The sequence below is a fragment of the Brevibacillus humidisoli genome, assembly GCF_020923435.1.
GTDB lineage: Bacteria > Bacillota > Bacilli > Brevibacillales > Brevibacillaceae > Brevibacillus_E > Brevibacillus_E humidisoli.
The window spans coordinates 1-57,671 of record NZ_CP087263.1 but is presented as its reverse complement, the minus strand read 5'-3'; the positions used below and the strand labels follow the sequence as shown (position 1 = coordinate 57,671).

Genomic DNA, 57,671 nt, shown 5'->3' with positions numbered 1-57,671 from the left:
TTGATCATACTTGAATCCGTCATCATTCGTCAATTTGTGGCTACGGCGAGCGGTTGTCCCATCAGCAGCGGCCGTCCCTCAGCCACATCCTGCTGCCACTCGATCCGTCCTTTTTCGAACAGGAGGATCACGGTCGAACCGAACTCAAACCAGCCCAGCTCGCTCCCCTTGTCGTAGTTGGGTTGGGCAGCAATCTGTTCCGTAACCTTCCTGCCATGCGGCACATTTGTCGTGGCCTGTCCGTATGTGACCTTGACACTGCCTACAAACAAGGCACCCACTTTGATCACGGCCACACATCCTGCTGCATCTGAGCGGACATAGGTAATCAGCCGCTCGTTGCGTGCAAAGAGGCGATCGACATGCTCGACCCCAATCCGATTTACCGGATAGAGGCGGCCTGGCAGATAGGTGTACTGTACGAGCCTGCCGTCTACCGGCATGTGGATGCGGTGGTAATCACGCGGACTTAAATAAATCGTGATGAACTTCCCGCCCTGAAACCGGGCTGCCATCTGCTGATCATCCCCGAGCAGATCTGTCAGACTAAACTGCTTCCCCTTTGCCTGGATCAGCGTATCCTGGTGAATGTCGCCCAACTGTGAGACGGTTCCGTCAACAGGACTGACAATCACTCGCGAGCCAGGTGCGATCGGACGGGAATCGGGCTTGAGACGACGCGTAAAAAACTCTTTCAACGTCCGATACTCATGCAGAGGTTTCTCAATCGATGTCAGATCGATCTGGTAATGCCGCACATAACGACGAATCGCCAACCTGCTAAAACGGGAAGCCGTTATCTTTCCCATCGTTCTCGACATCGTATTCTGCGGTAGGCGATGCAAACCGCGGAGGATCAGTTTTTTCATACACAACTCCCCAATCCTTTTACTCCGGGCTGATCAGAACAATATTTACATTACCATATCGACCAAGCCTTTTAAAGAAGAACGCTCATCTACACAGAGGGGAGTTTCGCTGCTGCTGACACTCATGCAGCTGACGGAAAAAAGCTGCCTTCCCTGTATGGGAAGACAGCTTCTGTCTGGCGATGGTTGAGATAGGGTTACAGTACTTCCGAAACCAGTTTTGCCTGGGTGAACAACAGCAGGTAGTCCGGGCCGCCCGCTTTGGAGTCTGTTCCCGACATGTTGAAGCCGCCAAACGGATGTACTCCGACTAAAGCACCTGTACACTTGCGGTTAAAGTACAGGTTACCTACATGGAATTCCGTACGTGCTTTTTCCAGATGGGCGCGGTTGCGGCTGAACACCGAACCGGTCAGGCCGTACTCTGTGTTGTTGGCGATTTCCAAGGCGTGGTCGAAATCGCGTGCTTTGGTGAAAGCAACGACAGGTCCAAAGATTTCTTCCTGCATGATACGAGCTTTTGGATCAACGTCGGCAAAGACGGTTGGCTTGATGAAATAACCCGTATCTGGTCCTTTTTCGCCACCTGCCAACAATTTGCCTTCTTGTTTGCCGATCTCGATATAGTTGAGAATCTTGTTGTAGGCACTATCATCAATCACCGGGCCCGTGTAGAACTCAGGGTTGGCAACGTCCCCTACAGTCAGTTCCTTGGTCAGCTCGACGGCGCGGTTCAATACCTGATCGTACACATCCTGGTGAATAATGGCGCGCGAGCAGGCGGAACATTTTTGTCCGGAGAAACCAAATGCGGAGTTGACAATCGCTTGTGCGGCTGCTTCCAGATCGCAATCGTTGTCCACAACGATGGAGTCTTTTCCGCCCATCTCTGCAATCAGGCGCTTGATCCATTTTTGGCCAGGGCTCCGTTTGGAGGCCAGTTCATTGATGCGGAGTCCTACATCGCGGGAACCCGTAAAGCTGATAAAACGAGTCAGTGGATGCTCAACAAGGTAGTCGCCCACTTCACTGCCGCTGCCAGGCAGGTAATTGACTACACCGGCCGGCACACCGGCATCCTCCAGTATTTCCATAAACTTGGCGGCAATGACCGGAGTGGTAGAAGCCGGTTTCAAGACAACCGTATTGCCTGCTACCAGCGAGGCAGTGGTCATCCCAACCATGATCGCCAGCGGGAAGTTCCACGGCGGGATCACAATCCCCACGCCGAGTGGGATATAATACTGCTCGTTGTCCTCCGTCGGGATGCGGGTGAGCGGTTGGCGCTGCGACAATTTGTCCATTTGTCGGGCATAGTACTCCATGAAATCAATCGCTTCTGCCGTGTCGGCGTCAGCTTCCGGCCAGCTTTTCCCGGCTTCTTTTACCAGCCAAGCGGAAAACTCATGCTTGCGGCGGCGCAGGATGGCAGCAGCCTTGTAGAGATAGCGAGCACGTGCTGTCCCCGGCACCGCTTTCCACGATTCAAAGGTTTGGGCAGCAGTCTGGATCGCCTTTTCGGCAAGTTCCTGACTTGCCTTGGAAACATGGCCGACTACTTGTTCCTTGTTTGAAGGGTTCACGGAACGGATTTTCTGCTCCGTCCGAATCCGTTCTCCACCTATGATAATATCGTAGTCACGTCCTAATTCGCTTTCCACTTTTGCTAGCGCTTCCTGAAACGCCTGCTTGTTTTCAGGCACTCGAAAATTCGTAAAGGGTTCGTTCTGAAATTCTACTCTCACGATCAACGCCTCCTCCATTTTCGTCTCATTGTTATCGTATGGAGCTTATTGCAAAGATCATACCAACTACCTGAATCCAACTGTTCATCCGTATTGTTTGCGGAGATTCACCGTTCCACACGCCCTTGTAAAAAACTACATCCTTGTACACATGTGTACAAGGATGTTTAGTGATTGAACAAAACTGTTTGCAACTTCTACAGAGAAAGCTGTCATCACTTTCGATAAACGTGCATGTATCCTTCCCCGTTGGCTGGACGAACGTAAATGGCCAGTGGACGATTGATCGATTCGACATATAGATTGACGTGGACCTGTTTGTCAAATACCTGATTGATCTGGGAAGCACAGTACTGGGTAAACTGGATCACTTCGGTACGCGAATCGTATTCCGCAGTTGCCGTCAGCGTCAGCTCTACCAAGTCTCTGCCCATAAACCGGCCTACCCCGGTCAGGCCGATAAACTCGCTAAAGAATGATTTTGTCTGCTTCATCAGTTTGTCGTACTGCAAGGAAATCTGCGGATAATCCTTGTATACGGCGTCCCCTGGGAACAGGTAGTACTTCTCGTCAATTGCCTGCCATTTGGATACGGAGCCCTCCCCAGAGTTGACGGTACCAGTCATGATGAAATTCCCGGGAATCATGGTTGAGCTATGATCGGGCACTTGGTAGAGAGCGATCACCATTGGAATCTGTGCATTGTCAGCCCGTACCTGCTGGACGATCTTGGCGGCGAGCGCTTGCCCTTTTGCCCGCAACTCATCTGTGCTGTACACTTTTTCCTGACCAGAGGCGTCTTTGTACTCTGGCGACAGGGTAAGACCGAGAACCATCCCGGCCAACTGCTGGTTCTCTACATCCAGATAATCGTGCTCCAACACGTGCAGCAGCAGCGTGCTGCCATTCTCCGGATTCAAACCTTTCGGGTTCTCCTCGGACGCAGGAGCCAGCCAGTCTCTCACCTGCTGACTGCTGATCTGCTGTCCTTCCTGAAACAGGTATTCTTCAGGGTCAAACGTCTCCCGGGCAATCTCCAGCAATCCCAGCTCCAAGTGACTGAAATCAATGCGATAACCGGACAGTCGGGACAGCATGCCACGTGTCTGGTTTGGCTTATACGGCATCACGCTGCCATAGTAGTCTCCACTCACTTCGATCACGGGAGAGACCGTAGGGGTAGCTGGAGCAGGTTTCTCCTCCCCGTCAGGAAAAAGGGAACAAGCTGTTGCCGTACACAACAGGATGATAGTAAGAAAAAAGTAGAAAAGCACCTTAACTCGCTTGTTCATCAATGGTAACTCCTTTGGATTGAAAACTTACGACGATTCCCATTTTTTCCAGCTGCCGTTGTGCAACGTGTACAAGTAAGCCGATTCTCCTACAGCAACCAACCTATACTCGCCCCAACCGGCTCCAAGCATGATCAGCTTTTCCGGAGTTTGGGCCTCCAATAATCTCCAGCCTTCTGCGTCCTTGCAAAAGACACCCTGATCCGTCGCGGCGTAGAGAAGCCCCTCGGTCCGATCGGCACCGAGCGAATAGATTTGCTGGACACCAGGGATCTCTTCTCGTTCCCACTGCCCGTCGTCCGTATGAAGGAGGGAATCTTGTGTCACAACATACAATACCTGCTGTTTCGGCAGATAGAGCATTGCCGTCACCGCCTGCTCCAGGTCTGCCCACTTGCGCCAAGTCTTGCCGTCGTCATCAGATTGGTAGATCCCTTCTTCTCTCACGTGCGCGAACAATTGAAGCTGGTTGGCCGCTCGTCCTCCTGTCAGCAGGTTCATGTTCGGCTGGTCGGGCAAACCACTGCCCACTTGGCGCCAGGTCTTGCCGCCATCTGTGCTTTGTTTGCTCCCGCTGCTGGTGCCAACAACGATGAACTCGGGCCGCTTCGGATCGATCACCCATCCCGTAACAGCATCTTCCGCAAGCTGTTCGGACAGGAGCGTCCACAGTTCGGCATTAGCCGAAAGGTATAAGCCGGTATGAGTCCCCAGCCAAATACGCGGCTCACTTGGGGACATTCCCACGGCCGTCACATACTCTCCTTTTTGCAAAACATCCTGATAGGTCAAATCCCCTGGAATCTGTGCTGCTTGGATAGGAGGTGTCGTGTCTTGTCGAGCTGTGTTGTTCGGCTTCGCATTGCACCCCATAAGCAGCAAAAGACAACTCATGGCTACCCACACGATTTTCGAAATGCTCGCTCTCAACACCACTCACATCCTTTTACCTGGTTCCGGCTGTCGACTACAGATCCTACTGATCAAGCAGCTTCAGAAAGGCCGCTTCGTCGATCACCTCTATGCCCAACTTCTCCGCCTTTTCCAGCTTGGAACCTGCTTTGTCACCGGCGATCACCAGGTCTGTTTTTTTGCTGACACTGCCTGTCACCTTTCCGCCCAACAGAGCAATTTTCTCCTCTGCCTCCTGACGGGTCAGTGTGTTCAACGTACCAGTCAACACTACTGTTTTGCCAGCCAACGGCGTGTCGTTCCCCGCTTCGACGCGGACCCCTTTGTAGCTGAAGTTGACGCCGGCAGCACGCAGCCGGTCCAATAACTCCTGTACCTGCGGCATTGAAAAGTAAGTGAGGATGCTGTCAGCCATCTTCGGTCCGATCTCGTTAATCTCCAGCAGTTGCTCCCGCGTAGCCTGCCGAAGCACATCGAGGTGACCAAACTGCTCGGCCAGCACTTTGGCTGCTTTGGCTCCGACCAACCGGATGCCGAGACCGAAGATGAGCCGCTCCACAGAATTCTGTTTGCTCGCTTCGATTGCTTCCAGCAGGTTGTCGACCGATTTTTCCCCCATCCGCTCCATGTTGAGCAGTTCATCGCGCCGCTCGTGCAGGTAATAGAGATCGGCAACACTGGTAATCAGCCCTTGCTCATACAACTGGGCAACTACCTTTTCACCAAGCCCTTCGATGTTCATCGCGAGCCGTGAGACAAAGTGAATCATACCCTCCCGTATCAGCGCCGGGCAGTCAGGATTGATGCAGCGCAGCGCTACTTCATCCTCAAAGCGAACCAGGTCACTGCCGCATTCCGGACAGTGTGTCGGCATCTGGAACGGCCGTTCCTCACCGGTTCTCCGCTCTGGCAGGACAGCGACAATCTCTGGAATGATGTCGCCCGCTTTTTTCACCACGACGTGATCGCCAAGCAAAAGTCCTTTTTCCCGGATAATCTCTTCATTGTGCAGAGAGGCTCGCTTCACAGTGGTCCCCGCCAGGCTGACCGGTTTCAACAGCGCCGTCGGCGTAACCGCGCCGGTCCGTCCGACGCTCACCTCGATGCCTTCCAGCACCGTCACAGCTTCTTCTGCCGGAAACTTGTAGGCAACCGCCCATCGCGGACTTTTTGCGGTGAACCCTAGTTCCTGCCGCTGGGCAAAGCTGTCTACCTTGATCACCATGCCGTCGATCTCGTACGGTAGAGCGGGCCGCTTTTCCGCCCACGATTGAATGAAGGCAATCAACTCATCGATAGCATCAAAAACGCGCCACTCCGGATTCACCTTGAAGCCGAGCGACTGCAGCAGTTCAAGCCCTTCACTGTGAAAGTCCACCGATTCGCCTTGCAGTTCGCCAATCCCGTAGATAAACGTGTCCAACGAGCGGGAGGCGGCGATCTTCGGGTCTAGCTGGCGCAGAGAACCAGCAGCGGAATTGCGCGGATTGGCAAACAGGGGTTCACCCTTTGCTTCCCGCTCCTGATTCAGCTTTTCGAAAGCCGGCTTGGGCATAAACGCTTCGCCTCTCACTTCGATCGTCACCGGCTTGCTCAACCGAAGCGGGATGGAACGGATCGTCTTTAGATTCTGCGTAATATCCTCGCCCGTCTGCCCGTCCCCACGGGTCGCCCCTTGTACGAACAAGCCGTTCTCGTAGCGAAGGGAGACTGCCAGCCCGTCAATCTTCAACTCGCACACATAGCGAACTGGCTGTTCACCTACTCCCTGCCGAACACGGCGGTCAAAGTCGCGCAAGTCAGCCTCGTCAAAGGCGTTGCCCAGACTGAGCATGGGAACTTTGTGTTCCACTTTCTCAAAGTGAGGAAGCGGTTCGCCACCTACCCGCTGCGTCGGCGAATCACTCGTCACCAGATCAGGGTACAGGTCCTCCAGGTCTCTTAGTTCACGCATCAATTGGTCGTATTCTTGGTCAGTGATCTCCGGTCGATCTTCTACATGATACAGACGGTTGTGACGCTCGATTTGTTGCCGCAATTCCTCTATTTTCCGTTCAGCCGTCAGCCGATCCATCAGCCTGCTCCATCCTTTCTCTCAACTTACGCCCGTTCAATCGGGGCAAAGCGTGCCAACAGTTTTTTGACGCCAATCGGGCTGGGGAAGGCGATGTCCAACTCCAGATCATCCCCGCTGCCCTTTGTCTTGACAACCGTACCGATTCCCCACTTGCCGTGCTTCACTTTGTCACCAGCCCTCCAATCTACACCTGCTGCCGAACCATGCTGCGGCAGGGTGCCTTTCGACTGGGTAGCTGCGCGGAACGAGCCCGTGCCGCCCGCCTGCCTCCCGTAGGAAGCATTGCTGCCATAGCCGCCGGAGCGGGCGGACGCAGAGAAGCTCCCCCAGCTTCCTCCCGATTCGGCCGATTCCTGTCCATCCAGCAGTTCCTCCGGTATCTCAGTGAGAAAGCGGGAGGGCGGGTTGCTGTTTGTCCGACCGTACAATGTTCGTGTGTACGCGTTGGTCAGATACAGCTTTTCCTCCGCCCGGGTAATCCCTACATAGGCGAGACGTCGTTCCTCCTCCATCTCCGTATCGTCAAACAACGCGCGGCTGTGTGGAAAGATGCCCTCTTCCAGGCCGATCAGAAAGACGACAGGGAACTCCAGCCCCTTGGCGCTGTGCAGGGTCATCAGGGTAACCTGTCCCTCTGCCGGCCCCTGCTCGGCAGGCTCTTCTCCCAGCGCATCAATATCGGCAATCAGTGCCAGGTCGGTGAGGAACGCAACCAGGCTGCGGTCTTCGCTTTTCCGCTCGAATTCCTGGGTTACGGACAAGAACTCACCGATGTTCTCCAGCCGTGCCGCCGCTTCCAGCGTATTCTCCTCTTTTAGTGCTTGCTCGTATCCTGTCCGCTTTAGCGTTTCTTCAACCAGTTCGGTCACGCTAAGGTAGTCGACCATCTGCATCAACTGCTCGATCACCTCTGTAAAGGCGCGGATCGCATTGGTGGTACGGGCAGCCAGACCGATAGCCTCCACTTCCTGCAGCGCACGAAACATGCTGAGTCCGTGCTGGTTGGCGTACGCTTCGATTTTCTCTACGGTCGTATCACCGATGCTTCGCTTGGGCACGTTGATGATCCGGGTGAGGCTAATATCATCATCAGGATTGGCGATCAACCGCAGGTAAGCGAGAACGTCTTTAATCTCTTTGCGATCGTAGAACTTGGTGCCGCCGACGATCGTATAAGGAATGTTTGACTTCACCAGTACGTCCTCGACTACACGTGATTGAGCATTAGTGCGGTAGAGGATAGCAAACTTGTCGTACGTCTTGTAGGTGGCGAGGAGTTGGCGGATCGTCTCCACGATGTAATAAGCCTCATCGTGTTCCGTGCTCCCCCGATATAAGTGAATGTTTTCGCCCGTCGGATTCTCCGTCCACAGCTTTTTCTCTTTCCGCATGGTGTTGTGGGCAATCACTCCGTTGGCCGCTTGCAGGATCGTTTTGGTGGAGCGGTAGTTCTGTTCCAGCTTAATCAGCTTGGCCTCCGGATAATCCCGTTCGAAGTTCAAGATGATTGAAATGTCCGCTCCCCGCCATTTGTAGATACTCTGATCGGCGTCACCGACACAACAGATGTTGCGGTACTTGGCAGCCAGCAGCGAGATCAGGGTGTACTGAGCCCGGTTGGTATCCTGATACTCATCGACGTGAATGTAACGGAACTTCTTTTGGTAGAAATCGAGCACTTCCGGAACTTCGCGGAACAACTGCACGGTCTTCATAATCAGGTCGTCAAAATCGAGCGATTGGTTCTGCTTCAGTTTCTTTTGATAACGTTCGTACACCTCAGCCGCTGCCCGGCGAAACGGATCTCCCGCCTGTTCGGCAAACTGCCCCTGTGAGGTTAACTCATTTTTGGCCGCACTGATCGTAGCCAAGATCGCCCTGGGTTCAAACTTTTTCGGATCCAGGTTGAGTTCTTTCAGACACTGCTTGATCACGGTTAGCTGATCGCCTGCGTCCAATATGGTAAAGTTGCGATTGTATCCAATCCGGTCAATGTCGCGGCGGAGAATCCGTACACAGAGAGAGTGGAAGGTAGAGATCCAGATATCGTCTGCTCCGAGCCCGACCAGGCGAGCCACCCGCTCCTTCATCTCCCGTGCCGCTTTGTTGGTAAAGGTAATCGCCAGAATGCTCCACGGGGCCACGTTTTTTTCCCCGACCAAATACGCTACGCGCTGGGTCAGCACCCGTGTCTTGCCGCTTCCTGCTCCTGCCAGAATCAGCACAGGCCCTTCCGTCGTCCGTACGGCTTCTTGCTGCTGTGGATTTAATCCTGCCAGGATCTTTTCCTGAGTAGACATGCAAAATTGCCACCTTTCGCCTGTGAGAGAAATCGTCCCATCGGTCGCCGCTTCTCTGGCTGCGGCAAACCGAAGCATATGTTCTTATTTTGGCACAGATTAGGGCGTCGTGCCAGCTTTTCGTACTTTCTCTCCTAAGAATCGGAGTGCGCCTCCGTCCATTGTGGACAATAGAAAAGGGTACTGCTGAGTACCCTTCATCATCTGCGCCGGCATCACCGGCCCGCGTGTTATCGCTCATAAGTCTTTAACCGCCTCTACCGTTGCCAGCGCGGCCTTTGGATCGTCATAGATGATATTGCCGACGACGATGGTGTCTGCTACCGACGCCATCTCACGAGCTTGTTCAGGGGTGGAGATCCCGCCGCCATAAAATAGGTGCCCCTCTTCAAAACCAGAGCGGCAGGCCGCTACCCATCGCGGATCGCCGTATCTTCCGCTGTACTCCACGTAAAAGATTGGCAAGCGGCACAGTTTAGAGGCAACACGGGCGTATGCCTTTGCCTCCTCCGTATCTGCCACCGGGCGAGCCGCCGTACGTTTGGCTGCAGCCGATTCCGGGTTGAGAATTAGGTAGCCTTCGGTAAATATCTCCTCCCAGTGGATGTATGCGCCATACTCCCGCAGTCCGGTGACGTGGGGTTGGAGAATCCAATCGGGATCGCCTGCATTGAGCACCAGCGGAATAAAATAGGCATCAAATCCCGGAACCACTGCCTGCAGACTGGATACCTCCAGAACGGCGGGAACGGCGTACCGGCGAATCCTGGACATTAACGCGAGTGTGTTGTCATAGGTGACGCCCAACGTCCCCCCTACAATAATCGCATCCGTCCCTGATTCACAGATCCGCTCCAGCCACTCATCGTCAATCCATTTGTCTGGATCCAGTTTAAAAGCGTGCCGCCAGCCGCTGTAATCGATCAATTGCGTTTCCTCCCGAAGTCCCGAAGCTATTTGCCGAGCCGCTCCAACGCCAATTGGTAGCCTTCATTGCCGTAATTCAGACAGCGTTTGACGCGGGAGATGGTCGCCGTACTGGCGCCTGTCTCCGCTTCGATCTGATTGTATGTGTACCCCTTGCGAAGCATTCGGGCTACCTCCAATCGCTGCGCAAGCGACTGCATTTCGTTGATTGTGCAGAGATCGTCAAAAAATGCATAACATTCTTCTATCGTTTCCAGCGTGAGAATTGCCTCAAACAACTGCTCAATGCCCTTGCCCTTCAGTTTCTCCAACTGCATGTGATCACCCCGTCGGTTATCGTGGGACTTTCTGCTTTTCTCTCTCACATTTTCATACGTTAAAGTCCTACCATCATCTTAGGCAAAAAACGTCGTCAATTCAAGAGCTTTCCACGAAAGCAGAAGCCGCTGCTGGTGCGACCATCTGCAGTCCGTCACTGAAACGAGACACCAGCGGACAGTCCGGGCGAATCAGGCACAATATTGATCCAGGTATTTCCCGGGAGAAGCGGCACTTCTTGCGTCAACCCCTCATCCTGATAAGCCCGGATCACACCCCCGCTCCGTTTCCACTTGATCTTGCGCGCAGTTCCTTGCTGGAACAGATAGCCATCGCCTGGTCCCACCACATCGATTTGCCGGCGCCCTTCACTATCCAACACGCGATGTCTGGCAGCCAGCACCAGCAGGTTCGTCACTTCCAACTGCTGCTCCGTCGACAGTTCGATGTGCGGTTCGCCCTCGGTAAAGCGAAGATACTTTTCTTTCCGTTCGTCATACGTATAGCTGGCACTGTACAAAGAGTGGAAAGTTACATCAATCTGATTGGCCTTCTCACCGCCGATCACTTTCGCCTCGGCAGGCAAAAAGGGAAAGTCCGGCAGTTCCGTAGTCATTCTCATCCCTTTGTCATTCATCGCCTTCTCAATCAGCTCGGCACTGGTATAGAGATTGTGCGGTGCTTGGCGAAACTTCTCCCGCCAAAAGTAAGCACTGTTGTTAATCTCATTTATGTAGGCGTAATCGGAGCGACCCAGTGTTTGCAGCGCCTCCGGACTGCCCCCGGCATGCACCATCACCGCGTCAAAACCTGCCCCGATCTCGATGTAGTAAGGGCGGATGCTGCGCACCGGCCCGATCACCGGAGGCTTATGGCTTTGATAGATGGCGACAAAGCGGGTCACTTCCCCTTCAGCGAGGATCTCATAGACGATGTCCGCCTGTTCAAGTCCTGACTGGGGTCGTGCTTTGGGATGGTTGTTGATCATGACCATCACCGGCCGTCTCTCTATCTTCTCCTCCGCACCAAGCCCGGTGAACGGAGCCGTATAGGGAAGGGGCGGCTCTTTTTGTACGTCCGTCTGCACAGGGGGAGTCGGAGGTGTCTTCGTCGGTTGTGGATCGGTCGTCACCTCTTGGGCGCAAGCGGCAAGAATCAACGTGAGGAACAAGGTAGGCACGATTTGCTTTAGCCGTTTCAAGAAGTCCGCTCCTTTCAGGTGCATGTCATCTACTCAACAAATTCTCTGCCAGCCGGGATAACTCCTCCCACAACATTCCCACATTCCTGTTATTAGTCTGCCACAGCGATTTGCTATCCTGTACAAAAGGGGGGCCGCAAGACGCAGACGAGGCCGGTTTGGTACAATAATCAAGTAGAAAACACGCCGCATCAGCGAAACCGCTGTGCACCGGAAAGCGAGGAGATTTCCCGATGTCCGCCGACATTTCCTATCTGGTATACCTGGTAGACGATGAGACTACCCTTTTGGAACTGCTCAAGTCCTATCTGGAAAACGCCGGATACCGTGTCAAGACCTTTCAGACAGGCGAAGAAGTGCTCAAGGTTCTTGCCGCAGAGGAACCACATCTCTGGATCCTCGACATTATGCTGCCCGACATTGATGGCTACGAGCTGCTCCGGCAAATCCGCAGCAAGTCGGAAGTGCCGATCATCTTTATCTCGGCTCGTGACCAGGACATAGACAAGGTAATCGGACTGGAGCTTGGCAGTGACGATTACCTGGCCAAACCGTTTTTGCCCCGCGAGTTGGTGATCCGGGTGCAGAAACTGCTGCAGCGTACCTATGAACGAAGCTTGCTCACGTCACCTGTGGCTGGCGGACAGCAATTTCAGGACTGGACGACGATCGGTCCCTACCGCCTATCGGAAAAAGGACGGCTGGTCAAGGAGGGAGAGCAAGCGATTGAGTTGACCACCAAAGAATTTGACTTAATCTGCTACCTGATCCACAACCAGGGGCAGGCTCTGCATCGGGAGCAGATTTTGTCCGCGATCTGGGGTGAGGATTACATCGGATCAGATCGGGCAGTGGACGATCTGGTCAAGCGAATCCGCAAGAAGATGCCGAAGCTGCCGCTTGAGACAGTCTATGGCTTTGGCTACCGGCTCACCGCACCATGAAGGAGAAACTGACGATGAAGAATTGGCCGCTCGCCCGGCAAATCCTGATCCTGTTCATGCTGCTCACTACTGTGCTCGGCATCAGTGTGGGTGTTTTGTACCCGATCGCGGTCAAGCAATACCTGGTGGACAACGTCTATTCCCTGCTGGAAGAAGAATTTGAGACGCTTGCCGGACACATCGCCTTTACCGAACACCGCGAGCTGCTGCCGGTCCCGGCCTCTGCTCCCTTTTTCCTGCAGTTGCTCCTGTCCAATTACGAGTATTCCTTTGACATGCTCGTCTATTCCGCTAACGGGCAGCTGCTTGGTTCGCGCAGCACGACCAAGGTTCCAGTAGCAGATGCCAACCGCCTGTTCAGAATGGCTGCCTCTTACTCGGAAAAAGGCCTGCAGCGGGGTACCCTGCAGCGGAGCGATGAGACGTATCTGTTCGTCAGCAAACGGATGGATTACCATGGCTTTCCCTACTATCTGATTGTTTTTTCCAAGGAGCAGGAATTAAATCAGATCAACGCCATTCTCACCCGACAGTTTATCGTCGTCTTTGCCATCCTGCTGGCTGTCAGTTGGGTGCTGGCGATCTGGTTCAGCCGTTACCTGACCAACCCGCTGAGACGGCTGGGGGAGTGGTGTCAAAACATCGCCCGGCGGCAGTTTGACATCCCACTGAAGCTGGATCGACAAGATGAGATTGGAGAGTTGGCTCGTTCGTTTGAAACGATGAAAAACCAATTGAAAGAGTACGATGAATCACAGCGCCACTTCGTTCAAAACATCTCACACGAATTAAAAACGCCGATCATGGCGATTCAAGGATACGCCCATGCCCTGCAGGAAGGTGTATTTCAGGGTGAGCAGGCAGAAAAAGGACTGCAGATCATCATGGAGGAGAGCAAACGGCTGGAAAAAGTCGTCGAACAGCTTCTCTATCTGACTAAAATCGAATCCGTGTCGGAAATGCTGCAAAAGAAACCGCTCAATCTCAGCGAACTGTTTAGCTTTTTGCAGCAGCGGTTGAGTGTGCTAAACCCAAGCGTAGCCTGGGACAACCAGCTTCCGCCTGTACTGCAGACAGTGGGAGACGGTGAACAGTTGAGCATCGCTTTTCAAAACATCATCGAAAACCAGCTGCGGTACGCCAAACAGACACTGCTTTTACAAGCGCAGCGATTACCGAACCAGTTGCAGTTGATCATTGCCAATGACGGTCCGCCTATCGATGAACAGCTGCTGCCCCACCTGTTCCAACGCTTCCGTAAAGGCAAAAGCGGCAAACACGGGCTGGGACTTGCGATTGCCCGCGCCGTCATTGAGGCACACGGCGGAACCATACAGGCAAAAAACGAGCCGCCTGGTGTGCGCTTTATCATCTCGCTTCCAACCGACGCAGAACGGGCATAAAAGCGAAGGAGGCTGTCTCCCGCATGATGGCAGCCTCCTTCCCTATCATCAAAACAAGTTGCGCCAGATCACGATTCCGACTACACCAACCACCAGCGCAACAGGGATCTGCCGCGTCCGATAAGCAGCGAGAAAAGCAACAGCCCCCACTGCCAGGTACTCCGGACTCCAGTGCCCCTCAGGGGCATGAAACAAAAGCGGGGGGATGGTTAACGAACTGAAGACACCGACCGGCACCAGCTTCAAGCCGCGGGAGAGCCAGTCGGGCAAATGGACCCGGGAACTGAGCAGCAGCATCGGATAGCGGGTCAGATAAGTAATTACTGCCATCAGTATGATCAGTATCAGCAAATTATCGTTCATCCGTCATAACCCCTATCGCCATTGCTGTAACCGTACCTGTAATCACCGCTGCCGTAATCCCGTTCCACCAATATCCCAGACTGGCCACAACGCCTGCGGCTAGCGCTACCTTGACGTGCAGCTTGGACAACAGGTTGATGGCGAGAAAGCCGACAAACGTGGCGAGAAAGGCAAAGTCCAGCCCATATGCCTCCGGCTCCGGTATCAGCGTGCCAAACACCGCTCCAAGCAGTGTACTGCCGTTCCAAATCAGATAATCGGTAAAACTGGCGCCAAAAAAATAAGCGAGACTTGGCGTGTTCCCTTGCAGGAGGTACGTCGTCTTCTGCGCGTAAGTCTCATCATTGAGAAAAGCAGATGCAAGCGTCAATTTCCATGGAGCGGTATCGCGAAAGGAAGGGCCAAGACCGAGTCCGTATAAAAGCTGACGCGCGTTTAGAAATAACGTCGAGACCAGCATCGGCCAGCCGACAATCCCTTGTGACACAAGGCCGACAGCGGCAAACTGCGCGGACCCGGCATTGATCAGCAGCGAAAACAACATCGTCTCCATTAAGCCAATCCCTGCTTGCCGCGCTAATATACCAAAAACCAGCCCGTCCACGATCCCGGCAGCCGCTACCGGCAGAATGTCTCTCATCCCTCTCACAAACAGCGATATCTGCATCCGTTCCCCCACTCCTTCTGTTTTTCTACTCTACCCGTCCCCCTTTTTTCTGTCAACGATCACTGCGACACCTCATGGTATACCTTTCCTGATTTTTTCACATGCTGATAAACAAGAACATCTGGGATAAAGGAGCGGAAGGAATGTCCTTTCCGGTACGGAAACACCGCCTTATTATCGTTTGGCTCATCATCTGTCTGATCGCATCCGGCTGTTGGATCGGCAGCGACTATGGTACAACAGCAGACCCACTAGAGCGGCCTACCCATGGAATCGGCAAACCCTCCTCGGATGAGGTAACGGCGGAGACGACCATCCTTACCCCCGTGCCCTCTTCGCCGCTGCAAAACCATGGAATTTTTGCTGCAACAGAGGAGCCGTCTGCCGAACATCCTCCACGGGAAGTGCTGGGCTTCTACACCGAAGCGGAGGGAGCTTATCCGGGGTCCGAATCAGTGGTTGAAGAGCAGCATCGTCTGATCAGCTCGATTGCTCCCTTCTGGTACCGATTGGACGACCAACGTCCTGGCTACTTTGTAGCAACGCTTCCGGCTGAAGAGAGAAAACGGGTGATTCAACAAGCTCACGAAAAAAACATCCATGTCTATCTGCTTGTCCACAATCTGTTTTACGACACACTGAACAAAGGCAGAGACGTAGCCCGCCGCATCCTGCGCAACCCAAAGACACGCTCCCGTTTCATCCGCAACATCATCAGAGAAGTGGAGACATATGGGTTTGACGGAATCAATCTGGATATCGAAAATCTGCATCCAAGCGACCGGCACGCTTTCAGTCAGTTGGTCAAGCAGGTGAGCGAACATCTGCATCAGGAGGGCAAGCTGGTCACCGTCAGTGTCCCGGCCAACACCGGAGATGAACGAGCCAATATCTGGTCTCACCCGTTTGACTATCGCTCACTAGGCCGTTATGCCGACCGAATCGTCCTGATGACCTATGATGAACATAACCCGCGCACGGCCCCTGGTCCGGTAGCATCATACGACTGGACGGAAAGCACCATTCGATACGCTTTGAGCCAGAAAGTTCCACCGGAAAAAATCCTTGTGGGCATAGCCGCCTACGGTTGGAACTGGAGTGAGGCTGGCGGCAAAGCAAAGTACACTTCGTATCCAGAGGTAGCAAACTACCTGCGCAGGTATGACGTACAGCCGGTCTGGGATGATCAGGCTCGCGCTTCCCGCTTCCGCTACCGGGATGATGCCGGCTTTATGCACGACGTCTGGTATGAGAACAGTCAAAGCTTGCAGGCCAAGCTGCAGTTGCTGGAAACCTACAATCTAGGGGGAATTGGCGTCTGGCGGCTCGGTCTGGAGGACCCTGGCATATGGAAAGTGATTCCGGACAACATCCGCGTCAAAAAGTTTGCTCAAGACGAATCTCAACCGAATAAAAAGGCAGGATAATCTCCCATTCCTGGCTAGCTAAACCGCTCTCCCGCCCCGTCCACTCTCAGACTGGCAGCGCTCAGAAGTACGCTGTCTGCAGGACGGGGCGGCTGTTTTCATAAGATCACAAAATATAGACTTGTTTCAAATTTGTTTATAAATTACACGACAATAATGCATACCGTCTATAATAGAGAAAGAAAAACATTTGCAAAATCACAAACAGTTCGATATGATGTCTATACATACAACAAACAATTCAGGGATGTGTTATGAATGAGTGATTTATCTGCGATGTTTTGGAATGCATCTGTCGAAGAGATCGTCCGCGGCTACATGTATGACGAATCGGTAGAGTCGTACTGCTGCCTGATTTGCGGCGAGCGTTTTACAAAAGGGGTGATCTATCCCTTTGAGGGGGGACTTTACGAGGCGGAGAAGTATACGCAAGTGCACATCAGCAAAGAGCACGACTCCATGTTTGACTACCTGATCAGTCTGGACAAAAAATTTATCGGTTTAACCGATCATCAGAAAACGATTATTCACTACTTTTATCAGGGATTGAACGACACGGAGATCGTTAAGCAATTGGGCGGGGGCAGCAAGTCGACGATCCGCAACCATCGGTTTGCCCTGCGGGAGAAAGCCAAGCAGGCCAAACTCTTCCTGGCGATCATGGAATTGGTCGAGAAAAAGGCGGCGGGACAGGAGCCGTTTATTGAGATCCCCCGTACGACACCGATGGCCGACGAACGTTTCGCCATGACCGAAGGAGAGCGGGCGGAGATCCTGCACGCCTATTTTAAGGAGGGCTTAGACGGCCCGCTGTCCGAGTTTCCGAAAAAAGAGAAGCGCAAAGTGGCCATCCTAACGCACATCATCCATCGGTTCGAACAGAACAAGACATACAGCGAACAAGAGGTAAACACCATCCTAGGCGAGGTCTACCACGATTATGTCACGCTGCGACGCTATCTGATCGAGTACGGTTTGCTGGATAGGACCGCGGATGGCAGCAAGTATTGGATGAAGGTGTAGCCCCATACAGCAAAAAACTCGCCTCCCTGATACGGGGGCGAGTTTTCCTTCTATCCTCCTACGACAGATATGCTTCCTGCACCTGCGGGTCGCTCAGCAACTTCTGCGCGTCGTCCTGCAGGATAATCTCTCCTGTCTGAATCACATATCCGCGATGAGCCACAGCAAGCGCCTGGTTGGCATTTTGCTCTACCAGCAGGATCGTCATTCCTTCCCGGTTCATTTCGCTGACAATCTCAAAAATCTGCTCGACCAAGATCGGTGCCAGCCCCATCGACGGTTCATCCAGCATCAAAATCTTCGGCTTCATCATCAGTCCACGGGCGATGGCCAGCATCTGCTGCTCACCACCGGACATCGTGCCGCCTTTTTGGTTGACCCGCTCTTTCAGCCGTGGGAAGTAGTGAAAAGCCCGTTCCACTCCCTCTTCAATCAACTGTTTATCCTTGAGCGCGAAGGCTCCCATCTCCAGGTTTTCGCGCACGGTCAGTTTGGGGAAAATCCGTCTCCCCTCCGGCACGTGGGCAATCCCTTTGAGAGCCACTTCATGTGTTTTCAGCCGAGTGATATCTGTTCCGTTGAAGCGCACCGATCCGGAACGGGCACGGACTTGCGCACAGATGGTCTTCAGTGTCGTCGATTTGCCTGCACCGTTTGAGCCGATCAGGGTCACGATCTCCCCCTCGTTTACCGTGAGGGTGAGGCCTTTCAACGCGTGAATCCCGCCGTAATAGGTGTGTATGGTATCAAGTTCCAATAGCGCCATCGTCAGTCCCCCCTCTACGACACTTCCGTCGCCGATTTGCCCAGATATGCTTCGATCACCTGCGGATTGGTGCGTATTACCTCCGGGGTGCCTTCGGCGATTTTTTGTCCGTGATCCAGTACGTGAATATACTCGCTCAGCCCCATAACCAGTTTCATATCATGCTCGATTAGGATGATCGTTAATTTCAGCTCATCGCGCATCCGGCGAATGAACTGCGTCATTTCCACTGTCTCACGTGGGTTCATCCCCGCTGCCGGTTCGTCCAGCAAAATAATCTGCGGCTTGGTCGCCAAAGCGCGAGCGATTTCCAGACGGCGCTGCAATCCATACGGCAAACTGCCCGCCTCCTCGTTGGCCACATGGGCGATCCCTACATATTCGAGCAGTTGATAAGCCTCTACCCGGGCCCGCTCTTCCTCTTCCTTTACTCGCTTGCTAGCGAGCAAAATCCCCAACATCCCTGCTTGCAGACGACTGTGCTTGCCGACCATCACATTCTCCAGCGCAGTCATCTGCTTAAACAGACGGATATTCTGAAAGGTACGGGTGATTCCGCGCTCTGCGATCTGGTCCGGACGGAGTCCATGAATCTTTTTGCCGTTGAGCAGGACTTCCCCCTCATCCGGCTCGTAAAACCCGGTAATCATGTTGAAAAACGTGGTTTTTCCCGCGCCGTTCGGGCCAATCACTGCTGTAATCGTTCCCTTTTCTATCTCAACCGTTACATTTTCGTTGGCAACAAGCCCGCCAAAACGTTTGGTTAGCCCTTTTGCTTCCAGTAGTGCCATCTTGGCTTCTCCCCCCTTAACTGGTTTGTCGCTTGCTTTCATCAAGGTTGGCCAGAATACCCAGTTTTTGTTTGGCAAAACGGCTCTTTTTGATCTCTTCCAGATCGTTGATGTTCCGCTTAGCCGGAATCAGCCCGTTCGGGCGGTACAATGCGGCCAGAATCAACAACACCCCGAAGATGAGCCGCTGAAACTTGGAGGGATCCAACTGGTTCGGCAGACTGATCACGCCGGAGGTATTCAGGGCATGCAGGAAGTTGGAAAACTCTTTGAGCAGTTGAACCTGCAGAACCGTCACAAAGGCGGCACCCAGCACGACACCGGGAATACTGCCGCTGCCGCCGAGGATCACCATGACCAGAATGCCGATCGATTCCATCAGCGTAAACGAAGTCGGATCGATAAAGGTCTGCTTGGCGGCAAAGATGACACCCACCACCCCGGCGAATGAAGCACCTGCCGCGAAGGCGGCCAACTTGGTATTGAGCAGAGGAATCCCCATCGACTGCGCTGCCAGTTCGTCTTCGCGAATGGCAATCCACGCCCGCCCCAGCCGGGAATGTTCAAAACGAATATTGGCCAGGACGATAAAACCGATCACGAACAGGACGATAAAGTAGAAGTAAAACGGTGTATTAAGCGGGTAACCAAACAACTCGGGCGTCGCAATGGGCGTCAGCCCCTGCGGGCCATTGGTGATGTTAACCGGATGGTCCAGATTGTTAAAAATGATCCGAATGATTTCACCAAAGCCAAGTGTCACAATCGCCAGATAATCCCCTTTTACCCGCAGTACAGGCAGCCCCAACAGAATCCCAAACACGGCCGCCACCAGCAAGCCAACGATCAAAAACGGCCAGAACCATTCACCGCCCAGCGGAAACAAATCGCCAGGGATAAACTCGTTGGCCTGTGCGGTAGCGAAGATGGCATAAGCATAGGCACCCGCTGCAAAGAAGGCGACATATCCAAGGTCAAGCAGTCCGGCAAAGCCGACCACGATGTTTAGTCCCAGTGCCATGGCCACGTATATCCCCACCTGGGAGGCCACTTCCATATAGTAGCGGTTGTCTCCGGCCACCAGTGGAATCAATACAAGTAAAATCAAAACTCCCAGCGTAAGGCGCACGGCATTGCTTGTCTTTGTATAGTAAACCAGCAAGAGAGAGAGCAACACTCCCATAAAGGCAAGCACCGATTGCTCCAGAAAGAAAAGCGCCAACGTGAAGACAACCGTCCACAAAATGGTTACGAGCAGCGGGATTTGTTTGTCCGTCAGTACATTTTTGATCACTTGTTTCACCACGCTCTCACCTACACTTTCTCTTTCACGGCTTCTCCAAACAGACCTTCTGGTTTCAGCAGAAGCACCAGAATCAAGATGGAGAAGGCGAATACGTCTTTGTACTCCGAACCAAACACGCCAAAGGTCAGCGTATCCAGATAGGCACCGGCGAGCGACTCCAACAGGCCGAGCAGCACACCGCCCACCATCGCGCCACGGATGTTGCCAATCCCCCCGAGGACAGCAGCTGTGAATGCTTTCAATCCCAGGATAAAGCCGATGTACGGATCGATCGTGCCGTAGTTTTGGGCGAACAGGACCCCTGTCGCACCGCCCAGGCTGGAACCGATCAAAAAGGTAAGCAAAATCACCTTGTCCACGTTAATCGTCATCAGCGAAGCAGTAGACTGATCCTGCGCGACGGCACGCATCGCGATACCCCATTTGGTCTTGTTGATAAACAGGGTGAGCGTGACCATCATCACAATCGCAAAGGCAATGACCACAATTGCTTTTACCGGGATCTGCGCAAAGTCACCGATCCCGATCGCTCCCGAAAACAGCGTCGGACTGTTCAGATAGAATTCGTTGCGAGCGACCGCCTCGGTGAAGCGAACCAGGTCCTGCAGCAAGAACGAAACCCCGATCGCAGAGATAAGCGCGACCAGGCGGGGTGCTCCCCTGAGTGGCCGGTACGCTACCCGCTCCACTCCAACACCCAATGCGCCAGAGACAACCATCGCCAGCAGCAGTGACAGCAGGAAGGCCACAAACGGATTCATCTCCTGCAAAATGCCCAGCGATTCGCTGATCAAGAGTACTTCCGTCCCAACAAACGCTCCCACCATGAAGATTTCGCCATGAGCAAAATTGATGAATTCAAGAATCCCGTATACCATGGTGTAGCCCAATGCCACGACGGCGTACATAAACCCGAGCGTAAGCCCGTCAATCAATACTTGCGGTAAAATGCTCAACATTGTCTTCCCTCATTTCCCCCTGACTAGATGTTTCGGCTGAGAGCCGCCGCCGCACCCTTTGTACAAAGTGAAGGGGCGTACACCTTCGTGCCGCCCCGTGGCTGGATGAGGCTAAATCGCGGAACTTTTATCAATTATATAATGGTTCACTGTCTTTCGAAAAGATGTACGTAATAGGAAAAAAGAGCTACTAGCTACATTCTTGGTGGTGTGAACCTACAAGCGGGCTTTTGCGAGGCGCATTCCCCTGTCGCAGTCTCTGCATCTGGTTGGTCAGCCGCTGCCAGGATGCAAAAAGCTGAGACGGATCCGTGCGATTCCATTGATCCCCTTTTTCTATCCTTCCTTCTTTGAAGAATCAATCACATTTCCGCCTCAACATTCTAGTTTGGTTGGTCTCTCTAAAGGATGGGATGCACAATTGCAGTTACTGTTGCTATTGTCGTTGCGATCGACTATGGTCGGATTTATCTAGTCCCTTTATTATTTTATGACAAATTAGAAAATTTACAAGACAGAAATAGTTTTTTTGCAAAACCTGTTTTTTACAATCGAAAGATTATACGAAGAATTTGATTGACTGGCAAACCTTTTTCTGCGTTAGCCAATCAAGTCGGCAACCTCAACTGAAGACGTGAGGATACACCCCCGCTTTACATCGTATACCCCATCGGAGGTGACTCTGATAAACGGCAGATGAGTCGCGGTAAAAAACAGCAAAGAGTATATCGGATCGATGTGCGAATGCTCTTTTTCTTTCATGAGCTGCACGAACGATTCTGCTTTGCGAATCACTTCCTCCATCGGGGCATCGGTCATCAATCCGCCGATCGGCAGCGCCATTTCGTAGACGGTTTCCCCCTGCTCAACCATCGCTACTCCTCCGCCCATCTCCAGCACCCTGCGCAATGCAGCAGCCATCGATTGTGGATGACGACCGATGACGATCCAATCAGAGGAGATCGTATACGTACTCGCGATCGCTTCAATCTCTCGCCCGTAACCACGGACCACAGCCTGGGTTACTTTTTTGCCAATCGGATCAATCAAGACTAGCAGCGCCAATTCCGGATCTTCCAAGAGCAACATCCCATCTGCGTCATACGTGAGTGCTGTCTGTTCACTTTCTGTTATGACGGCATTTCGCATGTTGATGACAGGTACCGCCCGCTCACTGCGTCGAATGCTAAAAAGCTCCGGCACGATGGGCATCTCGGCTGCGGCAGGTGTGGGGAAGCTGTACTCCTGCCAGTTGAGGCTAGGCAGCGGCCGCAGCAGCTGCTTGCGCTCCGACCAGCGACGTCCGTCAGCCACTACCACTTCCGGTGTCGGATCTTCTGGCGTAGCGAGCAATAAGATATCGGCCAGTCGGCCAGGTGCTATCCCACCAATCTCGGCATCCAAGCCGTAATAGGCAGCCGGATTCAGGGTAGCCATCGCATACGCATCCTCCGGAGCCAGGCCAGCCTCTATCGCCAGACGAATCAGCGAATCCGTAAAACCGGCCCTCATCATCGGCGGGGTGGAACCATCCGAGGTAAGCATCAACCGGGGTGAGTAGGTGATACCCTGTTCGATCAACCCCTTGATCAGCTCAGGCAGATCCGGGCGAATCGAGGAATGACGCAGTGCCACGTAATACCCTAGCTGCAGCCTGTTGATCACTTCTGCTGCCGTAATGCTCTCATGGCAGGCGGTAACACCGGCTGCTGCCGCAATATTGAGCGTATGGTCGGAAGCACCGGGATGATGCCCCTCCATCCGTTTGCCGACATCACGTACATGCCGCAGCCCATACAGCAGCTGTTCATCCTCATACAGCACACCGTGCCAGTCAGTCAGCTCCCCTCCTTGAATCACCTGGGGATGGTCAATCATCTGTTGGAGCCGCTCCATCCTAAACAAATCTCTCAACTGCGGACTTTTGTTTTGCGGATCAAGTCGTGCCCAAAAGAAGTATTTGACTGGATGAGCAGCCAAGCGCTGCATGATCTCTGACACCTGCTCAAATGGCAGCAATCTGTATAAGGTTAAGGTGTCGGCTATAACTGTCGTCGTCCCGGTACGCAGGGCGTAGTCGCTCAAGGTGTGCGGATTGTACCACTGGAAAGGATGGGCATGCGGTTCGATGTAGCCCGGAACGACATGGTAGCCGGCTGCTTCGATCACTTCTGTCTGATCATCGACCAAGGGTTCCTTTTCGCCGACATAGGCAATCCGCTCGCCGGCGATTACGATATTTGCCTCTCGCCACCTCCTCAGATACACATCGAGAATGCGACCGCCTTTGATCCACATAGTGGCCGGCTGCTGCTGTTTCGCAGTACGGACGAGCTGTAGATGCGCCTCTTTCGTTACCTCTCGTACTCGCATGATCCAATCACCCTTCTTTCTGAAGTACTTCGGTACTGCATACTTTCGCCGGCCTAACAGAAATTCCCTTGTCTGTTTTTTTTCTCACTCGTACAAACTATCCATACAACAAGGGAGGGAAGCCGAATCATGCGTAAAAACGTGGGTACGCTTGATGCAACGATTCGCATCACTGCCGGTATCATGGGACTGGCCTACAGTGTCGGACGAATGTCCCGCAGACCGTATCGGACACCCTGGATGCTGATGTTTCTATCGGCAATGAAAGTAGCAGAAGGAGTCACCCGCTTCTGTCCGATGTTATACAGCATGGGTACAAGCACTCGTGACGGAGAAGGCATGAAGATGATGAGAAACATGATGGGCAACGGCAACCAGGATCATACCCACCACAACAAACAGTCAGCAAACTCGCAAAAGCGAGACCAGGTACGATCTGATCAGATGATGCCAGCCAATCAGACCATACAGTCGATTGCCAATGAGATGGAAGAAGTGCTTACATCTGCTTCGCGTGAGAACCACTCCACGGAAACCAACAGACAGAAGAACGCCTCTGAATCGACTCGCAACCGCTCGGCGAGGGAATACCGAGAGGAAGAACGATTGTACCCCACCTATTAGGAGGTGAGCGGGATGAGTGTCATTGGCCCGCCGCTGTACGAGTGGTTTTCGCACAACCTGTTTGTGGCCGCGCTGATCATCGGGGCAGTGGTGGCAATGATCGTCTTTGCAGTCAATACGGCAAGAAGAAAAGGAAGGTACCGCTACAAATAAGCGACCTTCCTTTTGCACGTACTAGACTTGGCGGCGCAGCGCCTTTTCTCCGATATCGGTACGGTAGTGGGCACCGGCAAACCTGATCTGCTCTACTCCGCTGTAGGCAGCTTCCCTAGCAGCAGGCAAACTGCTGCCGATCCCCGTCACACCGAGTACACGTCCGCCACTGGTAACAAGTCCCTCTTCTGTTCGCTTGGTTCCGGCGTGAAAGACGATTGTCCGGGCTGCCGCCTGCTCAAGTCCGGTAATCGCAATGCCTTTCTCATAGTCGCCCGGATACCCGGCTGATGCCATCACGACACATACCGCGCTCTCTTGTTTCCACTTGACGTCAACCGAATCCAACTCACCGTTTACCGCAGCGAGCAGGATGTCCAGCAGGTCGGTTTCCAGCAGTGGCAGCACTACCTGCGCTTCTGGATCGCCGAAGCGGGCATTAAATTCCACCACTTTTGGCCCGTCAGCGGTCAGCATCAATCCCGTGTAGAGAATTCCGCGGAAGGGCATGCCGTCACGAACCATTCCTTTGGCCGCAGGGACGATGATTGTCTCTACGATTTGTTCAACCAGTTCCTGAGATACATGGGGGACTGGCGCGTATGTGCCCATCCCACCTGTATTGGGCCCTTTGTCACCGTCATAGGCGGCTTTGTGGTCCTGTACCGTGATCATCGGTTTGACCGTCTCCCCGTCAACAAAGGAGAGCAGGGTCAATTCTTCGCCTTCCATGTATTCTTCCACCACGACCCGGCTGCCAGCCTGTCCGAATTCACCAACCTGCATGATCTGGAACAAAGCTTGCTCCGCTTCTTGCAGTGTACGGGCGACGATTACACCTTTTCCGGCTGCCAGTCCATCAGCCTTGATCACGATCGGCGCTCCCTGCTCACGCACGTAAGCCAGCGCAGACTGATAGTCGATAAATGATTCATAGGCGGCAGTTGGCACACCGTGCCGCTTCATCAAACACTTGGCAAATGATTTGCTGCCCTCAATCTTGGCCGCCATGGCCGTGGGTCCGAAGATCGTAAGGCCGCGCTGCATAAAGAAATCGACGATGCCGTCAAGCAGCGGTGCCTCCGGTCCTACTACCGTCAGATCGATCCCTTCGTCCTTGACGAATTGAACCAGGGCTGCAAAATCGTCTGCGGGAATCGGTACGTTTTGGGCCACTTCCTGTGTGCCGCCGTTGCCTGGGGCACAAAACACCTTCTCCACCTTGGGACTTTGCGCCAGCTTCCAGGCAATGGCGTGTTCTCGCCCACCGCTCCCAACAACCAGTACGTTCATTTCCAAAAGCCTCCCAACTTAATGCTTGAAATGGCGCACACCGGTAAATACCATCGCGATACCGTGGCGGTTGCAGGCCTCAATCGAATCCTGATCACGAACCGAACCACCAGGCTGAATGATCGCGGTCACACCTGCCCTCGCCGCCTCTTCCACCGTATCCGGCATGGGAAAGAAGGCATCGGAAGCGAGTACGGCCCCTGCCGCTTTTTCTCCGGCCTGCTCAATCGCAATCCGGGCCGCTCCCACCCGGTTCATCTGACCTGCTCCTACGCCGATGGTCATGTTCTCCCGAGCCAACACGATCGCATTTGACTTGACGTGCTTCACAACCCTCCAGGCAAAGGCCAGCTGCGCCAGCTCCTCCTCCGTCGGCTTCCGCTCGGTCACTACTGTCATATCGGTCTCCTGGAGTTGATGCAGATCGTACTCCTGCACCAACAAGCCGCCAGCCACTGGAGCAACCCGCAGGGCAGCACGTCCGTTTGCTGCTGCTTGACTGCCAAACTCTCCGAGACGCAGCAGGCGCAGATTTTTCTTCTCCTGCAGAATCGCTCGCGCTTCCTCACTAAAATCGGGAGCGAGCACGATCTCCAGAAACGTCTCCTTCAACTGTAGTGCGGTCTCGCGGTCGATCACCCGGTTGGCAGCGATAATGCCGCCAAAGATCGAGACCGGATCAGCCTGATAGGCCTTCCGGTACGCTTCGCTGATCGTCGCTCCAATTCCAACACCACACGGATTGGTATGCTTCACGGCAACGACTGCCGGTTGGCTGAATTCGCGCACGATCGCCAGCGCTGCGTCCGCATCGTTGATGTTGTTATAAGAGAGTTCTTTTCCATGAAGCTGCTCAGCCGTTGCGATCGTACCGGCGGCAGCCAGCGGTTCCCGATAAAAGGCAGCCCGTTGGTGCGGGTTTTCCCCGTAACGGAGATCCTGCACTTTTTCATAGGTAACCGTATGGTTCTCGGCGAGCGGCTCGCCCATCTGCTCACTCAGGTACCCTGCAATCAGCGCATCGTAGGCGGCAGTGTGCCGGAATACTTTGGCCGCGAGACGACGACGTGTCTCAAGCGAGGTGCTCCCCTGTGCCTGAAGTTCGGCAAGGACCGTGTCATAATCGGCAGCATCGACAATCACCGTGACGTGGGCATGGTTTTTCGCAGCCGCACGCAGCATCGTCGGTCCACCGATATCAATGTTTTCAATCGCATCCTCAAATGTCACATCTGGCTTTGCCACTGTCTGCTTAAAAGGATAGAGGTTCACGATCACGAAATCAATAGGGGCAATGGAAAGCTCGTCCAACTGACGCTGATGCTCCGGATTGTCCCGTACGGCCAGCAGTCCGCTGTGGATCGTCGGGTGCAGTGTTTTGACACGACCATCGAGAATTTCTGGAAACCCTGTCACCTCAGAGATGCCGGTTACATCAATCCCTGCTTCCTTCAACAGTTTGGCACTTCCCCCAGTGGAAATGATCTCCACACCCAATTCGTCGAGTCTGCGGGCAAATGGGACAATGTTGGTTTTGTCAGAAACGCTGATCAGCGCTTTTTTCGTGTTCACAAAAGAAGACCTCCTGACATCTTGATAAGCAACGCACTCAAATCACGAACATTTCCTCCATATTAAAACACAAACGTACGGATTGTTCAAGGTTTCTCCCCGTTGTCAGATCAAAATCAAGGCACCTGTCAATCAGGCGCCCACGGCTATCTCGTTCTCCGTTTTTTTCTTAACTGGCGAAGCTGTCTGGCCACCTTTTCGGTGTACCGCTGTTCAGCACTTTTGAAAACCCGGCGACGGGACCTGGTCCGTCTGCGGCGGGCTGGCAACCTTCTGCTGTATTTGGCAGTTGCTTTAGGGTGTTTGGCCTCTTCCTTCGCTTCCTTTTCCGCAAATCGTTTTTTCAACTCTTCCAGATCATCGGGAGTTACTCCCTCTTCACGCATCACCTTTTGCTTCAACCTATCTCTCTTCTGTTCCGGCAGATTCAAGCCCATTTCGGACAGTTCTGAGAGAAGAGCGTCAACATTGTTTTCGCTTAGTTCCGGCATCTTTTGCGCCAGGCGGATCAGATCCATCAAGGACCATTCCCGCCCCGTCTTTTCGCTTAGCTTTCCCAGCATGTCGCTAATCCAATCGCCACTCACCGAACCACCTCTTCCCCTGCGCGAACGACAGGATTTATTCGCTCCTAGACAGGGTATGTAAGCAGAAGCTGACAGGCAACCGGAACAAGTGACACGACTGGTTGTGGAAAAAGCGCAATCGAGAAGAAACGGAAAAAGCATTTTCGTGATAGATTGGTTTTGGCGTCACATTTTGGACATAATAGGATGTAGAGTTGAGAGCATGAGACGTGTCCATAGTTTGCGAGATGATTGATCCAACCAAAAAATTTGGGAACCAAAGGAGCTGAAGTATTGTGGCATTGCGTTTGACTCCCTATCTCATGATGGACGGGAATGCGAAGGAAGCGATCGATTTTTACCAACAGGCGTTGGGGGCCGAAGTTCTCTTTCAACAAACGTTCGGAGAAATGCCGGAAAACTCTGAATACCCTTTGCCAGAAGAGGCCAAGGAACGTCTGTCCCACGCCATGGTCAAAATCGGCGAGTCGGAGCTGATGTTTTCTGATATCTTTCCAGGTCAGCCCTTTCAAGCAGGGAATCAGGTAACCATCTGCATCTCAACGGACGACAAGGAAAAAACAAAACAAATCTATGAAGCCCTGCAGCAAGGCGGCCAAGTGAACATGCCGCTGCAGGAAACGTTTTTCAGCCCTGCCTATGGTATTGTCACGGACAAGTTCGGTGTAACCTTCCAGATCTATACCGAAGGCAAGGAGCAACAGTAAAGGACGGGTTGAGCGGCACTTTTGTATGTTTCGTGCTAGCCGATCGTAATACGGCTCTGTTCGCATCATTGGCGACAGAGCCGTTCTCTGTCTTGTCAGGTTTAGGTTCCCCTCTGTCTATGCCGCCTGCTTACTGGCGGTCACCATCGATCTCATTCAACTTTTCGGGGCACTATTTGTCCCAAAGACAAAGCCTCCCGTACAAACAGGAGGCTACCACCTAAACGAGTGTTTTTAATCTGGAATGGATTGTTGTATTTTATTAGAGATAGACAAAATGTTATCAAGTGATGCCATTAAATCCTCATTAAATATTCGGGTGTCGTAGAGATATTCCCTTTGATTGGGCAAGTCGTGGAAACTTTCGTACAATACTTCGTTAAGTTCCTTCAGATAAACCTGGACGTTGTCGATTATTCCTGCCTGTTCGGCGTTCAACGTTCCATCCTTATGTAAGGCAGTGGATACGGGAACGAATATCTTTTCTCGAACATCCGTCAACGATCTCAACATCGTGTCATAGACTTGTTCCACTTTCTGATTCAATTCACTATGAACGACCTGTTCCGCGTTATCCTGTGGCAAAGAGTCTATGCTGTAAAAGATGTGTGGCTTGGTCTTAGCCCATATTTCCATTGCACCTATTGCTTCGTCCAGATAATGCACGGTGCCAGGGTCGTCCTTCTGAAAGGCTTCCAGTTTCATTTGCAAGGTTTGAGTAATGATGTGCAGATCATCGAGTTCCTTGTAGTACACGTCCGAAAATGTTCCGATCAGTTCTTCATTTGCGTTTGTGTTTCCACAACCATGCAAACCAAACACAGAAAAAACAAAAGCTGCAATCAGATAAAACACTGTATGTTTGCCTTTCACTGTTGACGCCTCCATCACAGAAGGATTCATTTACTCAATCTCAGCGTCTTCCCATTCATGCCCATCAATAGGGTCCCCATCATCATCCGACATCACTAAAGCGAGCACCTCTTCGGGACCCTCATCACTATCCGGATATTGCTCATCTTTCCATTCCCACGTTCCCTTGAGGCAATACGCATTCGTCAATGTATCATAATAAGTTCTAAATCAATCATTCCATTTGAACTTAGAGGACTGATTTCAGAATTTGAAGACTGCTTTCCCTTCTTGAATTTTACGAATCCATTTTCCAACAGCCACTCTTCAACTGCATCATTACCCTTTCCGCCAAGCTTCTTTATTGCTCGTTAACATACTCTATTCGTTCTTTGCGATTCACTTTACCTTTCTCTTCCTCTGCCTTTTTTGCTTGGACGGCTCCTAGTGGGACTGAGATGAGAGCTAGACTGCAAAGAACTCCAAAAAGCACACGTTTCACACTAAACAACTCCTTAAAATGATATTATAGGCAAAAAATTATACTTATTGTAAATTTTCTACCTCACTGTCATGTTATCACCCACACCACCAGCTGTAAATATTTACTAAGGTAAATATACCCAGTAAATCCATCTAAAAAAATAGAGTTTTTTACTTGCCCTTGTATACACTTTTTGAGTTAATCCAAATATCTATACGAAATACAGAATGGGCGCCTGATTCCTTTCCCCTTACCTGCGGCGTATCTTTTACTCGCCTAGCGCCATACGATAAAACGGCTCTGTTCACATCATCTGTGACAGAGCCGTTCTCTATTTTCTTTGATTCGCTTCTAGCAGCAGGGCGGACATGTTTCGCCCAATAAGGGAACCGTCTGGATCAAATCAGCGTTACAACACAGTCCCCTACGCTTGCCGTTTGACAATCCGCCCCTCCAGATGCAGCCGACCTGCTACAACGTCCTGGATCGCCTCTACCAGCAACTGATGCTCCACACCGTGAATACGCGCCGTCAGCGTCTCCAGCGTATCGGCTGGCGCAACCGGAACGGCCTCTTGTGCGATAATCGGTCCGGTATCCAGTCCGGCGTCAACAAAATGAACGGTCACCCCGGTAATCTTCACCCCATACGAAAAAGCCTGCCCGATCGCGTCCTTGCCCATAAAAGCAGGCAGCAGCGACGGATGCAGATTGATCATCTTGCCCTCGTAGGCAGACAACAGGACGGGGCCGACCAGCCGCATATAGCCAGCCAGCACGACGAAGGAGACGTCACGACGATGCAGCTCTTGCACAATCTCCTGCTCAAACGCCGCCTTTTCGGGATATTCCTTGGGGTTGAACACAAAACTATCGATACCCAAGCGGGCGGCCCGCTCCAACACGTAGGCACCTGGTTTATCGCACACAACCAGCGCAACCTCCGCACCGGAGAGCCGCCCGTCGCGCGTCGCCTCCACAATCGCCTCAAAATTGCTGCCGGAGCCGGAAGCAAATACGGCCAGCCGCATCACCAGGCCACTCCTCCATAGGTCACTTGCGGCTCACCGGCAGAGATTCGTCCGATCAGATATGCCTTTTCCCCCTGCCGCTCCAGCTCTTGCACGATGGCCACAGCATCTTCGTTGCGGACGACCAGCACCATCCCGATCCCCATGTTAAACGTGCGGAACATGGCGGCCCGCTCGATGCCGCCCGCTTGCTCCAGCAGGGAAAAGATCGGCAGCACAGGCCACGAGCCGTAGTCGATCTCCGCTTGTACACCATCCGGCAGTACGCGGGGGATGTTCTCCGTAAAGCCGCCGCCGGTAATGTGGGCCATCCCTTTGATGGTGTACTTCTGCAAAAGGGAAAGAATCGGTTTGACGTAAATCTTGGTCGGGGTAAGCAACTCTTCTCCCAATGTTTTACCCAGTTCGTCCACATGGTCAGACAGCGACATCCCGCGATCCTGCAGAAATACCTTGCGGACCAGAGAGTACCCGTTGCTGTGCAAACCGCTCGCTGCGATGCCAATCAGCACATCGCCCGGCTCGATCGACCGGCCGTCGATCAAGTTTGGTTCATCCACCACACCTACCGCAAAGCCGGCGATATCGTATTCACCAGCGCTGTACATCCCCGGCATCTCCGCTGTCTCCCCGCCAATCAGCGAACAACCTGCCTGCTGGCATCCGTCGGCGATCCCTTTTACAATCGCTTCCATTTTTTCGGGGATCACTTGATCACAGGCCAGGTAATCCAGGAAAAAGAGCGGCTCCGCTCCCTGCACGACGATGTCGTTGACGCACATTGCCACCGCATCAACGCCGATCGTATCATGACGATCCATGGCAAAAGCGAGCTTCAGCTTGGTGCCCACCCCGTCTGTGCCGGAGACCAGCACCGGGTTCTCGTACTGTTTGGCATTCAACCGAAACAGGGCGCCGAAGCCGCCCAGGTCTGTCAACACCTCCGGACGAAAGGTGCGCTGGACATGCTTTTTCATCCGTTCAACGGCCTGATTGCCCGCCTCAATGTCGACGCCTGCCTGTTTATACGGGTCTGTCATCGTTTCTCCTCCTCATCAACAGTGGGTCAACACTTTTCTGCCGGCAGTGCTTCTTCGTACTCGGTCTCCGTCGGATAGTTCCCGGTGAAGCAAGCCAGACAATGTCCGCGATTGGCTGCTGTATCTGTGCGGCCGATCGCCTCCAACATTCCTTCTACTGAGAGAAATGAGAGGGAGTCCGCGCAGATAAAGCGGCGGATTTCCTCTACCGATTTTGTCCCCGCGATCAGTTCATCTCGCGTAGAGGTATCGATGCCGTAGAAGCAGGGATTCATCACCGGGGGCGAACTGATCCGCACATGCACTTCGGTCGCTCCCGCCTCCCGCAGCATCTTGACGATCCTGCCGCTGGTGGTTCCCCGCACGATAGAGTCGTCAATCATCACGACACGTTTCCCCTCGACAACCTTGCGCACCGCCGACAGCTTCAGATGCACACCCCGTTCCCGCAGTTCCTGGGTCGGCTGGATAAACGTCCGGCCCACATAGCGGTTCTTGATCAGTCCCAGCTCGTAAGGAATCCCGGTAGCTTCGGCAAAACCGATCGCCGCAGAGATGCTGGAGTCGGGCACACCGGTCACGACGTCGGCTTGTACCGGCGATTCTTGCGCAAGCTGTTTGCCTAAACGCTTGCGGGCCATGTGCACGTTGATCCCGTCGATATCGCTGTCCGGCCGGGCGAAGTAGATATATTCAAACGTGCAGATCGCACGCTCTGTCTTCTCGGCAAACAGGCTGGTCTGGATGCCTTGCTCGTCAATCACGATCATCTCGCCAGGCTGCACGTCCCGCCAGTACTGGGCACCGACGATGTCAAAGGCGCAGGTCTCCGAAGCGACACAGATCGCTTCGCCCAAGCGTCCCAGAGAGAGCGGACGAAGCCCGTTGGGATCGAGCGCGATGATCAATTGCCGTTCGTTCATCACCAGCAGTGCGTACGCACCTTTGATCTGCTGCAGCGCTTCGTGTACCGCCCCGGGCAGGTCTTTGCTTTTGGCGCGGGCGATCAGGTGGGCGATTACCTCGGTATCACTGGATGTTTGAAAAATGGAGCCCTGTTGTTCCAACTGTTTGCGCAGCTTTGAAGCGTTGACCAGATTCCCGTTGTGAGCAACAGCCATACTCCCCTGTGCATAGCGGAAAAACAGCGGCTGAGCGTTTTCGATTTTGCTGGAACCGGCCGTCGTGTAGCGGGTGTGTCCGATCGCGATATGTCCGCGAAACTTTTCCAGATCGCCCTTGCCAAACGCTTCGCTGACCAGTCCCATCCCGCGATGTTTATACCATTTCTCGCCATCGGAGGCGCACATCCCTGCACTCTCCTGGCCGCGGTGCTGCAAGGCGTGCAGACCCATGTAGGTGAGCTGCGACGCCTCGGGATGATTGTAGATGCCAAACACACCGCACTCTTCATTTAACTTGTCCCAGATTAGCCGATCAAACATGGAATCGCATCCTTCCAAGCTGCTTTCAACTCGTCGAGCGGAGCATTCACCGCCTCGTTGCCATTGATGCTAACCACCAGCCGATCGCCGCCCGTCGTGCCGATCTCCGTGCATGCCACGCCTTCCTGCTGGGCCCGCTGTTTCACTTGCGCCGCAACATCGGCAGATACACTGAGCAGAATACGCGACTGTGACTCGCTAAACAGCGCAACATCCGGACGAAGCGTCGTTTCCCAGTTCAGCACGGCACCGATCCCGTTCGCAAAGCAGCTCTCGGCCACGGCAACGCCCAAGCCGCCTTCGGACAGGTCGTGCGCCGATCGAACCAGTCCGTCCCGGATCAACTGGAGCACCAGCTTCTGCACAACCGCTTCTTTTTGCAGGTCCAACATAGGCGGTCGACCGGCGATCTCTTTGCGAATCAGTTTTTGATACTCGCTGCCGCCCAGTTCGCCGTACGTCTCGCCCAAGAGGAGAATCACGTCGCCTTCCGCTTTGAAATCTTGGGTGGTGATATGATCCACATCGGCGATCAGCCCAACCATCCCGACGATTGGTGTCGGATAGATGGCCCCACCGCTGCGTTCATTATAAAACGATACGTTTCCGCCGATGACCGGAGCGCTCAGCGCGGTGCAGGCGGCACTCATACCGTCAACAGCTTTCTCAAACTGCCAGAATACCTCCGGCTTCTCCGGGCTGCCAAAGTTGAGACAGTCGGTAATCGCGAGTGGTTCCGCCCCCGAGCAGACCACGTTGCGCGCCGCTTCCGCCACCGCAATCGCGCCGCCCACTTCCGGATCGAGATAGACATAGCGACCGTTGCAGTCGGTGCTCATCGCCAATGCCTTGCGGGTACCGCGCACCACCACCACAGCTGCATCCGAGCCCGGTCTGACTGCGGTGTTGGCCCGTACAATATGATCGTACTGTTCGTAGACCCACTGCTTGCTGGCCACGGTCGGCTGCGCCAGTACCTGTTTCAGTACCTTGTTGAGATCGTCCGGCTGCGGCAGATCTGTCGTATCGATGTTCGCATACGCTTCGTAATAAGCGGGCACGCTGGATGGTTTGTGGTAGACTGGCGCGTCCTCGGCCAGACTGTCGACCGGTACGTCTGCCACCGTTTCACCGTGATGGATCAGACGCAGTTTCCCGTCGTCCGTCACCCGTCCGACTACAGCGGAATACAGCCCCCACTTGTCAAAAATCGCTTTTACCTCTGCTTCCCGTCCTTTTTCCACGACGACCAGCATCCGTTCCTGTGATTCAGAGAGCATCATCTCGTAGGCGGACATGCCTGCTTCGCGCTGCGGCACCAGGTCGAGGTTCAGCTCGATGCCGTTCCCCGCTTTGGAAGCCATCTCTGCGCTGGAGGAGGTGAGACCGGCGGCCCCCATATCCTGGATGCCGACCACCGCTCCGGAGTCGATCAACTCCAGGCAGGCTTCTAACAACAGTTTTTCCATAAACGGGTCACCCACCTGCACGGCAGGCCGTTTTTTCTCTGACTCTTCATTTAATTCTTCGGAAGCAAAAGTGGCTCCGTGAATCCCGTCACGACCGGTACTGGCCCCGACGTAGATGACCGGGTTGCCGATCCCTTTGGCTACTCCTTTTTGGATCTTGTCGTGGTCAATCAGACCGACACACATCGCGTTCACCAGCGGATTCCCCTCGTAGGTGGGGTCAAAGTTTACTTCGCCGCCAACGGTCGGGATGCCGATGCAGTTGCCGTATCCCGCAATCCCGGCGACAACGTGTTCAAACAGATACTGGACGCGCGGTTTATCCAGTTCGCCAAAACGTAGCGAGTTAAGCAGCGCCACAGGACGCGCCCCCATGGAAAAGACGTCGCGGATGATCCCGCCGACACCGGTGGCAGCCCCTTGGTACGGTTCAATCGCAGACGGATGGTTATGACTTTCGATCTTAAACACAACGGCCTGATTGTCGCCGATATCGACAATTCCTGCTCCTTCGCCTGGTCCCTGCAGCACGCGCGGTCCTTTGGTCGGAAAGCGGCGCAGCACAGGTTTGGAGTTTTTATAGGAGCAGTGCTCCGACCACATCACGCTGTACAGGCCGGTCTCCGTCCAGTTGGGCTGGCGGCCAAGCAGCGTCACGACGCGCTCGTACTCCTCATCGGTCAGGCCAATCTCGGCATAGAGACGTTGTTCGGCGATTACCTCCGGAGTCGGTTCTTTATGCGTGAGTTGCGGCACGATGACGTTCCCTCCATGTCGTTAGTATCGAGCGGAAGATCCGCTGACCGTCGGCTGAGCCCATCCAGTCATGTACGGCGCGTTCCGGATGCGGCATCATGCCCAACACATTGCCTTGCTCGTTGCAAATGCCGGCAATATCGTCAATCGATCCGTTCGGATTTTCCCCCTCGTAGCGGAACACGATCTGATTGTTTTCCCTCAGCTTGGTCAAGGTCGCTTCGTCGCAAAAGTAGTTGCCTTCCCCGTGAGCGATCGGGATCTCAATCACTTCCTGGTTGCCGTACTCACAGGTAAACGGAGTCTGGTGGTTCTCCACACGCAGTCTGGACATCGTGCAGCGGAACTTGAGCGAACGGTTGCGCAGCATCGCACCGGGGAGCAATCCTGCTTCCAACAAGATTTGGAACCCGTTGCAGACACCCATCACCAGTTTGCCTGCCTTCGCTGCTTTGATCACTTCCTCCATCACCGGCGAAAAGCGGGCAACAGCGCCGGAGCGAAGGTAGTCGCCGTAGGAAAACCCGCCAGGCAGCAAAATCACGTCATAGGCGGACAGATCGGTCTCACCGTGCCAGACATAGCTCACCGGCACCTGCAGCACATCTTCAACCGCTTGGAACATATCGACATCGGCGTTGGACCCGGGAAACACGACCACTGCTGCTCTCATCGCTTATCCCTCCACAATCTCGTAGCGATAGTCTTCGATCACCGGATTGGCCAACAGTTTTTCGCACATCTCCCGGACGCGCTCTTCCGCCTGTACTTTGTCAGCAGTGCCAAGGTTCACTTCCAGATACTTGCCGATTCGCACCCCTTTTACCTCATCAAATCCCAACGAGTGCAGGGCTCCTTGTACGGCCTGCCCTTGAGGATCGAGCACACTCTCGCGTAGTGTGACATAGACGATTGCTTTACACATCAAAATCTCCTCCTATCCGGCGCAGCATTTCCTGATACGCCTGCTCCACATCTCCCAAATCACGGCGAAAGCGGTCTTTGTCCAGCTTCTCGCGCGTCTCCTCATCCCAGAAGCGGCACGTGTCGGGCGAAATCTCGTCAGCCAAGAGCACGCTGCCGTCAGCAGCACGTCCGAATTCCAGCTTGAAATCGACCAGGATCACCTTGCGCTCTCTGAGAAATGCCTGCAAAATCTCATTTACTCTAAGGCCGATTCTCTCCATCGTCTGTACGGTCGAATCATCGGCGATCCCCAGCACCTGTATGTGCGAATCGTTGATCAGCGGATCGCCCAGTGCATCATCTTTATAGTAAAACTCCACGACAGGCTGAGGGAGAACCGTGCCTTCCTCCAACCCCAAGCGCTTGGCGAGGGAACCTGCTGCGATGTTGCGGATCACCACTTCCAACGGAATAATCTCCACCCGCCGAACCAGCTGTTCTGTGGCAGAAAGCAGTTTGACGAAGTGATTGTCCACGCCTCGCTCTTTCAGCAGCGAAAAAAAGATCGCGCTGATCCGATTGTTCAGCTCGCCTTTGCCCACGATCGTTCCTTTTTTTTCGCCATTAAACGCGGTTGCATCATCTTTGTATGATACCCAGTATACCTCAGGATCAGAAGTGCGAAAGACCTTTTTCGCCTTCCCTTCATACAGTTGTTCTTGTTTTTCCACAAAAAAAGTCCCCTCTCTTTGCGCACAGCAGTTATTAAGGAGATTAAACACGAACATTACTATTACATTAAAACATAAATATACGTATTTTTTCAACTGAAAGAGAAAGGTTTTGAATGTGGTAATTGTTCGGGTTTTCGTGATGCTCCTGTGCAACGTCATGGAAACTTAAATATGATGTGTTATTGATGTGGTATCGGCACACAGACAAACACCTATACTAGGATCCCAAACTATTATTTGGGATTTTATTATAAAAAATTACTTTATACAAAATGGATTATATTATATATTTTACCTGAAAAAAATTTGAAAGGGTGATGTATTGAGAGAAGAAACCTTGTTTTCTGCTTGTTTATGTTTACTTTCCTTATGTCAGTCAACCCCTTAAGCGTCAATGCCCATGATCCAGGGTGTTATGGGGGCTATGATTGCCACACATGGGAAGGAAGGTTTTCTTCAGCCAACGACCTAAAAGTTTGGAATCACTCCTCCGTTTCGGATACAGGTTGGACCGATTTTGTTGATGAAGCTATTGATGACTGGAATGACATAACTCCAGATGTTGAGTTATCAGAAGTATCCAGTAAATCTGATTCAGATATACGAGTATATGCTGGAACCTACACATGGGATATGGATGGGTTACAAGAACCTTACTACAATAGTGAGAATAAACAAGGTATCGATGAGGAAGCTGAAGAGACTTGGGCGTTAGCGAATGTCCGCCTTAACCGTAGAACTCTGGAATATTCTGAAGATAAATCTATACAACAAACAACTACGCATGAGTTCGGGCACTGTCTAAGTTTAGGACATGTCCTTGACGATGGAAATGGTTATTACCTAGCATCCGTAATAAATACTTGTAAATTCTACTACTTGTCCAAGACGCTGATAAAGAGCATTTAGAGCAGCGTTGCGAAGACTAGTACTTAACTTTAGAGAGGTGAATTTTCAATGAAATCACTAATTGTTCTTTCGAGTATAGTAGCCCTTTTGTTAGGTGGAAACCCGGCCATTGAGGATCGTACTGACCCTATTGAAAAAGAAACTTCCCTGAAAGTGGAGAGCCTCCACGGATCGTTCAAAGGTTATGACGAGTTAGTTAAACTGGAGGAAGATGCCAATGCCATCATCATCGGAACAGCGCTTGAACAAAAAGAAAATTACATCAAGAGAGATGAAGATGGTCTCATCGAGGACTTTGCTACCAAGCGAACCATAAAGGTTGAACAAGTGTTTAAGAATGAAACAGGTGAAAATCTTTCTGAAGGGGACGATATCGTTGTATACGAACCTGCGGTAATATACGAAAACAAAAAAGGAGAGAAAGTATTACGAACAATTGAAGGATATCAACTCATGGAAGACAATAAAAAATACGTACTATTTCTGAGAAAAGACAAGGCCTTTCCAATGTTCGTCCCGAAATCGGTAATATTTGGTGTTTATCCGTTACAGGACGATACTACCAACAGTTTGCTTGAAGAGTTTGAACCATATAAGAACATGCACAAACAGGTGATTGAAAAGTATAAGAAGTAAGTGTTGCTCTTGATTTTACATTCAGAGGGTGTCCCAAAAGTCATCATAGATGACTGAGGGGCGACCCTCTTTTTCATTTCATGAAACAAAAGAAACCGCCTTTTGGTAAAATGGAAGTACCACCAACCATTTACAAAAAGGAGACGGTTTCTTTGTACATTCAATATACCATGGATCAACTCTACTTACCAATGGATTTAGAAGAAGACATTCCCGCCAATCATCTCGTTCGTGTGGTCAATGCCGCCGTCAATCGTCTCGACGACGCCATCTTCGATGCGGCTTACCCCGGAGGCGGACGTAACAGCTACCACCCCAAGATGCTCACCAAAATCATCATATACGCCTACACCCAGCGTATCTACTCCTCTCGCCAGATTGCCAAGGCCGTCCGTGAAAACATGATGTTCATGTGGATCGCAGGCAGACAACGTCCGGACTTCCGCACCATCAACCGGTTTCGCTCAGAACGAATGAAAACCGTGCTAGAAACCGTATGTACCGCAGTTCTTCCATTTCTGGTTGAGGAGAATTACATACAACTGGAGCATTACTTTGTGGACGGCACCAAGATCGAAGCCAATGCCAACCGGTATACATTTGTTTGGGGAAAAGCTGTCGTCAAGCACAAAGCCAAGCTCCAAGAGAAAGTCCAGACCTTGTTCGCTGCCATTGAGGAAGCGGAGAAGCAAGAAGAAGGGGCACACGGGGGTAAGGATCTTCACGAACTGGGCGAGTCCTCTGCCATCACCAGTGAAAAGCTGGAGAATGTCGTCAAGCAATTGGAAGAGCGCCTGCAGAAGAAGCCAAAAGACAAGCCACTAAAGAAGGCGGTTCGCACACTCCGCAAGGATCTGCTTCCTCGCCTCCAAAAGTATGAGACGCATGAGACGATTTTAGGCAAGCGAAACAGCTACAGCAAAACGGACCATGATGCTACGTTTATGAGGATGAAAGAAGACCACATGCGAAACGGCCAGCTCAAGCCGGGTTACAACGTTCAGATCGGTACCGAAAATCAATTCATTCTCGGCTACAGTGTCCATCAGCGGCCAACTGATACACGCTGCCTCATCCCTCATCTGGAGAAAATAAAATCACAGTTCGGCAAGCTGCCAAACACCGTCATAGCTGATGCGGGCTAGCCAGTCTTGATTAGGTTGTGCACCCGCTCTACTCGAGATATCTGTATTTTGATTATGATACAATGGAAACGTACATACTCATTTTCTGCACAAAGCAAGGGGTGATTCTACCGTGTTTCCTTTTGAACTCTCTTTTCCCACCCGAATCCTGTTTGGCGTGGGTGAAGTAGACCGGATCGGGGGCGAGGCCAAGCAATTGGGAGAAAAGGTTCTGCTTGTCACCGGTGGCAGTTCGGCCAAAAAACCGGTTTGTTGGAGCGGATCTGTGAACGGCTGCAATCGGCACAAGTTGCTTACGTCCTGTTTGAAGGCGTAGAGCCCAATCCGCGTACCACGACCGTTGACAGCGCAGCCCGCATCGCCCGTGAAGAAGGCTGCGATGGTGTGATTGCGGTAGGCGGCGGTTCAGTGATGGATGCGGCCAAGGCAATCGCCGCCGCTGCTTTGTCTGGCCGTCCGATCTATGACTATATGCGGGGCAACCCCTCCGGTACCGCCAAACAGTTGGTGCCGGTCCAACAGGCGCTGCCGCTGATCACCATCCCGACGGTTGCAGCAACTGGCTCGGAAGCGAACAGCATCAGTGTGCTGACGCACTGGGAGTCGCATGAGAAGTCCTCCATTTCCGGACCGGGCCTCTTTCCCAAAGTGGCCATTCTCGATCCGTCGCTGACGTACACTGTACCACCCCATGTGACAGCGGAAGCTTCTGCTGATATATTTTCCCATCTGTTTGAAGCCTACCTGATCAGCAGAGCCAGCACGCCCGTACAGGACGGTTTCACAGAGTCGCTGATCCGCCAGGTGGTTCGTTTTGCCTCCGTGGCGATGGAAGAGCCAAGCCATGAAGAAGCACGCTCCACACTGCTCTGGACCAGCACCCTGGCGATCAGTCCCTTTACGCTGTCCGGCCGCAACGTCGGCTACCCCCTGCACAAGGTAGAGCATACGGTAAGCGGCTTTTACGACATTGCCCACGGACGGGGTTTGGCCATTCTGGCGATCCCGTATTTCCGTCAGGTGATCCTCGAAGACCGTCCCGAACGGTTGGCTCGGATGGGCAGAGAGTGTTTCGGGGTAACCGAAAGCAACGAACGTGTCGCCGCAGAAGCGACCATCGAAGCGGTATCTGCCTGGTTTGCCCGGATCGGCATCACGCAGCGGCTGTCCGACTTTGCCATCTCACGCGACTCATTGGCGGTGATGGCCCAGGAATCGGTGCGCATTGGCGGTCAGGGAAGCGATCATATCAGCAGTTCCCGCCCTCTGTATACCGATGATGTACTGGCCTTATACGAAGCTTGTTATTAATCAACTCCAATAACGGAGGTGTCTCCTTCCTATGGATCCACGAGTCAAAGAATTGGCGAGTCGCTTGATTCGCTACTCCCTCAACCTGCAGCAGGGAGAAAAGGTGCTAATCGAAAACATCGACCTGCAGGCGCCAATCGTCAAAGCGCTGATCCGCGAAGCGTACGCTGTGGGCGCGATCCCCTTGGTCACGCTGAAAGACCAGGAAGTGATGCGGGAGATGATTCTCGGCAGCAATCAAGAACAGATGGAGCTGTTTGCCAAACACGAATTGGCTCGGATGAAAGATGTCGACGCCTACGTCGCCGTACGAGCCTATGAAAACATCAACGAGTACGCAGACATTCCGGAAGAAAAAATGAGCTTGTACTCGCGGGTTTACTACAAGCCGGTACATCTGGGCGAGCGTGTCCCACACAAACGTTGGGTCGTGCTCCGCTATCCAAACAAATCGATGGCACAAGCAGCCAACATGAGCCTGGAATCTTTTGAGGATTTCTACTTCTCTGTCTGCAACCTGGACTACGCCAAGATGTCGAGAGCGATGGACCCGCTCAAGGAACTAATGGAGCGAACCGACCGGGTACGGATTACCGCACCGGGAACGGACCTCAGCTTCTCTATCAAAGGGATCCCGGCGATCAAGTGCGCCGGAGACCGCAACATCCCGGACGGCGAAGTGTACACCGCTCCTGTGCGAGATTCTGTCGAGGGTACGATCGCCTTTAATACCCCGACCAACCACGAAGGAACGACGTTTACCGACGTCAAACTAACTTTCTCCAAAGGACGAATCGTCGAGGCGACCGCGAGCAACAGCAAAGCACTCAACGAAATTCTCGACACGGACGAAGGAGCACGGTACATCGGCGAGTTCGCGATTGGCTTTAATCCGCATATATTGCATCCGATGCAGGACATCTTATTCGATGAAAAGATTGCCGGCAGCTTCCACTTCACGCCTGGCAACGCTTATGACATCGCCGACAACGGCAACCGATCGGCCATCCACTGGGATATGGTGCAAATCCAACGACCCGAGTACGGAGGCGGAGAGATCTGGTTCGACGACGTGCTGATCCGCAAGGATGGTCGCTTTGTTTTGCCGGAATTGGAAGGGTTGAATCCGGAAAATCTCGTATAGACTAGCTGTTCTAGCCTAGAGGCGTACGGAAAAAGACCGCTCAGCATCGCTTTGCGACGACTGCGACCGGTCTTTTCCCATTCTTGGAAAAGTAACGTTACCACTACAGAAAGCACTGTTTGCAAAACTAAGCCAATACAGCTATTTTTCTATTAACTTGAAAGGGAACGAGGCAGATAGACATGTTGACCAAACAAGCAGGGAATCAACGCGCCCAAGCTAAAGCTGCGTCCCTGATGCTTATCTTCGGGATCGTGATTGTAGCGGCCAATCTCCGCGCACCCATCACGGTCGTTGGCCCCATCATTGGAGACATCAGTCATGATCTGGGAATCTCCCATGCAGCGGCCGGTGTGGTGACTACTTTGCCACTGCTCGCTTTCGCTTTGCTCTCCCCCTTTGCTCCGCGGATCGCTCGCAGGTTCGGGTTGGAGACGACGATCTGGACAGGGATGATCCTGCTGACCGCGGGGATTATCCTGCGTTCATCCCAAGGGGTTGTCACCTTGTTTCTGGGTACTGCCCTATTGGGTCTGGCGATTGCCCTCGGCAATGTATTGGTTCCCAGTCTGGTCAAAAGGGACTTTCCAGAACGCGTCGGCGTCATGACCGGCGTCTATACAGTCAGTATGAACCTGTGGGGGGCGATTGCCTCTGGTGTCAGCATCCCGATCGCCCAGGGGCTTGGGATGGGGTGGAGTGGAGCACTGGGCTGCTGGGCGATCCTTTCCACAGCCGCCATTCTCGTTTGGCTGCCGCAGCTGCGCTTCCGAAAGCGTGCGATCCAGACTCCCGTCAGCTCACCCGTTCAACTGTGGCGCTCACGTTTGGCTTGGCAGGTGACGCTTTTTATGGGATTGCAATCGATGGTGTTTTACGTCACCATCGCCTGGCTGCCTGAGATCTTGCAACAGCAGGGGATGACCGGCGCCAACGCGGGCTGGATGCTGTCGCTGATGCAGTTTGTGGTACTGCCGGTTACCTTTCTCGTACCCGTTGCGGCAGGTCGTCGTTCCAGCCAGCGGGGTCTGGCCGTCACCGCTGGATTTTTTATCCTGATCGGACTTGGCGGTCTCTTGAGCGGATTCAACACACTGGTGGCGATATGGGTGATCCTGTTGGGAATCGGGGCTGGCGCATCGTTTAGTCTGGCCATGATGTTTTTCGTGCTCCGCTCTCGCGACCCACAACAGTCAGCCGAACTGTCCGGTATGGCTCAGTCGTTCGGATACTTGCTAGCCGCTGCAGGGCCGACCTTGTTTGGCTGGCTTCACGATGTGACGGAGAGCTATACCATCCCGTTGCTGCTGTTGATGGTGGTGTCTGTTCTGTTGATAGCCGTCGGGACCCTAGCTGGCAGGAGTGGATATGTAACAGTGGAGGGAAAATGAATACCTTTCCTGATGAATGCATTTTCCATAGTAAAGATAGAAGTCGTTATTCTGATCAGGCGGCAATCCTTCCCGGACAAAACGGTGAAGGATTGCCGCCTGTATGCTTTCCTCAAAAGTCGTTAATCGCCGGTCAACCAAACCTGAATAACGAAGTTTAGAAAACCATCATTGGACCCAAAGTCTAGTCAGGCTCTCTAACGATCCCTTCAAATGCCGACTGGTAGATGGCACGGATATCATGTTCCTGCAGCGGGTACGGACTCCGCGCCAGCAGCCGTTTTTGTTTCAACCCGTCTTGGGTAAGGCTCTCCAGGGCCGTTTCCGGGATGTTGAAGCCACCTAGCGTACGGGGTATGCCGACATCCCCGACCAGCCGTTCCAATGCTTCGACGCACTTGTAAGAAGCTTCTGTCTCCGACAGATAGCTTGAGTTTCCGCCCAGCGCATTCAGCATATCAGCCATTCGTTTGGGGCAGCTGTGACGGATATAGCCCATCACATAGGGAAGCAGGACGGCGTTAGACTCGCCGTGTGCGAGGTGAAACTGGCCGCCCAACGGATAAGCGAGCGCATGCACCCCCGCTACCCCGGCATTAAAGAAAGCCAGGCCGGCCAGATAGCTTCCGTAGCTCATATCCGAGCGCGCTTCCCGGTCCGCTCCGTTCTCTACCGCCCGACGAATCGAGCGGGAGATCAGCCGCATCGCCTGCAGGGCCAAGCCGTCAGTCGCCGGGCTGGCCTGGACCGATACATAAGCCTCTACCGCATGGGTCAGTGCGTCGATACCGGTGGCAGCCGTGACCCGGGGAGGAACGGACACCGTTACTTGCGGGTCTACAATCGCGGCGTCGGCAAGCAGATAATCGTGGGTCACCACGTCTTTGGTCGTCTGCAGGGATAGGACGGCGATATTGGTCACTTCCGAGCCCGTGCCGGAGGTTGTGGGAATCAAGATTTTGGGCAAGCCTTTCTGCTCGATCTGGCGCGACCCCGTCAGGTTGAGGTACTCTTCGACCGCTCCCTCATGTACGGCCAGTACGGCAGCCAGCTTGGCCAAATCCAGTGCGCTGCCCCCGCCAAGACCAATCACCAGGTCAAACTTGCCGTCTCTGGTGTAGCTGACCAGTCGCTCTCCCGTCTCCAGCGGTGGTTCCGGCAGCACATCTGTATACACGTCTACATCATACTGCGCTTTCCGAAGCGGGGCGACGACCTGTTCCACCAACCCGATCTGCTGCAGGGTCGGGTCTGTCACCACCAGGATGCGCTGGGGAGAAAATCGATTTACTTCTGAGAGCAATTGCTGAAGTGCCCCCACCCGGTATAACTAAGTGGCGTAAACACCAGTTTGGCCATTTCCATCTGAATCCCCCTTGCTTACTCGTAGCAGCCTTCGGTCGACTTGCGGAATTTCTTAAACTGTTCCGCATCATGGCCGAACCAGACCTGGGAGTTGGTCTCTGTGGCTATCCGGCGAATCTTTTCCACTGTGTTGGCATAGCCAAGCGAATCGTAGATAATGCCTGGCGGTTTGATCGGCGGTCCGTAACTTTCCGCCGTGTAGACAGCATCGGACGCCAGGATGATGCCGCCTGTCTCCGGCATTTGCAGATGCAGCCCGATCATCCCCCAGGCGTGCCCGCTGCCAAAGTTGAGCACATGTACTCCCTCCGCCAGCTTCAAGTTGTCTTCTCCCCGCTTTACCGTACGCCACTGCAAGTTGTTTTTGATCCAGGCATCAATATCCGCCCAGATGTAAGCTCCCTCTTTTTGGTTGCGGGCATAACTTTGCAGCGTTCCGTTCAACTCATCCTCATGCACAATAATCGTGGCATTGGTGAACATCTCCAGACATCCTGCATGGTCGAGGTGCAAGTGGGAGGCGACCACGTACTTGATCTCCTCCGGTCTCACTTTCAGTTGCTCCAATCGATTGTGCAGATAACACTCTTCGCTGGCGGTCCAGGGAAACATCTGCTGTGTCGATTCCGCCCAGCGACCTTGTGCGCCCATCGAATCGGGATTGCAGGCTGTGTCAAACAAGATTTTCCCTTCCGGGTGATCGATCAACACGGTATAAATCGGAAATTCGACGAACTGAGTCGGTACATGGGGATTGTGGATCGTGGCCGGATTGTGCATGGCGATCATCCAATTCTTATCCATTCGCATCCGACCATTATCCAGTACGTACAGCTTCGGTTTGGCTTTCACAACATTAGACATTCCTATTCCTCCTCTTCGATGCTCGTTCTTTTACACGCTTCTGCTTTACAGGCTCGTTTTGATCGATACAAACTTCACTTCCGTCATTTCTTGCATGGCATACTTGACCCCTTCACGCCCGTAACCGCTTTCTTTTACACCGCCATATGGCATGTGATCGACGCGGAACGTAGGGATATCGTTGACAATCACGCCACCAGCCTCCAACTGGCGCGCTGCATATAGTGCACGGTCGATGTCCCGTGAGTAGATGCCAACGTTTAGCCCGTATACGGAATCATTGACCAGATTGATGGCTTCCGGCAAGTCCTTGTAGGGCACGATAGAGACGATGGGAGCGAACGCCTCTTCGCAGGAGACGGCCATATCTGGCGTGACATCCAGCAGAACGGTTGGGGTGACCCGTGAGCCTTCACTCGTTCCACCACAGCCAAGACTCGCTCCCGCCTGCACAGCCTGATCGATCCACGACTGGATGCGCTCCGCCTCCCGCTCATGGATCACGGCGCTGATGTCGGTTGTCTCTAACAGCGGGTCGCCTACCTGCAGCCGTCGGGTCTGTTCGATAAAAGCGCTGCTAAACGGCTCGTAGATCGATTCATGCACGTAAATCCGCTGCAAAGAGATACATACCTGACCAGCATACGTAAATGCCCCCTCCACGCAGCGCGGGATGATCTGATCCAAGGAAACATCCGGCTCCACGATCAACGCCGAGTTGGAGCCCAACTCCAGCGTCACTTTTCGCAGCCCCGCCTTTGCTTTGATCAGCTTGCCGACGGCAGCACTGCCGGTAAAGGTCACTTTTTTCACCCGCTGGTCGGTTATCAGAGCATCGCTCAGTTCACGACCGCTGCCAGTCAGTACCTGCAGCGCTCCGTCCGGGAGACCAGCTTGCTGAAAAAGCTCCGCAATCTGCAAAGCACTGAGCGGGGTTTGTTCGGCTGGTTTCAAGACGACCGTATTTCCTGCCGCAAAGGCGGGCCCCAGTTTATGAGCCACCAGATTGAGCGGGAAGTTAAACGGTGTAATGGCCACGACAACACCCAACGGTTCCCGCCAGGTCATCCCCAGCCGATGCTCGCCGCCCGGGGCTGCATCCATTGGGATTGTTTCGCCGTAGATCCGTTTCGCTTCCTCTGCCGCAAAGCGGTAGGTAACAATCGTTCTGGCCACCTCTGCTCGCGCGGTACGGATCGGTTTGCCAGCCTCCTCGGCGACGATGCGGGCCAGTTGTTCCTTCCTCTCCTGCAACAGGTCGGCCAGGCGGTACAAGATCTCCGCACGCTGGTGCGCCGGCATCTGGCGCATGGTCTGGTACGCTTGATAAGCTCCTTCGATGGCCCGTTTTACATCGTCGGTATCGGCCATGCTGATCGTGGCCAACTGTTTTCCATCGTACGGAGCGTGCAGTGGATATGTCCTGTCTCTGGCGACCCACTTCCCATTGAGAAAAAGCCCTTTTGTCATTTCATTCATCTCTTTCCTCCTCTCCTGCTGTAAGCGCTTCCCTCGTTCGAGTCATATAAGCAATCCCCATGCCAACAGGATGTAACGCGGTTTTGAACGCCTTCTGAAAAACACAGTGGTGATAAAAATCACCGCCTATGCAGGGTTTTCACTAACCAGAGGCGAAGAAAACCAGTGGTGATTATATTCACCGAACGGTGATATTCTTCACCATTCGATGGCAAGGGAGGTTTCAGCAATGAACCAGCCAATCGTCACACAGCGGATTTGGGAACGTATCTTTTCTTCCATGCATAATGGCGTGATCGTCGTCGATGCAGAGAGCAAGATTCTTTTAATCAACGATTCGGCCAAAGAACTGCTGAACATTCAAGACGAGAACTGGGAGGGGCATGATATCCGGGCTCTGATCCCTACCACGCAGATGCCAAAAGTGCTGCAAAGCGGGGAGCGTTCGATCGGCGTGAAGATGGAGATCGCCGGCCGCCAGTGTATGGTCAACCGCACCCCGATCTACGAAGATGACCGGCTGATCGGTGCGATCGGCGTGATACAGGACATCTCCGAGATGGAGCACTACCGCTCCTTGTTTAAACAAATGGAGACGATCATCGAATGTGCAACGGACGGTATCTACGTAGTGGACAAGAACGGCATTACGCTGCTAGTCAACACCGCGTACGAGGAGATTACCGGCTTTCGCAGGGATGAGTTGGTCGGTCGGCACATGGCCGAGTTAACCAGCCAGGGTTATTTCGATCAGTCGGTCTCACTGCTTGTCCTGGAAAAAAAGAAATGCATCTCTATCTTGCAGAAGATCGGCGGAAAAAAAGATGTCATCGTCACAGGCAATCCCTTTTTCAATGATTCCGGGGAGATTGAGATGGTGGTGACCAGCGTCAGAGACATCACCCATCTCAATGAGCTGAAGCGGGAAATGGAGAAGGCGAAAAGCTTTTCGCAAATCAATCAGAACCGCTATACCTATTCGTTCAGCAGTTCGGATGACAAGATCATCTTTCGCAGCAATCCGATGAAGCAGATTTTCAACAAAGTTCAGCAGGTTGCACCCTATCCCACCAGCATTCTGTTGACCGGTCCTTCCGGTGTGGGCAAAGAGGTGGTCGCCAACCTGATCCATGACCTGAGCCAACGAAAAGATCGTCCGTTTATCAAAGTGAACTGCGGAGCGATTCCAGAGACGCTGCTGGAATCGGAGTTGTTCGGATACGAGAAAGGAGCGTTTACCGGGGCTCGCCAAGAAGGGAAAATCGGCCTTCTAGAACTGGCCGATCAAGGAACGGTGATGCTGGATGAAATCGGTGAGCTTCCCCTGCCCCTCCAGGTAAAACTACTGCGGGTCCTGCAGGAAAAACAGATCCAGCGAATCGGCAGCAGCACGGTTCGCAAGCTGGACATTCGGATTATCTCGGCTACTAACCAGAACTTGAAAGCACTGATTCGGCGTGGAACGTTTCGCGAAGACTTGTACTACCGTCTGCAGGTGGTAGAAATCCACATTCCTCCCTTGGCCGAGCGGGCAGAGGACGTAGGGGCGCTGCTCGACCACTTTTTCTCTTACTTTTGCAAACAATATCACGTCGACAAGCAGTTGGCGGCAGAGACGAAGGCGATCCTGAGCAGCTACCACTGGCCCGGCAATGTGAGGGAGCTGAAAAACCTGATCGAAGGGATGATCGTCTCTGTCCCCTCACAGACGATTGAACCTCACGACCTGCCGCTGCACATCTACGAGCAGACGACCGCCCCCGGGACGGCCCTGACGCTGAAGGAACGAGTGGAAAAGTTCGAGCAGCGGATTGTGCGGGAAGCGATCCAAAAGCATGGCTCGCTGCGAAAAGCCGCACAGCATCTGGGAATGGATCACTCAACACTGGTAAAGAAGCTGAAACGGTGGCATCTTGCCGTGGAATAGACGGCAAGCAAGTGCACCACAACAGGCTTTGATTAGAGTACGTAATGTAGATCGATATGTACGGAGATATTGATATGCTTTCAAAAAACACCATAAAACATGAATTAGTGGGAGTGCTACGATCGTTGCTGATTGGGAACTAGGTACGATTAGTTTCTAACAAAATCACGCTCTTGGGAATTTCCAAGAGCGTTTTGTTGCGGAGGGTGTTCAAAGAAAATAAAGTGTTTAACGACAAGCAAACCTACTTCCTAAAGATTTATGAAAAAAGAAGAACGTCCACTTCAAAATGGACGGCTCTTATTGATAATTATATGCCTGTTACGGTTTGGCTTCTGCAAAATAGCTCCCTGAAAGATAAAATGCCTGTACCGATCTTAACAAAGCATGGCGATTATAAATGCGAGGGGAAAAGTAGAGTTTATCTCCTCTACGAATCTATTGAAGGCGAAACCATCGGAAATCGCGATGTAAGCGAGGAGCAAGTGCAGGAAAGAGCCAAAACCAAGAGCCTCTTGACTAAAGAGTTATAGGATATCATTTCGTATTGACCATGTAGGGATAAGTCCAGACCAGCAAGTTCTCTATTGACGGAAGGAATCAATTGGCTTGAGGTGGAGAAACACTGGTCCGGTTGGGAGTTTAACAGAGTTGCAAATATAGAGGAAATGAAGCAAATATTCTAGTGGTCATCTCCTGTAGATTCGCTTGCTCTTACGTATATTTTTGTGGCGTGACCACCTATCGTATAGCCGTTCGCCAAAAAGCTCCAGCCATACTTTTCGTAGTAGCCTTCTAGATCCGAATACAGATACACGTTGTCATACCCTTTCTTGAATGCCTCTTCGGCAGCGTGCTTCAGCAGCAAAGATCCATACTTGTTTCCCCTATGCTCTGGAACGATGTACAGGCAAGCCAGCCATGGAAACAGATCCTGACGGCTAACGAAATCTGTTCTGAGCAATGCGTATATTCCAACGATGGAATCGCCATGTACAGCTACATAGAACGTCGGCAGATCGCTGCCTAGGTGGCCAGAATGAAGCATGCAGTCATGGTAAAACCTGTAGTTGTCCTGCGTTCCCCACTGTCTCCAGAATACTTCCACCACTGCTTCAAACAAATCCGGCCTTTGTTGCAAAGATACGACCTGCACATCCTGCCCCCTCCTCTCAAACATGCATGCTGACCCATCGTTCAGCTGGTTTTCGCGTCGTGTTTAGCGCCTCACCTTACCGAAAAAACGAACCAATGACCGGATAATGAAACCCTCTGTCATTCAACGCGCAAATGATGCCTTTGATCGGATAATACAACGCGACAAGCCCAAATACGATAAGAAACGGGATGCCAATCAAAATAAATGAAAAGACGTAAGAGATGCCGATCAGAACACCCATAATGATGTGAAACAGCAGCGCTTGCAAAGCGATGTTTCGCACTTCACGCTCGTCAACCAGCAGCCAGACGATCACAGGAACCAGGATCGGAGCAAAAAAGGTGCTGGCATGGGTGAGAATTTTGGCAATCGTGTTCATGTTCATTGTCCCCTTTACGTTGAGGCATAGATTTCCACCTCGTTGGTTGATTCCAGCATAACACGCAGACACGCAGAAAGAACACCGTCTCGATCACGATAAAATCTCCTTCTCCAGACGGAGAAACCAGCCGTGATACCGAACCGACGATTCGATCCGTCCATGCTGCTCGTTTTGCTCGTCTTCCCCACTTAAAAAGTAAGACGCAGCCTCCTTGAAGACCGCCAGGCTGCGCCGTTTTATGTTGCCGCGATCGTACATCGTGCCCCCGTTCACTGTGCAGCCAGATCAAAAGCTTCTGCCAGCAAGCGATACGATTGCAGTCTAGCTTCGAAATCGTGGGTAATCGTCACCACCATGCATTCTTCGGTGTTGTAAGCCTCGCAAAGTTCCAGGATTCGCCGCTTCACCTGTTCCTTGGTACCGACGATCATTCGCTGCCGGTTCGCTTTGATTCTGTATTGGTCATATGTGGTATACGGATACGACTGCGCCGCCTCCACAGAAGGGACTCCTTTATGTCCTCCCCCCTGTTCAATCAGCAGTATGGACAAGTCGAGGCTGGAGGCCACTCGTTCTGCCTCTTCCTCTGTCTCGGCACAAATCGCGAATACTGCCACCATCGACCGGGGCTTTTCCGCCAGCACAGACGGACGAAAATGACGCGAGTACGTTTTCATCGCCTCTACGCCCACATCCTGCTGTCCGTTGATGAATTGGGCAAAGGCAAACGCCGCCCCCCGCTCTGCAGCGAGCCTGGCGCTCTCCCCGCTCGAGCCAAGCAGCCATATGTCCGGCGCCGTGGGAATCACTGGAGTGGCGACCAGCCCAGCAAATGGGTGGTTTTCCCCTAGCGAATCGTGTAGATAGGCGATCAGATCATCCAATTGATCCGGATACCTGTCGATCCCGATCTGCTTTCCCTCCTGCAGTGCTCGTGTGGCTAACGGCATCCCCCCTGGTGCCCGTCCCAAGCCCAGATCGATGCGCCCCGGATAAAGCGCCTCCAATACACGAAAATTTTCCGCTACTTTATACGGGCTGTAGTGCGGCAGCATCACACCGCCTGATCCGATCCGCAGCTTTTCCGTCTTGGCAGCGAGATGGGAGATCAACACTTCCGGACTGGACCCGGCAAGGCTATATGTAAAATGATGCTCAGAAACCCAGAATCGGCGATAGCCGAGCTTCTCCACTTCCTGGGCCAGCCTGGCTGTTTGCGCCAACGCTTCGGAAGGCGTACTTCCTTCCGGGATGGGAGACTGATCCAATACGCTTAAGCTTACCATCATGGCTTCACCTGGCCTTCTATCTGATTGAGTTGTAATACAGACGCTCTTTATCTAACGTAACCTTTTTTCCGCTCTCCCATCAATGCTAAAACTGCAGGCAATGTGCCCGCAGTCCATTCCTTTTCGTCTACCTGATTATGCGGCTGCAAACGTCAAAGGATCGCGATGTCATACACCTTGCAGATGCTTCGTTTTTATCCTGCCACCTTCTTTTGCAACGACAAACGGGATAGTTTCAGCGATGCGGCAATCGCGATCGCTACTCCCAAAGCCCCGAACCAAGTGATTGAAGAGAGCGACACGTTCCCCACGGCAATGCCCCCGATCGCTGCACCGGCAGACATGGACAGCTGCATCATCGACTGGTTGAGACTCAACATGACACCGGAGGATTCAGGATTAAGGGTGACCAGGTTGTATTGTTGGGTCGGTCCAGATGACCAGGCTGAAAACGACCATACGATCAAGAGTACAAATACGGCAGTGGTTGATGGAGCAGCGATAGACAGCAGCAGGAGCGATACGACATGCAAGATCATGCCAACGATGAGCGTGAACGATACCCCCCACTTATCTGCACTGTATCCACCTGCTTTGGAGCCAACCAGACTGGCGATCCCAAAAGCGAGCAAGGCCGTACTCAGCAGTTGTTCGCTCATACCCGCGACGTCGAGAAGGTAGGGCGACAGATAAGTATAGGCAATCGAATACCCGCCAAGCCAAAAAAACGTGATCGATAATCCCAGGGCAACCTTTGTTTTTTTCAAAAGGGCAAACTGTTTGCCCAGGGGCACGGGAGCATCCCCCTCCATCTGAGGAATGGTTAGGAACAGAACAGCCAAAGCGACCAAACCGGCGAGCGCAATACCAACAAATACATATTCCCATCCATAGGCAGCAGCAATAACTCTTCCAAGCGGCACCCCAATAATCAAGGAGGTCGTAAATCCCATGACGACCGTAGCGATGGAACTAGCTTGCTTGCCCGGAGGGGCCATTTTGGCCGCCAAGCTAAGTGCCGTAACGACGACGACCCCGGCACCAAGAGCCATGATGATGCGCGCGACCATGAGCAGCCCAAAGCTAGGCAAGAAAAAGGAAAGCAGGTTTCCCGCTACAAATACTCCGAGAGCCGCAACAAGTAAAGTACGCCTATCCGCTCGTGCCGTTAGGGCCATCAAAATCGGCGTCCCTATCGCGTAAACAAACGAGAAAACAGTAATGAGCTGACCGGCGGCAACGACCGTGACACCCATCGCATCAGCGATTTTATCCAAAATACCTGAAATGATATAATCAGATGTTCCCACCAAAAAACTAACAATGGCCAATAGGTAAATGTTCCAGGTGTTTGACAAGAATCTTCCACTCCTTTTTCCTTGTATTGTTTTGCATGTGCCAATCAGGTTCTTCTTTCGACCTTGGTCTGATTTGCTTGTCACCTCCTTTTACGGAGTCAGAAAACAACCAATACATTTTTGAATATGTCGATATGTTTGGTTGAAAAAAATACCTACGAGTAAACATATCTAGAATTATCGATCCATATCACAAAAAAATATATTACAAAAAAATATATCGCGAAATGTTAATTTGTATGCCTGAAAGAAACTGAATACGAACGTGGTATCCAGTTCTTTTTACAATTCTTCTCTCAGGTAATCGGCGATTTGACGAATGGCGTCCTCATCTCTTGTGTAATACGTAAACTTGCCGATCCGCACCGTCTTGATCAGCCCGGCACGCTGCAGCATCGAAAGGTACTGAGAAGCGGTTGACTGGGTCATATTCAACTTTTTCGTGATTTGACTTACACATACCCCAGTTTCTCTCATATCCACCCCTTCATGGGGAGTAAAATGGGCTTCCGGATCTTTCAACCATTGCAAGATTTGCAGTCTCGCGTCATTCGACAGGGCTTTAAACACTTCAATTGGTTTCATACGTGTTATTATATCTAAAAATACCGATATGTCAAATTGTATTTGCCCTTGTGCATTGTCATGAGGCAACGTGATGTTGCCAACAAGAATGATGCTTTAGCCAACAAGCAAAAACTGCTATAATCATCTTGGAATTTCCAAAATAAGGGGATGATGATCATTCGCACAAACTGGGTACTTGCCAGCTTGGTTGCCACCTGCCTTGTTTTCCCGATCATTCCGCCGTCTACGGCTGCAGACACTCCATCGCAGACAACGCGGCCGGAAGCCAAGATTGAATCAGCAGAAGCGATCGCGATCGCCCAAAATCTTGTAGCCGTGCCAGACTCCTATACTGAACCAACTGTCCAAAAAAAGACATACGGCCCGTCTGAGATCCCCGTCTGGGATGTGTCCTGGAGATCGGAACAGGACAAGCAAGGTTGGATCCATGTGACAATTGACGCCGACAGCGGTATCGTCCGGGAGTTTTCCTACCGCAACCACAACCTGAAACCTGTCTTTCCTCCTGCTCTCAGCATGCGGGAAGCGGCAGATGCAGCAAGGAATTGGTTGAAAAAAACAACGCCGAACCAACAGCTCGACTATCAGCTTGATCCTGACCAATGGAAAAAAACACGAACCATACTCCTATCTCCTAGAGAAGAATATGAACTGGAATTCAGCCCGATGATCGACGGCATCCCTTTTGCCGACCAGCGGATCGAGGTAATGGTCAGAGGAGACGGAACGATTCTTGAGATGCGGCGCGATGGACCGGATGCGGAATCCGTAACGTTCGAACCAGTCGAGAACATGTTGTCACCCGATGCGGTGATGGAGACGCTGCGTAAAGAGACCGGAGTGGTGCTGGCTACGTTTATCGAAACCGATTATTCGGGTGAAAAACCGCAGGAAAAGCAGGGCTCCTTCACCTATGAACTGACCCATCCCCTGTACTACATAGACGCGCATACCGGCCAACATCGGAACTACCACGGGGACGTGATCCCGTTTCGGAGGACAGACGAAGCGAGCCGACTGCACACGGATCAGATGGCAGAAGCGCCAACGTCGACCAGTACTGGCTCGCCGGATCAGCCTGTAAGCCCCGAGCAGGTAAAACAGCTTTTTTTACAAACCTACATCCCTCCTGAAGGTGTAACGCTTCACCAAGTAGTGAAAGGCCCAAGCTGGCCGAAGTGCGGCTGCCCGTTTTATTATGCGATTGACGCTGAATACGAAAGTTTGCAGGGAACGCACCGATGGGCAATCGCCGCATATGACGAGAAAGGCAACCTGTTCCGCTTTAATCTTGCTCCCCTGTACAAGCCGCAGGAAGGAGACTTTACATTCCGCCAACCGCCGGAAGGCCCCTTCCCGGTCACGCCAGAGCAGGCGGAGAAGACAGCGACTGCTTTTGTGCAGAAAGTAAATGCCGGTTACCTGGATCAACTCTATGCAGATAACAACGCGTACGGCGGTGATGCGGATGGAGCCTTTTACCGATTTTCATACGAGCGAAAAGTCGACGGGGTCAATGTGCAATCGGACCGCATCACGGTGGAAGTGTCAAAAAAGACAGGGGAGGTTGTGCTGTACGAGCGGGAATGGAGCGAAAATCTAACGATTCCTCCCAAGGAGCAGTTTATCACGCCGGAGCAAGCGAAACGATTGTACCTGGAGGCCAGCCGTTTGCGTCTGCAGTATACGCTGTTTCGCTCAGAAGGAGCACGAAGCGGGTCGAGTGAAAGTGCACCCGCAACAGCACAATTGGTCTACGACTTTCTCTCCCCGGGAAATCAAGGGTACTCGTTGGATGCGCTGACCGGTAAGATCATTGACAACCGGACGGGAGAAGAGAGGAAGTCGCCTGAGGATACGCCAGCCCAACGAGAGCTGCCGGCTGACATCCGCGATCATGCCGCAGGCAGGGAACTGGCTCATCTCCTGCAGCTTGGCGCCATCCAAGTGGGAGAAGACGGTTTGCTGCATCCCGAACGGTCCATCTCTCGCGGAGAGTTTTATGACATCTGGTACACGCTGGAACACCCGCATCGCTACCTGTCACCGTCATGGAGCAAAAGTCAGCCGACCGTTGATCGCGAACCAAGCTTTGCCGATGTCAGCGCCGATCATCCCTATTATCAAGCGATTGAGTGGGCAGTAGAACGAAAGCGGGTAGCCACGACAATGAGCAACTTTGAGCCGGATCGCCCGATCACCCGCGAAGAAGCGCTTGTCTCTCTGGTGAATGCGTTAGGGTACGCCGAACTAGCCAGTGATGACGAGCTGTTTCAACTTCCCTTTGCCGATCAGGACCAGATCAAACAGCGAGGACACGTTGCACTGGGAATGAAGATGGAGCTGCTGCAGGTGTCAGGCGATACGTTCCAGCCTGCAGAGAGCGTCAGTCTCGGCGAAGCTGCAGACATGCTGTATCGGTACATGGTGAGAAAGGCTGAAAAAACGCAGGAAGAGGATGATGATGATTAAATCTCACCTCCGTCTGTACCGTTGGAATAGTCGTTCCGATCAGAGAACGGCCGCTCTGCTGTGATCGTTCTTTTTCAATCGAGTAAGAGGGGGCGGCTAACCCCCGTCTCCTCACACCACCGTACGTACCGTTCGGTATACGGCGGTTCAGCTAAGTATGACGTAAAAGAGAGTACCTCTCCTTAAGACTTTTCAGACCTTCGGTCTGCCAATAGGCATTATCCAAAGTTCTGTGAAGTATTGGACTACAAGCAATCCGCCAGTATTTCTTACGAGAATTACCCCATTCATAGGCTTTTACTTTGGGAGCTCCCAACGTTAAAAGCCTTTTTACTTTTGTTTGAGGTTTCTTCCACTGTTTCCATAGGCACATGCGGAGTCTTCTTCTTATCCATTCATCTAAACTGGAGAATACCGAAGGTGTATCCGCAAGCGAGAAGGATCCAACCCAGCCGATAAGGTATTGGTTTAGCTGTTCAATCCGATACTCCATAGGTAATGGTTTAGATCTTGAGGTAAATTCCCGAATTCTCTGTTTTACCTTCTTCATGCTTTCTTTGGCTACTCGAATTCTCGGTTCGAATTGGGAGGTAAAACTGAAACCAAGAAACTTTCGTCTCCATGGACGATCCACCGTACTTTTGTCTTTGTTGACCTTAAGTTTCAGCTTCTCTTCCATGAACTTAGTAATGGATTCCATTATCCGTAGGCCAGCCTTCTTTGAGGAGACATATATGTTACAGTCGTCTGCGTACCGGACGAAGTGAAGATTTCTCTTCTCCAGTTCCTTGTCTAGCTCATGTAACATGATGTTAGATAGAAGTGGACTGAGAGGGCCACCTTGCGGTACTCCTTGTTCATTAATTGTTTCAAGGCCGTTAATCATGATGCCGGACTCTAAGTAACTTCTAATAAGCTTGAGAAGGGTTTTATCCTC

General features: G+C 52.7%; 49 protein-coding genes and 4 pseudogenes. 16 read left to right on the top strand and 37 right to left on the bottom strand.

The window, feature by feature from the left end:
• Window positions 1-29: 29 nt before the first annotated feature.
• From asd to LOK74_RS00225, 9 genes are all read right to left on the bottom strand, one after another.
• Window positions 30-869 carry an archaetidylserine decarboxylase gene (asd, locus tag LOK74_RS00265; RefSeq protein WP_230044540.1) on the bottom strand — a complete coding sequence of 280 codons (840 nt, stop codon included), beginning with the start codon at window positions 867-869 and terminating at the stop codon, window positions 30-32.
• A 197-nt stretch (window positions 870-1,066) separates the two neighbouring features.
• A complete protein-coding gene (gene pruA, locus LOK74_RS00260) occupies window positions 1,067-2,632 on the bottom strand; it encodes an L-glutamate gamma-semialdehyde dehydrogenase (protein ID WP_420908710.1) in 1,566 nt (521 codons plus the stop codon).
• A gap of 197 nt (window positions 2,633-2,829) precedes the next feature.
• Window positions 2,830-3,906, bottom strand: a complete 1,077-nt coding sequence (locus LOK74_RS00255; RefSeq protein WP_230044538.1) for a CamS family sex pheromone protein — start codon at window positions 3,904-3,906, stop codon at window positions 2,830-2,832.
• 27 nt (window positions 3,907-3,933) lie between these two features.
• Window positions 3,934-4,836 carry a WD40/YVTN/BNR-like repeat-containing protein gene (locus tag LOK74_RS00250; RefSeq protein ID WP_230044537.1) on the bottom strand — a complete coding sequence of 301 codons (903 nt, stop codon included), beginning with the start codon at window positions 4,834-4,836 and terminating at the stop codon, window positions 3,934-3,936.
• A 46-nt stretch (window positions 4,837-4,882) separates the two neighbouring features.
• Window positions 4,883-6,892 carry an NAD-dependent DNA ligase LigA gene (ligA, locus tag LOK74_RS00245; RefSeq protein ID WP_230044536.1) on the bottom strand — a complete coding sequence of 670 codons (2,010 nt, stop codon included), beginning with the start codon at window positions 6,890-6,892 and terminating at the stop codon, window positions 4,883-4,885.
• 26 nt (window positions 6,893-6,918) lie between these two features.
• Window positions 6,919-9,195, bottom strand: coding sequence for a DNA helicase PcrA (pcrA, locus tag LOK74_RS00240; RefSeq protein WP_230044535.1), 2,277 nt, complete (start codon window positions 9,193-9,195; stop codon window positions 6,919-6,921).
• Between the two features lie 237 nt (window positions 9,196-9,432).
• A complete protein-coding gene (pcrB, locus tag LOK74_RS00235) occupies window positions 9,433-10,122 on the bottom strand; it encodes a heptaprenylglyceryl phosphate synthase (RefSeq protein WP_230044534.1) in 690 nt (229 codons plus the stop codon).
• Between the two features lie 26 nt (window positions 10,123-10,148).
• On the bottom strand, window positions 10,149-10,439 hold the full coding sequence (locus LOK74_RS00230; RefSeq protein ID WP_230044533.1) for a YerC/YecD family TrpR-related protein: 291 nt from the start codon (window positions 10,437-10,439) through the stop codon (window positions 10,149-10,151).
• A 155-nt stretch (window positions 10,440-10,594) separates the two neighbouring features.
• Window positions 10,595-11,641 (bottom strand): DUF3048 domain-containing protein, encoded by a 1,047-nt coding sequence (locus LOK74_RS00225; RefSeq protein ID WP_230044532.1) that lies wholly within the window; start codon window positions 11,639-11,641, stop codon window positions 10,595-10,597.
• Window positions 11,642-11,874: 233 nt separating this feature from the next.
• Here LOK74_RS00225 and LOK74_RS00220 point away from each other — a divergent pair, with 233 nt between their 5' ends.
• Entirely contained in the window at window positions 11,875-12,585 is a 711-nt protein-coding gene (locus LOK74_RS00220) for a response regulator transcription factor (RefSeq protein ID WP_277613414.1), read from the top strand.
• The gene (locus LOK74_RS00215) at window positions 12,582-13,988 is read left to right on the top strand and encodes a sensor histidine kinase (RefSeq protein WP_420908709.1); all 1,407 of its coding nucleotides are present in this window, start codon (window positions 12,582-12,584) and stop codon (window positions 13,986-13,988) included. The genes LOK74_RS00220 and LOK74_RS00215 overlap by 4 nt, the downstream gene beginning before the upstream one ends.
• Before the next feature lie 48 nt (window positions 13,989-14,036).
• On the opposite strand, the gene LOK74_RS00210 is transcribed toward LOK74_RS00215, so the two are convergent.
• Together LOK74_RS00210 and LOK74_RS00205 are read right to left on the bottom strand one after the other, a co-directional pair.
• The gene (locus LOK74_RS00210; RefSeq protein ID WP_230044530.1) at window positions 14,037-14,351 is read right to left on the bottom strand and encodes an AzlD domain-containing protein; all 315 of its coding nucleotides are present in this window, start codon (window positions 14,349-14,351) and stop codon (window positions 14,037-14,039) included.
• Entirely contained in the window at window positions 14,341-15,018 is a 678-nt protein-coding gene (locus LOK74_RS00205; RefSeq protein ID WP_230044529.1) for an AzlC family ABC transporter permease, read from the bottom strand. The genes LOK74_RS00210 and LOK74_RS00205 overlap by 11 nt, the downstream gene beginning before the upstream one ends.
• Before the next feature lie 143 nt (window positions 15,019-15,161).
• On the opposite strand from LOK74_RS00205, the gene LOK74_RS00200 reads away from it, so the two are divergent.
• On the top strand, window positions 15,162-16,445 hold the full coding sequence (locus tag LOK74_RS00200) for a glycosyl hydrolase family 18 protein (protein WP_230044528.1): 1,284 nt from the start codon (window positions 15,162-15,164) through the stop codon (window positions 16,443-16,445).
• Between the two features lie 258 nt (window positions 16,446-16,703).
• A complete protein-coding gene (locus tag LOK74_RS00195) occupies window positions 16,704-17,468 on the top strand; it encodes a DUF2087 domain-containing protein (RefSeq protein ID WP_230044527.1) in 765 nt (254 codons plus the stop codon).
• 58 nt (window positions 17,469-17,526) lie between these two features.
• Here the strand turns inward: LOK74_RS00195 and LOK74_RS00190 are convergent, their stop codons facing one another.
• The 5 genes from LOK74_RS00190 to LOK74_RS00170 form a co-directional block, all read right to left on the bottom strand.
• Window positions 17,527-18,234, bottom strand: a complete 708-nt coding sequence (locus LOK74_RS00190; RefSeq protein ID WP_230044526.1) for an ABC transporter ATP-binding protein — start codon at window positions 18,232-18,234, stop codon at window positions 17,527-17,529.
• Window positions 18,235-18,248: 14 nt separating this feature from the next.
• Entirely contained in the window at window positions 18,249-19,025 is a 777-nt protein-coding gene (locus LOK74_RS00185; protein WP_230044525.1) for an ABC transporter ATP-binding protein, read from the bottom strand.
• 16 nt (window positions 19,026-19,041) lie between these two features.
• The gene (locus tag LOK74_RS00180; protein ID WP_230044524.1) at window positions 19,042-20,328 is read right to left on the bottom strand and encodes a branched-chain amino acid ABC transporter permease; all 1,287 of its coding nucleotides are present in this window, start codon (window positions 20,326-20,328) and stop codon (window positions 19,042-19,044) included.
• Between the two features lie 11 nt (window positions 20,329-20,339).
• Entirely contained in the window at window positions 20,340-21,290 is a 951-nt protein-coding gene (locus LOK74_RS00175; protein ID WP_230044523.1) for a branched-chain amino acid ABC transporter permease, read from the bottom strand.
• Between the two features lie 600 nt (window positions 21,291-21,890).
• The gene (locus tag LOK74_RS00170; RefSeq protein WP_230044522.1) at window positions 21,891-23,663 is read right to left on the bottom strand and encodes an adenine deaminase C-terminal domain-containing protein; all 1,773 of its coding nucleotides are present in this window, start codon (window positions 23,661-23,663) and stop codon (window positions 21,891-21,893) included.
• A 129-nt stretch (window positions 23,664-23,792) separates the two neighbouring features.
• Between LOK74_RS00170 and LOK74_RS00165 the strand changes: the two genes are divergently transcribed.
• On the top strand, window positions 23,793-24,287 hold the full coding sequence (locus tag LOK74_RS00165) for a YgaP family membrane protein (RefSeq protein ID WP_230044521.1): 495 nt from the start codon (window positions 23,793-23,795) through the stop codon (window positions 24,285-24,287).
• A gap of 12 nt (window positions 24,288-24,299) precedes the next feature.
• Entirely contained in the window at window positions 24,300-24,440 is a 141-nt protein-coding gene (locus tag LOK74_RS00160; RefSeq protein ID WP_230044520.1) for an EYxxD motif small membrane protein, read from the top strand.
• A 21-nt stretch (window positions 24,441-24,461) separates the two neighbouring features.
• Here the strand turns inward: LOK74_RS00160 and purD are convergent, their stop codons facing one another.
• From purD to LOK74_RS00145, 3 genes are all read right to left on the bottom strand, one after another.
• Complete coding sequence (gene purD / locus LOK74_RS00155) at window positions 24,462-25,733, bottom strand: phosphoribosylamine--glycine ligase (protein ID WP_230044519.1); 1,272 nt, start codon at window positions 25,731-25,733, stop codon at window positions 24,462-24,464.
• An 18-nt stretch (window positions 25,734-25,751) separates the two neighbouring features.
• On the bottom strand, window positions 25,752-27,305 hold the full coding sequence (gene purH, locus LOK74_RS00150; protein ID WP_230044518.1) for a bifunctional phosphoribosylaminoimidazolecarboxamide formyltransferase/IMP cyclohydrolase: 1,554 nt from the start codon (window positions 27,303-27,305) through the stop codon (window positions 25,752-25,754).
• 146 nt (window positions 27,306-27,451) lie between these two features.
• A complete protein-coding gene (locus LOK74_RS00145) occupies window positions 27,452-27,892 on the bottom strand; it encodes a hypothetical protein (RefSeq protein ID WP_230044517.1) in 441 nt (146 codons plus the stop codon).
• Between the two features lie 275 nt (window positions 27,893-28,167).
• Between LOK74_RS00145 and LOK74_RS00140 the strand changes: the two genes are divergently transcribed.
• A complete protein-coding gene (locus tag LOK74_RS00140; protein WP_230044516.1) occupies window positions 28,168-28,599 on the top strand; it encodes a VOC family protein in 432 nt (143 codons plus the stop codon).
• 234 nt (window positions 28,600-28,833) lie between these two features.
• On the opposite strand, the gene LOK74_RS00135 is transcribed toward LOK74_RS00140, so the two are convergent.
• The 8 genes from LOK74_RS00135 to purC all read right to left on the bottom strand — a co-directional run bounded on the left by LOK74_RS00135 (window position 28,834) and on the right by purC (window position 37,312).
• Complete coding sequence (locus LOK74_RS00135; RefSeq protein WP_230044515.1) at window positions 28,834-29,472, bottom strand: hypothetical protein; 639 nt, start codon at window positions 29,470-29,472, stop codon at window positions 28,834-28,836.
• 887 nt (window positions 29,473-30,359) lie between these two features.
• Complete coding sequence (gene purN / locus LOK74_RS00130) at window positions 30,360-30,968, bottom strand: phosphoribosylglycinamide formyltransferase (RefSeq protein ID WP_230044514.1); 609 nt, start codon at window positions 30,966-30,968, stop codon at window positions 30,360-30,362.
• Window positions 30,965-32,005: a phosphoribosylformylglycinamidine cyclo-ligase gene (gene purM / locus LOK74_RS00125; RefSeq protein WP_230044513.1), complete on the bottom strand. Its 1,041-nt coding sequence runs from the start codon at window positions 32,003-32,005 to the stop codon at window positions 30,965-30,967. The genes purN and purM overlap by 4 nt, the downstream gene beginning before the upstream one ends.
• Window positions 32,006-32,031: 26 nt before the next feature.
• Window positions 32,032-33,450 (bottom strand): amidophosphoribosyltransferase, encoded by a 1,419-nt coding sequence (gene purF / locus LOK74_RS00120; RefSeq protein ID WP_230044512.1) that lies wholly within the window; start codon window positions 33,448-33,450, stop codon window positions 32,032-32,034.
• On the bottom strand, window positions 33,435-35,675 hold the full coding sequence (gene purL, locus LOK74_RS00115) for a phosphoribosylformylglycinamidine synthase subunit PurL (protein WP_230044511.1): 2,241 nt from the start codon (window positions 35,673-35,675) through the stop codon (window positions 33,435-33,437). The genes purF and purL overlap by 16 nt, the downstream gene beginning before the upstream one ends.
• Window positions 35,656-36,348 (bottom strand): phosphoribosylformylglycinamidine synthase subunit PurQ, encoded by a 693-nt coding sequence (gene purQ / locus LOK74_RS00110; protein ID WP_230044510.1) that lies wholly within the window; start codon window positions 36,346-36,348, stop codon window positions 35,656-35,658. The genes purL and purQ overlap by 20 nt, the downstream gene beginning before the upstream one ends.
• A 3-nt stretch (window positions 36,349-36,351) precedes the next feature.
• Entirely contained in the window at window positions 36,352-36,600 is a 249-nt protein-coding gene (gene purS, locus LOK74_RS00105) for a phosphoribosylformylglycinamidine synthase subunit PurS (protein WP_230044509.1), read from the bottom strand.
• Window positions 36,593-37,312 carry a phosphoribosylaminoimidazolesuccinocarboxamide synthase gene (gene purC / locus LOK74_RS00100; protein WP_230044508.1) on the bottom strand — a complete coding sequence of 240 codons (720 nt, stop codon included), beginning with the start codon at window positions 37,310-37,312 and terminating at the stop codon, window positions 36,593-36,595. The genes purS and purC overlap by 8 nt, the downstream gene beginning before the upstream one ends.
• A 372-nt stretch (window positions 37,313-37,684) precedes the next feature.
• Here purC and LOK74_RS00095 point away from each other — a divergent pair, with 372 nt between their 5' ends.
• The 6 genes and pseudogenes from LOK74_RS00095 to LOK74_RS00070 all read left to right on the top strand — a co-directional run bounded on the left by LOK74_RS00095 (window position 37,685) and on the right by LOK74_RS00070 (window position 43,851).
• Window positions 37,685-38,224: a zinc metalloprotease gene (locus tag LOK74_RS00095; RefSeq protein ID WP_230044507.1), complete on the top strand. Its 540-nt coding sequence runs from the start codon at window positions 37,685-37,687 to the stop codon at window positions 38,222-38,224.
• 48 nt (window positions 38,225-38,272) lie between these two features.
• A complete protein-coding gene (locus LOK74_RS00090; protein ID WP_230044506.1) occupies window positions 38,273-38,860 on the top strand; it encodes a hypothetical protein in 588 nt (195 codons plus the stop codon).
• 152 nt (window positions 38,861-39,012) lie between these two features.
• Window positions 39,013-40,002 (top strand): annotated as a pseudogene (locus LOK74_RS00085) (IS1182 family transposase); the annotation flags it as partial.
• 115 nt (window positions 40,003-40,117) lie between these two features.
• Window positions 40,118-41,316 (top strand): annotated as a pseudogene (locus tag LOK74_RS00080) (iron-containing alcohol dehydrogenase).
• 31 nt (window positions 41,317-41,347) lie between these two features.
• Complete coding sequence (locus LOK74_RS00075) at window positions 41,348-42,460, top strand: aminopeptidase (protein WP_230044504.1); 1,113 nt, start codon at window positions 41,348-41,350, stop codon at window positions 42,458-42,460.
• A gap of 182 nt (window positions 42,461-42,642) precedes the next feature.
• Complete coding sequence (locus tag LOK74_RS00070; protein WP_230044503.1) at window positions 42,643-43,851, top strand: CynX/NimT family MFS transporter; 1,209 nt, start codon at window positions 42,643-42,645, stop codon at window positions 43,849-43,851.
• A gap of 184 nt (window positions 43,852-44,035) precedes the next feature.
• Here LOK74_RS00070 and LOK74_RS00065 read toward each other — a convergent pair.
• From LOK74_RS00065 to LOK74_RS00055, 3 genes and pseudogenes are all read right to left on the bottom strand, one after another.
• Window positions 44,036-45,216: pseudogene (locus LOK74_RS00065) on the bottom strand (iron-containing alcohol dehydrogenase).
• A gap of 15 nt (window positions 45,217-45,231) precedes the next feature.
• Window positions 45,232-46,080, bottom strand: a complete 849-nt coding sequence (ahlS, locus tag LOK74_RS00060; protein WP_230044502.1) for an AhlS family quorum-quenching N-acyl homoserine lactonase — start codon at window positions 46,078-46,080, stop codon at window positions 45,232-45,234.
• Window positions 46,081-46,125: 45 nt separating this feature from the next.
• Window positions 46,126-47,559, bottom strand: coding sequence for an aldehyde dehydrogenase family protein (locus LOK74_RS00055; RefSeq protein WP_230044501.1), 1,434 nt, complete (start codon window positions 47,557-47,559; stop codon window positions 46,126-46,128).
• Between the two features lie 229 nt (window positions 47,560-47,788).
• On the opposite strand from LOK74_RS00055, the gene LOK74_RS00050 reads away from it, so the two are divergent.
• Window positions 47,789-49,486, top strand: coding sequence for a sigma-54 interaction domain-containing protein (locus LOK74_RS00050; RefSeq protein WP_230044500.1), 1,698 nt, complete (start codon window positions 47,789-47,791; stop codon window positions 49,484-49,486).
• A 197-nt stretch (window positions 49,487-49,683) separates the two neighbouring features.
• Window positions 49,684-50,019, top strand: a complete 336-nt coding sequence (locus tag LOK74_RS00045) for a protein kinase family protein (protein WP_230044499.1) — start codon at window positions 49,684-49,686, stop codon at window positions 50,017-50,019.
• Window positions 50,020-50,168: 149 nt separating this feature from the next.
• Here the strand turns inward: LOK74_RS00045 and LOK74_RS00040 are convergent, their stop codons facing one another.
• The 6 genes from LOK74_RS00040 to LOK74_RS00015 form a co-directional block, all read right to left on the bottom strand.
• Window positions 50,169-50,642: a GNAT family N-acetyltransferase gene (locus LOK74_RS00040; RefSeq protein WP_230044498.1), complete on the bottom strand. Its 474-nt coding sequence runs from the start codon at window positions 50,640-50,642 to the stop codon at window positions 50,169-50,171.
• A 76-nt stretch (window positions 50,643-50,718) separates the two neighbouring features.
• Entirely contained in the window at window positions 50,719-51,030 is a 312-nt protein-coding gene (locus LOK74_RS00035) for a DUF4870 domain-containing protein (RefSeq protein ID WP_230044497.1), read from the bottom strand.
• Window positions 51,031-51,117: 87 nt separating this feature from the next.
• Window positions 51,118-51,285 (bottom strand): hypothetical protein, encoded by a 168-nt coding sequence (locus tag LOK74_RS00030; RefSeq protein ID WP_230044496.1) that lies wholly within the window; start codon window positions 51,283-51,285, stop codon window positions 51,118-51,120.
• An 11-nt stretch (window positions 51,286-51,296) separates the two neighbouring features.
• Window positions 51,297-52,313 carry an LLM class flavin-dependent oxidoreductase gene (locus LOK74_RS00025; protein ID WP_230044495.1) on the bottom strand — a complete coding sequence of 339 codons (1,017 nt, stop codon included), beginning with the start codon at window positions 52,311-52,313 and terminating at the stop codon, window positions 51,297-51,299.
• 197 nt (window positions 52,314-52,510) lie between these two features.
• Window positions 52,511-53,674, bottom strand: coding sequence for an MFS transporter (locus LOK74_RS00020; protein ID WP_230044494.1), 1,164 nt, complete (start codon window positions 53,672-53,674; stop codon window positions 52,511-52,513).
• A gap of 282 nt (window positions 53,675-53,956) precedes the next feature.
• A complete protein-coding gene (locus tag LOK74_RS00015; protein WP_230044493.1) occupies window positions 53,957-54,259 on the bottom strand; it encodes an ArsR/SmtB family transcription factor in 303 nt (100 codons plus the stop codon).
• Window positions 54,260-54,412: 153 nt separating this feature from the next.
• Between LOK74_RS00015 and LOK74_RS00010 the strand changes: the two genes are divergently transcribed.
• The gene (locus LOK74_RS00010) at window positions 54,413-56,734 is read left to right on the top strand and encodes an S-layer homology domain-containing protein (protein ID WP_230044492.1); all 2,322 of its coding nucleotides are present in this window, start codon (window positions 54,413-54,415) and stop codon (window positions 56,732-56,734) included.
• Window positions 56,735-56,885: 151 nt separating this feature from the next.
• Here LOK74_RS00010 and LOK74_RS00005 read toward each other — a convergent pair.
• Window positions 56,886-57,671 (bottom strand): annotated as a pseudogene (locus tag LOK74_RS00005) (group II intron maturase-specific domain-containing protein); the annotation flags it as partial.

Bases quoted from the DNA above. Each gene is read 5' to 3' on its own strand.
- asd (WP_230044540.1), bottom strand. From the start codon at position 869: ATGAAAAAACTGATCCTCCGCGGTTTGCATCGCCTACCGCAGAATACG.
- pruA (WP_420908710.1), bottom strand. From the start codon at position 2,632: ATGGAGGAGGCGTTGATCGTGAGAGTAGAATTTCAGAACGAACCCTTT.
- LOK74_RS00255 (WP_230044538.1), bottom strand. From the start codon at position 3,906: ATGAACAAGCGAGTTAAGGTGCTTTTCTACTTTTTTCTTACTATCATC.
- ligA (WP_230044536.1), bottom strand. From the start codon at position 6,892: ATGGATCGGCTGACGGCTGAACGGAAAATAGAGGAATTGCGGCAACAA.
- pcrA (WP_230044535.1), bottom strand. From the start codon at position 9,195: ATGTCTACTCAGGAAAAGATCCTGGCAGGATTAAATCCACAGCAGCAA.
- LOK74_RS00230 (WP_230044533.1), bottom strand. From the start codon at position 10,439: ATGCAGTTGGAGAAACTGAAGGGCAAGGGCATTGAGCAGTTGTTTGAG.
- LOK74_RS00220 (WP_277613414.1), top strand. From the start codon at position 11,875: ATGTCCGCCGACATTTCCTATCTGGTATACCTGGTAGACGATGAGACT.
- LOK74_RS00215 (WP_420908709.1), top strand. From the start codon at position 12,582: ATGAAGGAGAAACTGACGATGAAGAATTGGCCGCTCGCCCGGCAAATC.
- LOK74_RS00210 (WP_230044530.1), bottom strand. From the start codon at position 14,351: ATGAACGATAATTTGCTGATACTGATCATACTGATGGCAGTAATTACT.
- LOK74_RS00205 (WP_230044529.1), bottom strand. From the start codon at position 15,018: ATGCAGATATCGCTGTTTGTGAGAGGGATGAGAGACATTCTGCCGGTA.
- LOK74_RS00200 (WP_230044528.1), top strand. From the start codon at position 15,162: ATGTCCTTTCCGGTACGGAAACACCGCCTTATTATCGTTTGGCTCATC.
- LOK74_RS00195 (WP_230044527.1), top strand. From the start codon at position 16,704: ATGAGTGATTTATCTGCGATGTTTTGGAATGCATCTGTCGAAGAGATC.
- LOK74_RS00190 (WP_230044526.1), bottom strand. From the start codon at position 18,234: ATGGCGCTATTGGAACTTGATACCATACACACCTATTACGGCGGGATT.
- LOK74_RS00185 (WP_230044525.1), bottom strand. From the start codon at position 19,025: ATGGCACTACTGGAAGCAAAAGGGCTAACCAAACGTTTTGGCGGGCTT.
- LOK74_RS00175 (WP_230044523.1), bottom strand. From the start codon at position 21,290: ATGTTGAGCATTTTACCGCAAGTATTGATTGACGGGCTTACGCTCGGG.
- LOK74_RS00170 (WP_230044522.1), bottom strand. From the start codon at position 23,663: ATGCGAGTACGAGAGGTAACGAAAGAGGCGCATCTACAGCTCGTCCGT.
- LOK74_RS00165 (WP_230044521.1), top strand. From the start codon at position 23,793: ATGCGTAAAAACGTGGGTACGCTTGATGCAACGATTCGCATCACTGCC.
- LOK74_RS00160 (WP_230044520.1), top strand. From the start codon at position 24,300: ATGAGTGTCATTGGCCCGCCGCTGTACGAGTGGTTTTCGCACAACCTG.
- purD (WP_230044519.1), bottom strand. From the start codon at position 25,733: ATGAACGTACTGGTTGTTGGGAGCGGTGGGCGAGAACACGCCATTGCC.
- purM (WP_230044513.1), bottom strand. From the start codon at position 32,005: ATGACAGACCCGTATAAACAGGCAGGCGTCGACATTGAGGCGGGCAAT.
- purF (WP_230044512.1), bottom strand. From the start codon at position 33,450: ATGTTTGATCGGCTAATCTGGGACAAGTTAAATGAAGAGTGCGGTGTG.
- purQ (WP_230044510.1), bottom strand. From the start codon at position 36,348: ATGAGAGCAGCAGTGGTCGTGTTTCCCGGGTCCAACGCCGATGTCGAT.
- purS (WP_230044509.1), bottom strand. From the start codon at position 36,600: ATGTGTAAAGCAATCGTCTATGTCACACTACGCGAGAGTGTGCTCGAT.
- LOK74_RS00095 (WP_230044507.1), top strand. From the start codon at position 37,685: ATGTCAGTCAACCCCTTAAGCGTCAATGCCCATGATCCAGGGTGTTAT.
- LOK74_RS00090 (WP_230044506.1), top strand. From the start codon at position 38,273: ATGAAATCACTAATTGTTCTTTCGAGTATAGTAGCCCTTTTGTTAGGT.
- LOK74_RS00075 (WP_230044504.1), top strand. From the start codon at position 41,348: ATGGATCCACGAGTCAAAGAATTGGCGAGTCGCTTGATTCGCTACTCC.
- LOK74_RS00070 (WP_230044503.1), top strand. From the start codon at position 42,643: ATGTTGACCAAACAAGCAGGGAATCAACGCGCCCAAGCTAAAGCTGCG.
- ahlS (WP_230044502.1), bottom strand. From the start codon at position 46,080: ATGTCTAATGTTGTGAAAGCCAAACCGAAGCTGTACGTACTGGATAAT.
- LOK74_RS00055 (WP_230044501.1), bottom strand. From the start codon at position 47,559: ATGAATGAAATGACAAAAGGGCTTTTTCTCAATGGGAAGTGGGTCGCC.
- LOK74_RS00050 (WP_230044500.1), top strand. From the start codon at position 47,789: ATGAACCAGCCAATCGTCACACAGCGGATTTGGGAACGTATCTTTTCT.
- LOK74_RS00035 (WP_230044497.1), bottom strand. From the start codon at position 51,030: ATGAACATGAACACGATTGCCAAAATTCTCACCCATGCCAGCACCTTT.
- LOK74_RS00030 (WP_230044496.1), bottom strand. From the start codon at position 51,285: ATGTACGATCGCGGCAACATAAAACGGCGCAGCCTGGCGGTCTTCAAG.
- LOK74_RS00025 (WP_230044495.1), bottom strand. From the start codon at position 52,313: ATGGTAAGCTTAAGCGTATTGGATCAGTCTCCCATCCCGGAAGGAAGT.
- LOK74_RS00015 (WP_230044493.1), bottom strand. From the start codon at position 54,259: ATGAAACCAATTGAAGTGTTTAAAGCCCTGTCGAATGACGCGAGACTG.
- LOK74_RS00010 (WP_230044492.1), top strand. From the start codon at position 54,413: ATGATCATTCGCACAAACTGGGTACTTGCCAGCTTGGTTGCCACCTGC.